Below are 55,421 nucleotides of genomic sequence, written 5' to 3' on the forward strand. Positions count from 1 at the left end.
AGCCGGTCGTTGAGGCGAAGCCGGTCGTTGAGGCGAAGCCGGTGGCTGAGGCGAAGCCGGTCGTTGAGGCGAAGCCGGTCGTTGAGGCGAAGCCGGTGGCTGAGGCGAAGCCGGTCGTTGAGGCGAAGCCGGTGGCTGAGGCCAAGCCGGTCGTTGAGGCCAAGCCGGTGGCTGAGGCCAAGCCGATCGCTGACGGCAAGCCGGTGTTCGACGCTGAGCCGGTCGCTGTCTCTGTCCCCGTGGCCGACCTCAAGGCCGCCTCCTCGACTCCCGCAGCCTCCGTGTCCGGTTCGGACACGGCGTCGGTCGCGCCCGCGATCGGGCAGATGCCGAAGGGCTACGACGTCGTCGTGGTCGGGCTGTCCGATGCGGCGCAGCGGGATGAGCGCAACACCACGCTTCCGCCGACGGCCAAGCCGGAGGCGCCCGCAGCTCCCGCCGAGAAGACCGCACCGCCGAAGTCTTCGCTGGCTGCCAAGACGCCGCGCAACGCACTGTTCGGCGGCCCGCCGGCAAATGCGTGGGCGGCAACCGGCCTGACCCGCGCAGACTCGGGCCGCGTCGGCGCGGGCAGTACCAAGCCGACCGCCCCAGCGTCTGCAGCCTCCGCGCCCGCTGCCGCTGCACAGCCCGGTGCGACGAAGTCAGCCGCTGCGCAAGATGCCGCTGTTTCGCAGGCTGCCGCGTCGAAGCCGGCCGCTGCGCAAGCTGCCGCCGTTCCGCAGTCTTCCGCGCCGAAGCCGGCTGTCCCGGCGCCCGCCGCTATGCCGAAACCGGCCGTCTCGGCGCCCGCCGCTATGCCGAAACCGGCCGTCTCGGCGCCCGCCGCGGCGCCGGAGCCGGCCGCTGCGCGGCCTGCCGCCCCGACCGTCTCGGCGAAGGGTCCGCTGCCGGCAGGGGAGTCCACTGCGACCCCGGGGTTTGCGTCGAGCGCCCCTGCGCCTTCCGGCGTTGGGCCGGCCCCGGTCGCCACCGACGCCGGCCCGATCAAGGGCTCTGCCAGTCCTGCCTCGCCGATGCCTTCGGTGGCACCCGCCGCGTCGGCTGCCCCGGGAACAGCGGACGCCGGCTCCGCACCGACTCCGGCTCGACCGGTTCCCCCGGCTCCCGTGCCGCCGACCAGCCCCACGGCGCCGGCTCCCTCGCGGCCGTCCGTTCCTGGACCGTCGCGGCCCGCTGAGCCGGCACGCGAGCCGGTGCCGGCCGGGTCCACCAAGGTCGAAGCGGCCGGCGCCGCCGCGCCCTCGATCCAGCGTCCTCCGGCGACACCTTCGGCAGAGCGTCCTGCGGTGCCGACGGCGCAGCGTCCTGCTGCGACCCCGGCGGAGCGCCCTCCGGCGGCATCGACGGCCCAGCGTCCGGCCGGAGCCGCTCCGCAGAAGAAGGCCGAGGCGTCGGTGGCTGAGGCGCAGGCACGTGTGGTCGGCCCGTCCAAGACCGAAGCGCTCGAGCCGTCCAAGAGTGACTCGGCCGAGGCGTCCAAGCCGCAGGCCCGCATCGCCGGTCAGCGCACCGAGGCCAAGCCCGACAGCACGAAGACCTCGCAAGCGAAGCCGGCCGAGCCGCAGCCGGCCCCGGAGGCCAAGAGCGCCGAGCGGCCGAAGAAGGGCCTCCTCGGCAGCTACAAGGACGAGGTGGCGGAGCTGCTGGGCGGCGCCAAGGCCCGCCGTAAGCGGAACGTGACGGCGTCCGGTCTGCCGGCTCCGGATCCGGACAGCCAGGAACCTCCCATCAAGCTGACCCGGCCCCCGCGCCGGGGGCGCACGCAAGGCAAGGACTGAGACGAAGGAGCCCCGGGCGATTGCCCGGGGCTCCTTCACGTGACCGAAAGGGCCCTCCGCGCTGCCGACGCGGAGGGCCCTTTACCGGGGGAAACGGAGTAACCGAAGGGGGGCTTCGTCCGTTAAGCACAGTTTAGCCCCTCCACGGCCGAACTGGGTAGTCCTGGGGCCAATACGGACAATCTCGGGTGAACCTGCCCTTCTGCGTGCGTTAGCTCTCGAACAGGTGGGTACGGCAGGACGTCCCCGCGCGTCACCCCTGCGGGCGCGTAGGCTGATCTCGTGGCGGATCTTCTGGTGTGGATCGACTGTGAGATGACCGGCCTCGACCTGGGCAAGGACGCTCTGATCGAGGTGGCGGCCCTCGTCACCGATCCCGATCTCAACGTTCTCGGCGAAGGCGTCGACCTCGTCATCCACGCCGACGACGCAGCGCTGGACGGGATGCCTGAGATCGTGCGGGAGATGCACGCCAAATCGGGCCTCACCGAGGAGGTACGCCGGTCCACCGTCACGATGGCGGAGGCCGAGGAGGCCGTCCTCGCGTACGTGAAGCAGTTCGTCCCGAACCCGCGCACCGCCCCGCTCTGCGGTAACTCGATCGCGACCGACCGCGGCTTCCTGGCCCGCGACATGCCGGCGCTCGACGACTTCCTGCACTACCGCATGATCGACGTCTCCTCGATCAAGGAGCTGGCCCGCCGCTGGTACCCGCGGGTGTACTTCGGGCAGCCGCAGAAGGGGCTCGCGCACCGGGCTCTCGCCGACATCCGCGAGAGCATCCGCGAGCTCGAGTACTACCGCCGCACGATCTTCGTGCCGCTGCCCGGGCCGGACGTCGAGCAGGCCCGCGCCATCGCCGCCGAGCTGTAGCCGATGCCCGGCCGCGCCGCCGCGCCGGGTGGGTAACCCGGTCGACGGTGGGGTGGGGGTTGCCGCTATGCTTGTCCGGCGCACGCTGCGGAGAAGGATGCCGCCGCGGTGGCATGGTGGTCGTAGCTCAGCTGGTAGAGCACCGGGTTGTGGTCCCGGGGGTCGCGGGTTCGAGTCCCGTCGATCACCCCAAGAAAGTCCAGGTCGAAGCGCCTGACTGCGGAAGCGGTCAGGCGCTTCGCCGTTCAGCCGCCGATTCCGGGAGCCGATAGGGAGCGGCGGCCTTCATCGGTTGGAGCCGGATGCGGGACGCCGAAGCCTGCCGCAGCAGGCCGGCCCGCAAGGTCATGGGTGCGGGCCGAGGTCGGCGAAGTCCTCGGCCAATCCCAGGGTGTCGGGGTGGTCCTCGCCGAGGACCCGTCGGCTGCGGATGAGGGTGTCCTCGGCCAGGGCGCGGGCCTCTTCGTACTGGCCGAGGGCATGCAGGCTGAAGGCAAGGTTGCCGGCCGATCTCAAGGTGTCGGGGTGGTCGTGGCCGAGGACCCGGCGGGCGCGGGCGAGGGTGTCCTCGTCCAGGGTGCGCGCCTCTTCGTACTGGCCGAGGGCGCGCAGATTGACCGCGAGGTTGCTGGCGGAGGCCAGGGTGTCGGGGTGGTCGTCGCCCAGCATGTGACGCCGGCGGGCGAGGGTGTCCTCGTCCAGGGCCCGGGCCTGGTCGTGGAGGCCGAGAGCGCCCAGGTTGACGGCCAGGTTGCTCGCCGACTTCAGGGTGTCGGGATCGTCGTCGCCCAGCGCCCGGCGGCTGCGGATGAGCGTGTCCTCGTCCAGAGCGCGGGCCTCCTCGTACTGGTCGAGGGCGCGCAGGTCGACGGCGAGGTTGCTGGCGGAGGCCAGGGTGTCGGGGTGGTCGTCGCCGAGGACCCGGCGGCTGCGGGCCAGGGTCTCCTCGTCCAGCGCGCGGGACTCCTGGTGGTGGCCGAGGCCGCGGTGGGCGCTGGCCAGTTGGCTGGCGGCCCACATCACATGGTTGTCGTCCGGGCCGAAGACGGTGTGCCAGTGGTCGCGCCAGGCCTGGGCCAGCGGAAGGGCGGTGCGGTACTCGCCACGCATGAGGAGGTACCACAGGGCGTTGCACGCGGTGGTGCGTAGCTGTTCCCCCGCGGTGGCGGGGCCCACGGCGAGCAGGTGAGGGAGGAGCGCGGCCCAGGCGGGCCAGCTGTTCGGGTCGGTCCCGTCGTCGGCGGGCTCGGCGGCGGCCAGCACCTGCTCGGCGCACCGCCGGTCGTCCAGCCGCTGGTCGGGGCTGCGTTGGTCGCGCAGTACCGCCTGGGTGAGCCGGTGCAGCTGCATGCTCTCACCGCCGACGCGGGCGAGACCCAACTCGGCCAGCCGGCCCAGGATGCGTCGCCACGCCAGCACGCTGGTGACGACCTGACCCAGCGGCGCCGGCAGCACTCCGGGCGGGGCGGCCCGCCACCAGACCAGGGGAATCGGCTCCGGGGCCAGCTGCGCACACAGGTACGCCAGCTGTACGGCGGCCTCGTCCAGGAGGGCCAGCCGGTCCAACGACATGGTCAGTGCGGCGGCCAACGGCGCCGGATACCCGACCGGCTTCCCCTCGTGCAACAGCCCCGCGGCATGGTGGTGGAGTTCGTCGAGGTACTCGGTGACGGTCATGCCCGTGGTTGCCATCAACCCGGCTGCTTGCGCCAGCGCCAGGGGTAGGTCGGCGACCGCCTCGGCGACCCGGTCGGCCTCGCCCTCGCCAAGGGCCGGCTGGTGTGCCCGCAGCAGCGCCACCGATTCGGTGCGATCGAAGATGTCCACCTCGACCGGCGCGGCCACCTCCGCGAATTCCGCACTGCGCGAGGTCACCATCACGTGCCCGCCGGTCGCCAGCCACGGACGGACGGCGGCTCCACCGGGGGCATTGTCGAAGATCAGCAGCCACCGCGGCGTACGCCGCAGCCGCTCGCAGACCGCTTCAGGGGTGGCGGCGGAACGGTCCATCCATCCCGCGCGCACCCCGAGCTCGGACAGTTGCTCGGCGATCAACTCCTCCCGCTCGGCGTCCACCCACCACACCAGCTGGTAGTCGCCGGCGAACAGGTGGGCGTACTCGATGGCCAGAGAGGTCTTGCCGACCCCGCCCATGCCGTGCAGGGCCTGCACCAGCACTCGCCGGCCGTCGTGCAACCGCTGCCGCAACGTCGCCAGCAGCGCCTGCCGGCCGGTGAACGCCGCATTGCGCCCCGGTACGTTCCACACCCGCGGCGTCTGTCCCGGTAGCCGCGGACCGGGATCGGTGACACCGGTGACGTCATTGGGAAACGGTGGGGCGGTGCCCGGACGTCGTGGCCCGCCCACCGCTGCCAGCAGTTCCTGACGGGCGCGCTCCTCGGGCAGGCCGAACAGGTCCCGCCACGCCAGCGGGACCAGCAGCGGCGGCGGCTGCACTTCGGTCACCCGTACGGGCACCAGCCGCCGTCGGCCGTCGGCGTGGGGAGACACCGCCATGATCGCGGTCCACTCATCGGCGGTGAACCTGTCCCGAGCGAAGTACGCCGGCGAGTACAGGGCCAGCAGCCGATCGGCGCGGGTCAGTGCGTCGTTCATCCGCACCACGACGTTGTCCCCGGCCGCCCAGTCCCACACGTCCAGCTCGACTTCGTAACCCGCTTTGATCAGCTGCCACGCCGCCCACTCGGCCCACGGACGGTCCGGCCCGGCGTAGCTGATGAACAGATCGGGCCGGCCCCGATCATCTGTGGCATCCACCAGCACAGCGTCCTCCCGGACAGCCGGTCACGCGATGGTCGCTCAATGTCAAAAAGTTGTCATCCGCGTGGTCAGCGGCTGGTCAGGCTCCGGCCAGGGTTCGACAGCGTGGTGGTCCGGGCCGGCCGGTGGCGGGCCGTACGGGAGCCGGGTCGCGGCTCGGCGATGGTCGCGCCGGTGGGACGGTGGTGTCGCAGGCGGATGATCGCGTCCACCCCGGTGCCCGGGGCCTGTCCGAGGCTGATCTGCCCGCCGCCCGCCCGGACCAGGCGGTCGACGATGGCCAGTCCGAGGCCGGAGCCGTCGTCGGCGGACCCGGGGGCGCGCCAGAACCGGTCGAAGGCGCGGCGCCGGTCAGCCGGGCTCATGCCGGGACCCTGATCGATGATGTGGATGGTGACGCCGCCGCTGCCGTCGAGGTGCCGGGCGATGGTCAGGGTGCTGCCGGGCGGGGAGACCCGCAGGGCGTTCGCGAGTAGGTTGTCCAGCACCTGTTCCAGCGCGCCGGGAATCGCCTGCACCTGACCGACGGGTGTCCCGCGTACGTCGATGGTGACGTGCTGTTCCGCGGCGAAGGGCGCCCAGCTGGCGGCGCGGTCGTCGATGACGGCGTCGGCGTCGACCGGTACGGGCTGGGTCGCATCGTTGTCCAGGCGCGCGAGGGCGAGCAGCCCCTGAACCATGCGCGCGAGCCGGTCGGTCTCGGCGACGGCTTCGGCGAGGCTGTCGTGGGCGCCGGGATCGAGGTCGGGTTCGAGGTTCTCCAGGCGCAGCCGTAGCGCGGTCAGCGGCGTCTTGAGCTGGTGGGAGGCGTCGGCGGCGAAGCTGCGCTGGGCGGCGATGAGCTGCTGCAGCCGCTCGGCGGTGGTCGTGAAGGTGGCGGCCAGCCGGCGCAGCTCCGGCGGGCCCTGGTCGAGCGCGGGCGGGTTGGTCAGCGTGCCGCCGGCGAGGCGGGCGGTTGCCCGTTCCAGTTCCCGTACGGGACGGGTCATCCACCGGGCCAGCGCCGCACCGACCGCTGCCGCGACGGCCAGTACGGCCAGGCCCGCGCCGGCGAGTACGAGCCACATCCGGAGGGTCTGCGTGCCGACGCTCGAGGCGGGGTACGTCAGTTGCAGGGCGCCGCGGATGGTCTCGCCGGAGCTGGCGGGCACGGTGACCGACAGCCATGCACCGTCGGCGCTGTACCCGGAGCGGCGCTGGTTGCGTAGCGCGGCGGCGATGTCGGCGCTGCCGCCCGGCTGAGGGGCCAGGGTGCTGGCGACCAGCTCGCCGTCCGCGTCGACGACGACCGCATGACCGCCGGTCTCGCGATGGTAGCCGGCCAGCAACGGGCCGACGGCCGTACTGTCGCGTTCTTCGATGGCCTCTTCCGAGCGTTCGGCCAGCACGACGGCGTCGCGTTCCATGGCCGCGAGGAACCGGTCGGTGGCGCCGCGGGAGTAGACCAGCCCGAGCGGGATCTCCAGGGCCAGCAGGACCAGGAGTACGAGCGAGACGTAGCTGGCCAGCAGGCGCCGGGTCACACCTCCGCTCCGGGTGAGCCGTACATCAGCCGGAATCCGACCCGGCGGATGGTCTCGATGACGGCGGGGTCGCCGAGCTTGCGCCGCACCGCGGCGACGTGCACGTCCAGCGTCTTGGTGGGGCCGAAGTAGTGCGGCTCCCAGACCTGGTCGAGGATCTGCTGGCGGGAGTACACCGCGCCCGGGTCCTCGGCGAGCAGCGCCAGCAGGTCGAACTCCTTCGGTGACAGCGACACCGCCCGGCCGTGCAGCCGCACCTGACGGGTACGCCGATCCACCGTCAACGCCCCGAGCTGCTGAACCGCCCCCGTCACCGGCGCGGTGGCCTGCACGGGCTCGGCGTACGCCCGGCGCAGCACGGCACGGATGCGGGCGACCAGCTCCCGCAGGCTGAACGGCTTGGCCAGGTAGTCGTCGGCGCCCAGTTCCAGGCCGACGACCCGGTCCGACTCGCCCGCGCGGGCGGTCAGCATGATCACGGGTACGGGGCCGGCCCCGCGCAGCTCGCGGCACACGTCGATGCCGTCCATGTCCGGCAGGCCGAGGTCGAGCAGCACCAGGTCGGCGGGTGCCGCCGCGAGCGCGCCGGCGCCCGTGCCGACGCGCTCGACCGCGAAGCCGTACCGGCCCAGGCCCTCGGTGAGCGGGCCGGCGATGCGGTTGTCGTCCTCCACCAGCAGCACCCGCGTGGGTGTGTTCAGCATCGTCGCGCTCATCTCATCGTCTTCGGGCACGGTCCGGAGGTGGTACGGGCGCGGCCACGGATCGGATCAGCTCAGTCGCCGTCCTCCGTACCGTCTTCCTTCTTGGTCTTCACGACGGTGAAGTCCTTGTCGAGGTAGACCTCGATCTCGCCGCCGGCGTCCTGCTCGATCTCCACCGCGTAGAGGCCGGGGTTCTCCACGTCGTGCTCGCTCTTCTTCACCGTGCCCGGGAACTTGGCCAGCGCGGCCTTCTCCGCCTTCTCCTTGGTCTCGCCGGTGAGCGGCTCCTCCTTGTCGTCGGCCTCCTCGGACGGCTGCCCGCTGGTCTGGGCCGGGGCGTCGGCGGCCTGCTGCTGGTTGCCGGCGGGCTGGGTGGCCGGGGCCGCGGGGTCGCTGGAGCAGGCGGACAGGCCGCCCAGCAGGAGCAGGCCGGCGGGGATGATGAGCTTGAGCTTCACGAGGGGACTCCTTGGTAGCGGACAGGTCCGGCGAACACCCGAAACGCTATTTCGACGCCTGCCAAGGCACGGCCAGCCCACGGTTAGGAAGCGGTCAAGTTTCCTCCAAGAAGCCGGACCGCGGCGGGGCGCAAAGAGAAGCGCCGTTGCGAATTCCACGGGGGAAGAACTCGCAACGGCGTCAGCAACGACAATAATCGATGGAGTGTCAATCGTCCATATCGGCGTTCGACATTGCCTCAACAGTCATCGGAATCCGGCGCGGCCGGCCCGATCACCTCACCTCCCGCAGGCCCGGCGCGGGGGCCTCCGATGGCACTACGGTGGCCCCATGAGCAGTGACGACACCCCGTGGGAACCGCCCCTGGCCGGCACCGAGACGGAGCACCTCGTGGGCGCGCTCGACCGGTTGCGGACCACCTTCCGCTGGAAGGCCGACGGCCTCGACGCGGCCGGCCTCAGCACTCGCGTCGGCGCCTCGTCCCTGACGCTGGGTGGTCTGCTCAAACACCTGGCGCTCGTGGAGGAGTACACCTTCACCGTCAAGCTCCGCGGTGAAGCGCCCGGCGCACCGTGGGATCCGGCAGCCTGGGACGACGACCCCGACTGGGAGTTCACCTCCGCCGCCGGGAACGCCCCCGACGAGCTGTACGACCTCTGGGACGACGCAGTGGAACGCTCCCGTACGCGGCTCGCGGCAGTCCTGGCGGCGGGCGGGCTCGACCAGGCCGTACACGTGTCCGGGTCCGACGGCCGCCACGCCAGCCTGCGCCGCCTGATCTGTGACCTCATCGAGGAGTACGGGCGCCACACCGGCCAGGCGGATCTGCTGCGCGAGGCGGCGGACGGGCTCGTCGGCGAGGACCCACCGGCAGGCTGGCGCCCACGAGTCGGCCGTATGCCGTGGGCGTCGTCCTGACCCCGGCTTGTCACCGATCCGCTCTCCTGGCAAGCTGACGAACCGGAGCAGCGTTCCGCCGAGGGGAGCAGGGAGATGGCCGGCACGAAGCGAGCCGACGCCCGGCGCAACGAGGCGGCGCTGCTGGACGCGGCCGCCGAGGCGTTCGTCGCCTCCGGTGTGGACGTGCCCGTCCGTGACATCGCCGCCAGGGCCGGCGTCGGCGTCGGCACGATCTACCGCCACTTCCCGACGCGCGCCGACCTGATCGTTGCGGTCTACCGGCACCAGGTCGAGGCCTGTGCCGAGGCGGGCCCGGCGCTGCTGACCGCCGGTGGCAGCCCGCACGCCGCCCTGGCCCGCTGGATCGATCTGTTCGTCGACTTCCTCGTCACCAAGCACGGTCTCGCCGAGGCGCTGCAGTCCGACGATGCCCCCTTCAAGACCCTGCACGCCTACTTCCTGGACCGGCTCGTCCCTGTCTGCGCCGAGCTGCTCGATGCGGCCGTCTCGGCGGGGGAGATCCGGCCGGGCATGGACGCGTACCAACTGCTGCGCGGCGTCGGCAACCTCTGTATCGGCGCGGAGAACAACCCCCGATACGACGCCCGGCGCCTGGTGGACCTCCTCGTCGCCGGTCTGCGGGTCGGCTAGAGGGCGTACGCCGACCGGAACACCCGGTCGGGGTCGACCACCGCGCGAATCCGGCGCAGCCGGTCGAGGTGGGGGCCGTGATACCTGGGCAGCAGCGCCGCGCCCGGTTCCAGGTAGTTGACGTAACGGCCGGCGGACCACGGAGCCACTGCGCGGTGGCCGTCGTCGATCCATGCGTACGCGTCACGTACCGTCGCGGCATCGCCCGCACTCGGCTTGACCAGCCACTGAAGCATCGTGTGCGCGCCTCGCCAGGGAAACGCGGTGGCACCGACCGGCACCCGCGCGACCGCCCCGGTCATCCGCTTGAACTTGGCCACCCCGGGCCGGCGAGCCCGGGCCCGGCGGTCCACGGCGGCCAGCAGCGCGGCGATCGCGGAGGCGGGCAGGGCCTGCCGGAACACGTCGCTGCCCACCAGCTCGGTCGACCGATCCCCGCAGTCGCCGGACTCGTCGCAACCGGCCCGGTCGTGCACCACGTCCAGGTGGGCGCGGCGATCCACGGCGCAGGACGCGGGCTCCCTGCGGATCGCCCGGACGATCGCGGCAACCTCGCCGTCGGCGTCGTCGTCCAGGACGAAACCCGAGATGCGAACGGTACGGCGGCCACGCCCGTCCGCGGCGAACTGGCACGCCGACCACGTCTGATCCGGCGCGGTGGCCAGGCGCGCCTGCCACCCGGCGGCGACCGCCGCGGCATCTCGCCACGGGTACGTCAGCACGAACGAGCCGACGGTGCTCACGGGGTGGGTACGCATCCGCCACCGGGTCACCACCCCGAACTGCCCGCCGCCACCGCCGCGCAACGCCCAGAACAGCGCCGGTTCGCGAGTCGCGTCCACGGTGCGGTGCCGGCCGTCCGCGGTGACCACGTCGGCCGAGAGCACGGTGTCGCACGTCAGCCCGTACGCGGAAGCTCCCATGCCGATGCCGCCGCCGAGCGTGATCCCGCCGATCCCGACAGTGCCGCACGACCCGGCCGGGACGGAGACGCGATGGGCGCCGAGGGCGTCGTAGACGTCGATGAGCCGGGCGCCGCCGCCGATCGCGGCGGTCCGGCCGGCGGCGTCATAGGCGACGGCCGACATCCGGCGCAGGTCGAGCACCAGGCTGGTGCCGCTGGTGGAGGCGCCGACGTACGAATGTCCGCCGCCGCGCGCCACGACCGGCACGCCGAACCGGCGAGCGAACGCCAGCACCTCGACGACGTCGGCCGGACCGGTGCACCGGGCGATCGCCGGGGGCCGGACGCCGTCGAAGCGGGGGTCGAAGAGGCGCCGGGCGGGGTCGTAGCCCGCGCTGCCGGGACGTTCCAGAGAGCCGTCGAGGCCGGCCGCCAGCGCCTGCCAGTCCTGAGTGGTCGGACCGTGCCCGGTCCTGGTGGTCGCGGCGACGAGGGGAAGCCCGGCGGCACCGAACAGGACACGACGCGAGATCCGCATGCCGCAATCCTCGCATAATGGACATCAGGTCCGGAGCAGGTGGGCGGTCAGCTCCGTACGGTTGGTCAGCCCGAGCTTGGCCAGGATGTGGCGCAGATGGCTCTCCACCGTACGTTCGCTGAGCACGAGCCGCTCAGCGATCTGCCGATTGGACAGGGCCTGCGCGACCAGCGCGGCGACCTCGCGTTCCCGGCTCGTGAGCGGATCCGCCGTTGCCGCGCTCGCCGCGGCGCCGGGCATGTCCAGACGGCGGGCGTCGCGCGCGGCCTGCGCCGCCGGCGACCCGTCCCCGGTGAGCGCCGCGAGCGAGAGGCGGGTGTGTACGAGCCACGGCCCGGCATCCAGCCTGGTGTTGAGCTCGACGGCCGCGGTGAGCAGCGTCGCCGCCTGGTCCGCGCGACCGAGCAGCGCGGCAAGGCGCCCGGCCTGTCGCGCCGGGGCGCCCCCGCAGAAGGTGTCCGCGTTGCCGGGCAGCCCGCCGGAGCGACGCCACGGGAGCCAGTGCGGCAGCGCCCACCCGGCAGCCTCGGTGTCCTCGAGGGCGAGGGCGAGTTCGGTGAGGTGCTGGAGCAAGCCCAGCCGGCGGATCCCGGTCGGCAGGTTCCGCAGCAGGTGCCGCTGCCGCTCGTAAAGGAACCGCGCGCCGGGCCGGTCGCCGGCCACGAGGCGATGCATGGCCGCGACCGCGTCGGTCAGCGGAAGCCGGGGAGCCTCCTCGAGTCGTTGCTCCCAGCCGGGCCGCAGGTCGCCCGGGTCGCCCCGGACCAGACCGACGAGGGCGGCGAAGATGTCGGTGACGGTCGCGGCGAGGCGGTCGCCGGTACGCTCGGCCGCCCGGTGCGCCTCGGCGGAGGCGGTCCGGGCCCGATCCCAGCGCCCGGCCAGGGCGTGCCGCGCCGCGGCCGTACGCAGGGCGTACCAGTCGGCGGCAGGAATTCCCGACGCGCTCGCCAGCTCCCGCAACCGTGCGATCCCGTTGTCCACACCGCGCAGGTCCACGAGCTGATACAGGGCGTCCACACGCCACAGCTCGCCCCGCACCGCGGACATGAGCTGTCCCGTACGCATCCCGTTGCCGGCGGCGATCTCGGCGAGCCGCAGCCGCTCGCCGGGGTCGTCCAGGACCCACATCCGCGCCCGGATGGCGTCGGTCAGCGTGTCGGGATCGCCGTCCGCCTCCGCGACACGCAACGCCTCGACACTTTCCGTCGCCTCGAGCCGGTCCGCGTCGGCGTGCAGCGCGGCGCGCCGGGCCAGGAGCCGGGGCCGGAATTCCGACGGGCCCACCGCGAGGGCGCGATCGCACAACACGGCGGCCCGCATCGCGACGTCCTCGTCCCCGGCACCGCGGACCACGAGGGCGGCAAGGGCGAGCAGGTCGGCGCGATCCAGGTCGGTGGCCAGCTCCGCGGCGGCCAGGCAATGTTCCGAAGCGCGCCGCGGCCGGCCCGCGGCGAACTCCACGCCGGCGAGCTCGATGAGTACGGCACATCGCTCGGCCGGAGCCTGCTCCAGCCGCCACAGTGCGCGCTCGAACAACCGCCCGGCTTCCGCGTGGTCCCGCTCGGCCACCGCCTGCCGGGCAGCGGCCAGCACCATGGGCACGCCGACGTCGGCGTCCAGCGGCAGCAGTCGCACCTGGTGCGAGTTCCGGGACCGGACGACCTCGTCGACGGCACGCGCGAAGGCTGCGGGATGACGCAAACCGCTTTGACGGTACGTGACGACGAGCAGCAACCGCCCGTCCGCTGCCTCGCGCGCGACGTGCCCCAGCAGCGCCAGCGATTCCTCGTCGGCGTGGTGCAGATCCTCGATCACGGCCACCCGGTGACCGGGCCCGGCGGTCAGCAGGAGGTCCGTCACCTCCGCCCGCCACGTCACACCCGACCCGCCGACGGCCGGCAGCCCCAGCCGGGTCAGCAGCCGCGTCCACGGCCAGGCGGGCGGAGGGTCGTCATCCGGCAGGCAGTGCACCCAGATCAGGTCGTCGGCGTCGCAGAACGCCTCCCGTACCAGCGACGATTTGCCGACGCCGGCCGCCCCGGCGACGAGCACGACGCCGGGACCGGCAGCTCGAAGCGCGGCCAGCTCCGCCGAGCGTCCGACAAACACGCCTTGCAGTCTGCCAAATGCGTACTCGAATCAGTGCTGGCGCGCATGCGGCACCGGCGGCGCCCGGCCGATGCTCATACCCATGGAACTGCACGAGTACGTCCGCCTCGACGGTGTGGGACTGGCCGAACTGATCCGCACGCGCCAGGTGACCCCGCCCGAGGTGGAATCGGTGGCGCGTGAGGCTCTCAAAATCGCCGACGAACGGCTCAACGGCCTCACCCGCCCATCGTTCCCGAACGCGCTGGACGCCGCCGGCGACGGCCCGTTCGCCGGCGTGCCCTTCCTGCTCAAGGACGTGCCCATCGCGGCGGGCGTACCTTTCACACTGGGCAGCCGCGCGATACCCGACATCGCCGCCGCGCACGACACCGAGCTGATGACCCGTTTCCGCCGGGCCGGCCTGGTCGCGCTGGGCATCACCACGATGTGCGAGCTCGGCCTGAGTTTCGCCACCGAATCGGCCAGGTACGGCCCCACCCGCAACCCGTACGACCCGGCCCGCGGGGTGGGCGGCTCGAGCGGCGGCGCGGCCGCCCTCGTCGCGGCGGGTGCCGTCCCGCTGGCCCACGCCAACGACGGCGCGGGCTCGATCCGCGTACCGGCGTCGTGCTGCGGACTGGTCGGCCTCAAACCCGGTCGCGGCCGGATCCCGTGCGGGCCGGACACCGGAGAAGCAGCCTTCGGCCTGCTGTACGAGTTCGCGGTCACCCGCTCGGTCCGCGACGCGGCACACCTGCTCGACGCCGTCCACGGCCCGGCCGCCGGCGACAAATACCTGGTGGCGCCGCCGCTGCGTCCGTACGCCGAGGAACTCGACGCCCCGCACCCGCGCCTGCGGATCGCCCTGACCACCGACGCCTGGTCCGGCGTGCCGGTCGACCCGGAGGTGGCGGCCGCCACGGCACGCACAGGCCGGCTGCTGGAACGGCTGGGCCACACGGTGGAGGTCGCCACCCCGGCGCTGGACTGGGAAGACGTCCTGGCCGGCATCCGAGGTGAGGTCGTGGCCGGCGTCGCACCCCTGCTCTCCGCGCCCCGCCAGCCGCCGCCCGAGGCGCTGGAAGCGGTATCCCGCGCGGCGATGTCGGAAGTACGGGCGTTCACCGCGCTCGACCTGCTCCGAACGTTCGACGCGCACAACCGGGTGAGCCGCGCCGTCGGAACCTTCTTCGCGGACTACGACCTGCTGGTCACCCCGACCCTCGGCCAGCTTCCCGCGCCGCACGGCACCCTCGACTACGACAACCCGCGGTACAGCGTCGACTCGTGGCTGCGCCGGCTCTTCGCGTACGGGCCGTTCACCGCCGTTTTCAACATCTCGGGGCAGCCGGCCGTCAGCCTTCCGCTCGGCCGCAGTGCATCAGGCCTGCCCATCGGCGTCCAGGTGGTCGCCGGCTCCGGCCGCGAGGACCAGCTGATCCGCATCGCCGCGGCGCTGGAGCCCGACTTCGCCACCGCAGCCGACCGCCAGGGGACCCTCGATCAGTGACAACACCTGCGCATGCCGTCAGCCCCTCGATGTCGATCATCGCCTGTCATGCCGTTGACGGACCGTCCACCTTTCGGCTTCTGCCAGGCATGGATCACGCAGTTGGGGAAGCAGATCAGCGTCGCTGTGCTCACCGCCTGACGCCTTGCGTACCGGCGTCGGAACAGCACGACGGCCCTCCACCAGGAGGGCCGCTGTGTGCTCAGCCGGGCCAGGGGATCTCAGCCACACCGACCCGGACGGCTACTGAAACCAGACTCACAGCCTTACCTCAACGCCAGCGCAAGGCCACCTCACGTTTCCGCTTTTCCTGCTCGCCCTGCCGGTTCAGGTCTGCTGGGAGAGTGCCTCGCGGTGGGTGACATGTCGGCCGATTCACCGGTCAGCGGCGGACCCGCGGGTGAGCGCCTTCGGTCCCTGGCCTCTACTGCTGGCTGATCAGGTCGGCGGTGGTGAACGGCTCCCGACGGGCGCGCAAGTCGGCGTAGGTAGCCACGATCAGCGGAGTGAGCACGACCCCGCAGATCAGTGACGCCACCGTGCTCAGGACCGTTCCCGTTACCGAACTGACCACCATGGCGCCGGTATCGGCGACGGCGAACGGGTCCGAAAAGGACGCTCCCCCCACGAGAAGCGTGACAGCGGCGCTCACCGCGGCGAAGGCCAGCGAGATGGCGATACTGACGCCGGCGATGGTGGCTATCCGCGCGACGGCGGCACCGATGTCGGTGTGGAACAGGTTGAAGCAGCGGCCGATGGCGCCGCCGCGTTCGAACAACACCACCGGGGTCAGCACGACGAACACCGCGCCGACGTAGAACACCGGTAGTACGCAGGCGAACAGTGCTGCCGTCAGAATCAGGGCGGCTACCAGTGACCAGCCGATCAGCGCCGGGATCCGGGGCAGCACGCCGCGCACCGCCGTGCCGATCCGCGCCTGTGCACCGGTGGCGATGGCGACGACCAGGGTCATCGTGACGAGGCTCCCGATCGCGAAGACCAGGGTGGCCACCAACGTCGCGAGCAGCGACATGCCGCTGGCGGCCAGGAAGTGACCGAAGTCGACCGCCCCGCCTCCGGCGGCGTCGGTGGTCAGGTCCCGGTTGGCGAAGTCGACGAACAGCTGAGCCGGAATCATCAAGGCCAGCGTCGGTACGGCCGTGCACAGCTGCACCAAGGCCAGCGGTCGCCATCCCCGGCGGACCACGGCGAAGCCCCGCCGCCACCAACCGGAGAAATCCGGGCTGACCAGCGGGTCTCCCGGGAGGAACCGCGGGTCACCGGCCGGCATCGTGGCCCAGTAGTACGGCGGCACACCCGGCCCGGACCAGGACGGCGCCGGCTGCGGAGAGTCGTCGTCGGGAAAGTCAGGCGGAGGCTGCGACACCGGGGGTCACTCCCAAGCTATACGGACTGTGAGCCCGTAATGTAACGCTGGGTAACTGGAGGACGGTATGTCCGGACAGCTAATTCGGCCTGCCCATTTGCTGGTTCGAAGGGACTGACCAGCGAGCCCGCCATCAGGTCTCCTGGACGCACAGGCCCTTCGGCCCGCCGTGAAGCGTGAGGACGTGTGGTGACGCCGACCAGGCGGTTCCCCGGTTCATCGCCGCCGCGGCCCAGCGGCACGCGAGGGGCAGTCCCTCTCCGAGAAGCTGGCCCATCTCCCTGCGCTGCATGGACGGCACCGCCCAGAGTCGCATGAACAGGTAGCTTGCCCTGGTCCGATACGGATTGGTCAGGTAGCCACTCCGGGCGTCGCCGAACCAGTAGAGATCGATCAAGAGGCGTCTCTCGGGCACCTGCCGCGGATCTGCCGTCCCGCCGACGAAGCTCAACGACCCGATCACTGCGCCCGCATCCCGTAAGCAGCGTTCGACGAAGTCACGGCCGACCGGGTACGCCATACCTGCGCGCAGCCGATCCCGCGAGTACCCCTCCCAAGGCGGGTCGTCGCACATGTGACCAGGCTAGAGGGAACATCGCCAGGATCTCGTTGCGTTCCAGGCGCCTGACATCGTTCGTCCCGTGGTGGAAAGCGCTGAATTCACGCCGCTCGAGGGCCGCCGATCCGAGGCGGTTCGCCGGGCGGTGATTCAGCGCGGGCTCACTACCTCCGGCCGCCCCCCCGCGGAGCTGCCTTGGTGGTCGGACTTTCAACCCCTGGTCGCGCATCGTTTCTTTGGACGATCTCCTGCCCCCTATCGAAGCCTGGCGAAGTGCCGTCCCAAGCGGCTGACCAGGTCGCAGCGAACGCACGGATCTGCCGCAGTCCCGGGCGTACTCGAACTGGTTCGGGTTCAGCTGCCACTCACGCAAATGGGTCCGCGAGGCGGAATCATGCCGACTTGATCAAACCTCGCTGTCCGGAGCCGTTGCCCTACCATTCGTCACCGACCACGAATCTGCCGCAGATGATGCGCGCCACTACCTTGTTCGACGGCGCACCCCCCCCGAAGGCCTCCATAGCGGGCTGTCAGCTGGTTCGGATGCCGGCAAGGGTGGTGGCTAGGAGTTGCTGCAGCTCGGTGAGGCGCACCAGTCGGGCGACCGCACCGTATACGGCGGTGCCTACGACGGCTGCCGTGGTGAGCGTGATGAGTGCCGCGCTGAAGCCGGAGCCGATCAGGGGCGTGAGGGCGGACCCGGTGACGGCGCCGCAGCTGCCGGCGATCCCGGCGGCGACCGCTACCCGTGCGTGGGTGCGCAGCAGCCTGTGGCCGTCGATGCGGCCCAGCCGTCGGCGCAGGATGACGGCGGCGGCTACGAGGCCCGCGGTATAGGCGGCCGCGTAGGCCAGGGGAATCGCGACGACGATGTCAGCGCGAGGCAGCAGCCAGGTCGCGGCGAGGCAGCCGGCCACACCGACGACGCTCACCCCGGTGGTAATCAGCGCGGGGGTCTTGGTGTCCTGCAGGGCGTAAAAGCCGCGTTGCAAGATCATGTAGCCGGTGAACGGCACCAGGGCCACCCCGAAGGCCGCCACCACCGCGCCCAGCAGGGCGATCGCCGGCGGCGAGCTGCCACCGTAGGCGAACAACAGAGTGGCGATCTGCGGGCCGAGCACCAGCATGGCTGCCGCGATCGGGGCCAGAGCCACGACGGCCAGCCGGACGGCTCGGGACAGGTCTTCAGTGATCTGGGCGTGGTCGAGGCGGGCGGCGTGGCGGCTGAGCCGGGGCAGCATGGCGGTCATCACCGACAAGGCGATCACCGCGAACGGCATCTGGAACACAGCGAACGCGTTCTGGTACGCGCTGATCCCACCGGGTCCGCTGATCGACGCGGCCCGCGTGGCGGCCGCCAGCAGCACCTGCGCGGCGACGACCGACACCACTACCCAGCCGCCGAGTCGGCTCAGACGGCGAATGCCGATGCCCCGCGGGTCGAGCCGGGGCCGCAACGCGAAACCGCTACGCGCCAGCGCCCACACCACCATGCCCATCTGGGCGAACACGCCCGCGGTGGTGCCGACCGCCAGCAGCAGCAGGTGAGTGGGCGTCAGCGACGCGATGCTGGTGGCGCCGCCGATCACCAGGTAGACCAGGCCGACGGCGATCACGATCAGGCTGTTCACCAGCGGCGCCCACATCGGGGCGGCGAACCGGCCCCGGATGTTGAGCACGGCGCCGGCGGTGGCGCTGACGCCGTAGAACAGGATCTGCGGCAGGAAGAACCGGCTGAACACGACCGCCAGCTCCCGCTGCTCCCCGGTGAAGCCGGGCGCGCAAGCCGTGACCAGCCATGGCGCCGAGACCATCGCCACCACCGTGACGGCGCCGAGGCCGTAGACCATCAATGACAGCAGCCGCTGGCCGTAGACCACCCCGTCGTCGGGTTCGCTGAGCGCGGCGCGGGCCAGCAGCGGCACCACCACGCTGGCCATCGCGCCCCCGACGACGAGTTCGTAGACGGCGTTGGGCAGCGTGTTCGCCACGTTGTAGCTGTCCAGCAACCGGCCGCCCAGGCCCAGGGCAGAGGCCAACACCACCAGCCGCACGAACCCGGCGGCACGCGACGCCAACGTCGCTACCGCCATACCGCGGCCCGCACGCCCGACCGAAGATCCTTCTGCCATGTCGACCTTCACAGCGCATCAGCGCCCGCGGCCCCAGAAAGCCTGCGGCGCATTGGACCGGCAGGGCCAGTGCGGACCTCGCCAATGCCCTGACGTGATCCCATCGGCTCGGCTGGCCAGGGGATGTCACTGATGGTTGTGTTGGCCGCTCATCCGTTGAGCTGCTCGTCGAGTCGAATCCGCACGGGTACCGCTGTGTCGTTGAGCCGGCTTCGCAACATGTCCGCGCACTGGCGTCCGACGACTGCGATGTTGGCGAACAGGAGGTCCTGCCTGCGGCTCCAGCGCGTGAGGCCCCACGTCCGGTCGCACGCCAAGGAGGAGCCTCAGCATCCGAGCGGGTCGCTCGGTCCCGGAATCCACGCGCTGACGTCGTAGACATTGCCGTAGGCGCCGTGCTCCGAGGAATCCGGAAAGCCGACCTGGGCGAACGCTATGTGTCCGTCGATCTGTTTCGTGAAGCACGGGGGGTCTTCGAGGGCCGAGGGGTTGCCCGTACCCAGGTCGGAGTGGGGATCCCGGCCGGTGTTGGTCTGGGCTTGGCTGTCGGTGCGTTGCGGTGTCACTGCCCAGCCGTCTTTCATCGCGATCGCTCGATGGAAGGCGACCACCCCGCGCTGGTCCAAGTCTTCCCGGTAATACTCTCGTCCGGCGCTGATCTCACCACTATCCGTGTCGCACCCGCCGCCCTGCTCGACCACCTCCGCCGGGTCCTCGTGAGCTGTGATGAATGGCAACGCCAGCAGAGATTCGACTCGATGCCGGTCGCCGTCATTGGTGCAGCCGTCCTTGGTGGGCCGGGTGTCCGAACAACCGGCCAGAGCCACCGCAGCCATCACGGCAGCGAGCCCCGCGACCCGCAACCGATACTCGTTGGTCACCCATCCTGGCATGCCATTCACCGTAGGCAAGATCGGGTCATCCCGGGCCGGTCGATAGGGATGCCGAGCGGACTCGAACGGCCATGGACGGTCGCCGCTCCATGCCGTTGGCCTGGCCTTTCGGACAGAACCACATGGCGGACCATCCGGCCCGCCTGCACGCGCTGACCGGCCACAAGCGGTCACAGGCGGTGATCGCTGCTTTGGCACCGGCATCTCCCTTGCCGGAGGGCACTGCGTCTCGAGGGGGAATTCGCCATGAGGAACGGCCCGCCTTATAGGCGCGCCACGAATTCGTCCATTACCACGGTTGCGTTCCGGAGGATGTCTGCCGAGTTCACTGGGTCGTCGTCGGTCTCCATGCCGTGATCGGCGCCCTCGGCCTCGTAGAGCGGCTGGCCAAGACCTCGCGCCAGGTCGGTGTCCCACGACGGGTCGGCCGTGGCGCCCACGAGCAGGAACGGCGCCGTGCTGCGACGCAGATCGTCAGGCAGCGATGAATCGCGTAGCACCGGGGTCAACCAGATGCCGGGGAGGTTGCGGTCGGCGGCCAGCCCGGCCGCGAACGCGCCCATCGATTTGCCGACCAGGGTGATCTTCGGTGCGGCTTCGGCATCGAGGATCTGGCTCACTTGTTTGTGCACGAAGGAGCGCAGCTGGCCAAACCAAGAGCCCAGGTCCTGGCCGTCGCGCTGCGGCGGCCGCTCGGGCCACCAGATCGCTTGCGTAGTCCAGCCGTGCCTCATGAGCACCGCACGCGCGAAATGCAGCAGGGGTCGTTCCGCGGAGTACTCACCGCCGGGAATCAGGAAAGCCACCCGCTCCGGGTCGCGCTCCACACGGTCCCGATGGGAGGGACGCGGCCAGTGCAGGTCGGTCATCCGGCGATGATAGGCCGCCGTCGAAGATGTGGGGCACCACCACCGAACAGGTCCTCGACCGCCTGCTCACCCTCGCTTCCCCCACCGGCTGCGGCTACGAAGCGGACTCTGACACTTGACGCAGCCAACGCCCGTCAGGCAATGCCGGCATCGCCCCAGCTAGACGCACGCTGATGCCGAGTTCAGTGCACCGGTCCGCACCCGGATTCGAATGGTCACTGGCCCACCGTTGCCAGCCTTCGCCAATCACTCGAACTCGATCGGATTAGTCCTTGCCGCTCGGGAAGTAGGCTGAATGGCACCTAGTCGCGCCGTCCTGTTGGCGGCTCGTTAATGATCGGAAATAGTCTCGGCCATTCAGCGGAAGACTGCGGGACCGAACAAATGCGAAGGTACCTAACACAGGGCACGCAACGGGAAGCCGAAGAGGTGACCATCTATGTCGCGAGCGATCAGAAACTCACTTGCTGCATCGGCGGCAATGGCGGCGGCCGCGGCCGCGATGTGCGTAGCCACGGCAGCGCCGGCGGTCGCAGCGGGTTCAACTTACAACTACATCGTTATGCCGACATGGCGGGGGAACTGTCCGAGCGGTGGAAGCGTGACCTGGGTTGGAGCATCCAGCTTCTCAGCGAGCACCTCGGCCACGGCCGCTGATGGAGGCGACGACATCGTCTACCTCCGCGTCGGCTCAAACGAGAACGTCAATATTGTGGGCAACGTACGCTGCACTACCTGGTGGGGCACTTACAACGGTCCGGCGGTCAGCGTCTCGATCTATCCGACGCGTTACCAACAGTCCTGGTACATCGGCCCAAACGGTGTGAGCCACAACTGACGGCCTGATGAAACGGATCCGGTATCGGGCTGCACCGGGCCGCTATCGGATCCACATCGGGGCGAAGCGGTGACATACTCGAGCCGCATTGTGGATCGAGCTGCCACGGGGCCTCGACGGATCGCAATCTCCTGTTCGCCGCCGCGCCGCCCAAATGGCGGCTAAAGACATTAGCTTCGGCGCGTTCAACCGCCACCTGATGCACTCATTTGCCGCCGACCGTGCGCGCTGGCGAGCCCTGCGGCGCCGCGCCCGGTGGTCGGCGTCCGAAGCGGCTGGCAATCCTGAACTTGCCGAGTTGAGTGTTGGAGGCGAGAGCGGGACGCCTCAACTTGTTTCAGTCGGCGGTCCGCAGGCCTCGGGGCAAGGCGATGCCCACGTAGGCTCGGGTCGTGGCTGACTCGACACCGCCAGCGCGACGCACCTTCGGTAACCGGTTCACAGCCGACGCTGCCGGCCGAAGCCAACGCACTGCCGAGGTGTGCTTCCGGCAGCCGAACGCGCGGGTGCGATTCCATGGAGAGCGCCAGGATACTTCTTCGCCTGGTTGGCGCCGACTGCTGCGATTGATCGACGAGGCAGCGGCAGACGGCCGAGAGGTGTTTCGGCCGCTCGTGGGCCTCAACCCGGCCGAGAGGACCGACCTCGTCACGTTGCCCTCGAGCATCGCGAAGCTCACGGAAGTCCGCCATCTCGTGCTCTACGGCAGTCCACTCGTTCGTATCCCTCCGGAGGTCGGAGCAATGGCGAGCCTGGAGGTGTTCGAGCCGTACACGTCGTACGGACTGCACTGGTTCCCCTTCGAGCTGACCAAGTGTACGAATCTGCGTGGCAGTACCGTCAGCACACGAGCCCTCTACGGAAACTACAAGTACAGACACGAGTTTCCGCAGCTTCAACCAGTGGGCTCACTAGCCACTGTCCCCGATAGCAATGACCTGGATCCGCAGGTCTGGGGTACCGAGAAGATTCGTAGTTGCAGCGTCTGCGACGGGCCGATCGAACCAGCACGGTTTCAGCAGGTGTGGATTTCCCTCCGGGTGGCGACCGACGTGTTGCCGCTGCTGGTCAACGCCTGTTCCGAAGACTGCGTTCGAGCGCTTCCCGCCCCGCCGGAGGGATACGTGCCGATGGCGCATCAGGGCGGCCGCAACGTCCGCCAACCTAGGCCCTCTCGGAGGTGAGGCTTCGCGGCGTACAGCAGCATGCTGCGGAGCGCCCGCCACCCAATGCGACAACGCCGCTGGGCGACCGCGAGTCTCCTTATACGTGCGTTGATCTGCCGCCGCCCGTGCGCGTCCCTCCAAGGCCTGTCTGTGCTGGCTGGAGGCCGTTAGGCTGCACATATGGTCCGGGATGAGCTGTTGCGGCTGCGAGCGAGGGCGGAGGCTGAGGCGGCGTCGCTGGCCCAGGATCTGGAGGCGCTGTTCCTGGCATCGCGGGATTCGAATGCCGACGACGAGCACGACCCGGAGGGCGCCACCATCGGCTTCGAACGCGCCCAGCTGACCGCGCTGCTGGCCGGGGCGCGGGAGCGGATCGCCGACGTTGACGACGCGCTGCGTCGGGTTGACGCGGCGACCTACGGCGTCTGCGAAAGATGCGGGCAGCCCATCGGCGATGAACGGCTCGCCGCGCGGCCGTTCGCCCGCTTCTGCATGGCATGCGCGTAGGGCATCGAGGAGATTGAGCACTCGGGGCGCTTACTAATTCCAGCGAAGTGTTTACGCGGGCAAGACCAGATGCGCTCAACTACCGCCGTCCGTACGCCTCAGCCGCAGGCAGCAGAGCACCCGCTTCATTGAGATTCCACGTCCCGGCATCCCTAGTTACTGCTGACGATTTGCTGGTGCTCAGCTCTCGGATGCCGGAGTGCGAGCGTGGCGTGGAGCTGGCCCATCCTGACGGTGGTGTCCAAGAACCCCCAGATCGTCTGGTCGACATTCCCACCGGCTTCGACGTCAAGGCGGAGATCGCTGTACAGCTGTTCGGCCTCGGCGACAAGTTCCTCTGCGCGTGCGGCGTGCTGCTCTGGGGTCATGCCGCCATGTTTCCATCTCGGCGCGAGCGGTGCTGTCTGCCTATTTTGCCGGTGGGTGCCGTCCGGCGACTGGACCAGGTGGCAGAGCACTCATATGGCGCTGATCGCGCACTACCGCCGTTGTCGTGCAAGCTCGAGCCACGGCAGTCGTCACGGTCGGCTAGCATCTCGGCGGCTCGACCGTAGAAGGCGGGGGGTTTGATGGGTGCGAAGACGGCGTTGCTGGCGTTCGTCGACGGGGATCTGCCGGCGGCGCTGAGGGAGGCCAGTCGAGCGCATGCGGCCGAGAGAGGGCTGCTGGCCGACGGTTCCGCCACAGCCGAAGGCCTCTAGCGCGGTCAGCCGACGCACCGGTTCGAGCGAAGTCGTGCGCCGCATCCGCCTCGGCTTCAGCGCCACCAGGCTGTCCGCGACCGCGGCTAAGCCCTGCAGATCGCGGACGTCCGGCCAGCCGATGTCGAGTGTGCGCAGGCCGGGCAGGTGTCAGCGGCGGGATTTTCCGGGGATCGCTGAGAGCACGACAGCGTAGGACATTGCCGAGGGGTGTTCCTGTCACCGAGCGCGGACCCTGCGTGGGGTCAGCACGCCAGGGTCGCGTTTTCCTGTTCGTCTGTCCTAGCCTGGCTTCTCGTCGTGCACCGGACGAGTGAACCGGACCAAAGGCCAAGTGCGTTGACTCTGTGTACGGGAGCTGATGCGCCTGACAGGAGAGCTATTCGTGGCACAGGACAGCTGGCAGCCGGACGCGGACGTACAGTCGCCGGACCGGTCGGTGCGCCTGCGCGTCGACCAGGCTGGTCAGGTGCAGGTCGACTTGCGGGATCTGCACCGGCACACCGACGAGTCTCTTGCCGGGCAGGTGCGTGCCGCCGCCCGGGTGGCGTTGGCGACGCTGCAGGCCGAAGTGGATGTTGCTGAGCAGTCGGACCGCGCCGACGAACGTCCCGGAACAACGTGGTGAGCTGGTCCAGCCGCCGGCTGATGGCCGTGCTGGCCGCGGTCACGCTCGTGGTCGCCGGTGCTTTGGTGTGGTGGTTCGGTCCCTTGCATGACCGGCCGTGGGTGCCGACCTGTACCGATCTGGCCCCGAGCCTGCAGACCGAGCTGGGTGGCGCCTGGACGGTGACCGACCCCGACGAAGGGCGGGAAAACGGTAAGCACCAGTCCTCCTCAACGTGCGAAATTTCGTTCGTCACCGCTGAGCAGAAGCACACGGGCACCCTCTACCTATTCACCGTCGCCGCGGACAACCCCGACACCGCCCGCAAGGACGTCGACAGCTTCCCGTGCGTGGGGACTGCCGGGCAGGTGGACGTGCCGCAGGGCTACCACGCTTTCCGGATGTGCTCACTGACCACCAGCTCTCAGACCCTCGTCTCCGTCTGGGCGGCTAAGAACGACCGGCAGGTCACGGCGCGCGTCGCCATCAACATCCGCGACGACGCGCAAGCTGCGACGGCGTACGCCCAACAGCTGAGCCGTCTGGCCGCCGACAAGGCGCTGACCGTGCCCGAGCCGGAGTAGGAAATCTGATGGCGAATCTGACCCACTACTACGAAGACGTCGAAAACATTCGGGCCACCGGCCGATCTCCTGTTGAGAACGTCGTTGTCACCCGCGAACCGAACGGCGAGATCGACGTGTGGATCCGCCCCGGCACGTTGCGGCGGCTGAGCGACGGCGAGGTCGCCGCCGAGATCCGTGCGGCGCTACTGGCGGCGGTGGCCGACCATCGGCGCCAGTTCGTCGAGGTACGCGTCAGGCACTTCGGTTCGCCGTTGTTCGCTACTGAATTCACTCCGCCTGAGCCGGTGCCCACACGATCGGGGGAGTGGTCATGACCCAACCGGCAACGTTGCGTGTCGAGACCCGGGCGCTGGTCGCGTACGGCACCAAACGGTACGAGGACGCCGTCACCTGCGGCGCCGTCCGCCGCTTCCTCGACCACGTCGGCGCCGTACCCGCCGGCGCCTGGGGCACCCTGCCCGACGGTGACGGCGCCTCGATCATCCCGGGCGGTAAGACGATCGCCGAGGGCGCGAAGCGGCTCTTCTCGTCCCCGCCGGTCGCTGACGGGCGTCAGGACGAGCTCACCCGCCGGGTGCAGCAGGAGATGACGTCGCTGGCGGGGGCCGCGCAGGACGGCGCCACCCGGATCCAGCCGCCGCCGCCGTACGAACCGCCGACCGTGAACGCCAACAGGGAAGACCTGCATGAAATTGGCGCCGCAGGCGGCGGCAAATCATCATCGGGTGGGGCTGTCCGGCCGCCGCGCATCGACCCACCGGCGCACACCCGCACCTCTTCCGAGGGTGGCGCACCCGGCGATTCGCCCGTACCCGGCGGTCATCCGGGCGGTGGTGCCGGGTTGTCATCGGTCTCCGGCGCGCAGCCGAGCCCGTCCGGTGGGTCTGGCAGCGGCCCGAGCCTGTCGGGTATCGGTGCCCCGCCGGTGCTGCCCACGCCGGTCCAGCCACTGCCGGTCACAGGGGCCGGACCTGTGCCCGTGCCGCCCGCGGGTCCAGGGAACCCTGTGCCGGGGCTGCTACCCGGTATGCTGCCCGGCGCTGGTGGTGGACTGCCGGCAGGAGGTCTTGGCCCGGTCGGGGCCTACAACCGGATTTCCAGTGCTGTCCCTGCTGGGCGGCCCGCAGCGCTGCGGGGCCCGGGTGGCGCGATCGGTGGCCTGCGCAACGGTGTCATCGGCGGCGTCCCTGGCGCAGGGGGTTCCCCGGGCGCAGGCGGCCTACCCGGCGGGGGCGGCATGCAGCTGCGTGCCGGGGCCCAGTCGAGGATCAACCCGGTGGGCGGCGTCATCGGCCAGCAGCACGGGCCCGCGGCCGGGGGGCCCGGCGGTGGTTCGGGCCGCGGCAACTCCGCCAATGCGGGGATGGCCGCGGCTCCCGGCGGTCGCCGTCGGCCCGGCGGCAGTCCCGATGGCGGTCAGCGCTGGGACCCCGACAATCCGTGGGAAACCGCGGAGGGCGTCGATCCGGTGATCGTCCCCGATCACTCGGGCGACCGCATCGATCCCGGACCTGGCATCATCGGACTGCACCGGTGAGCTCACCGCCACGGCGCCGTACCCGCTTCACCCGTCTGGCCGCTGCGGCGGCCAGCGGCATGCTGCTGGTGCTCGTGGAGGCACCGCCCGCGCTGGCGGACTCGATTCGCGAGCGCCAGTGGCACCTGGACGCGTTGCACGTCACCGCGGCCCACAAAATCAGCCAGGGCGACGGCGTCACCGTCGCCGTCATCGACACCGGCGTCCGCGCCGATCATCGCGACCTTGCCGGCAACGTCCTGCCCGGCGTCGACTACCGCGCCGCGGGAACCAAGGGATGGGTGGACACCGTCGGCCACGGCACCGCCATGGCCGGCTTGATCGCCGGGCACGGCCACGGCCCGGGTCACGCGGACGGCGTACTGGGTATCGCGCCGAAAGCCAAGATCCTGCCACTGCGGACCATCGACAACCCCAAGCAGTCCAGCGGCGAGAAAGTCCCCGACGCCATCACCGAAGCCGTCCGCCGGCATGTCGACGTCATCTCCATGTCCATCGCCGCGACCGGCAATGACCGCTTGGAAAGCGCCATCCGACAGGCCATCGACGCCGACATCGTGCTCGTCGCCAGCACAGGTAATCGACCGGAAGACGTTTTCCTGCAGTACCCGGCCAAATACCCCGGCGTCGTCGCGGTCGGCGCGACCGGACGTGACGGCAAGGTAGCCCCGATCACGGTCACCGGCCCGGAAATGGCCCTCGTGGCGCCCGGCGTCGACGTGGTATCCGCCAGCCAGACCGGCGGATACAACGAAGGCACTGGGACAAGCGGCGCCACCGCAATCGTCGCCGGCGCCGCCGCACTGATCCGGGCCGAATACCCGGACCTGTCGGCCGCCGAGGTCGTGCACCGGCTCACCGCCACCGCCACCGACAAGGGCGCCCCCGGCCGCGACAACGACTACGGCTACGGCGCGCTCAACCTCACCGCCTCTCTCGCCGCCGACGTGCCTGCCACCACCGGGCAGCCTTCCACGGCCGCGAGTAGCCCCGCAGCCGCCGTTGGGAAACCACCATCGGAGGCTGACGGCCAAGCAGCCCGGTCCACACCGACGACCGCCCCGACAAACTGGGTAGCCGTCAGCACAGTCATCGCCATCCTCCTCGTTCTGCTCCTTCTGGTCGTCGGCGTGCCCACCTGGCTGATCATCCGCAGCCGCCGAAGCCGCAAGAGCTGACATCAAACTGCCGCAGCGCGACGAAACGTACAGCCGGCCAGCCCTGACCAGCTCTGCAAGCGCGTATCGCCCGGTACATGTTCAAAGGCCGGGCCGCCCATCACGCGACGTCATGGAACGGGCGGTGACGGTGCGCAGAACGCGCCGACGCTCGCATAGCGGCGGATGTGCGCACCTGTCCCGTCTCCCACCACGCGCATTGTCGCTGGCAGACTTCGGGCGGTGAGTTGGTCTCTGTTCGTGATGCCCGTGCACCAGGCCGCCCACGATGGCGTACTGGAATGGGTGGGTGCGGCGAGCCACTCGCGTGGAGTCCCCGATACGGTACCGGCGGCAGTTCCGCTACCGACCGTTGCAGAGGTTCTGGCAGCTTTCCGCAACGCGGGCTGCCATGGCGAGGCTTGGTTCCAGGTCAGGGATGCCGGGGTTTCTCCTCCGTTGACGCGATGCCCTGACCCTGCGTCGTGCGGGCGCGAGGGTGGTTTGGATATCGGCGAGGTGACGTTGCGCGGCGCTGAACGGGCCGATGGCCGCGTTCCGCTCACTTCCGCGACCAGAGTGGTGAGCATGTCGTTCCGTAAGCCGAGTCGCGCCGGTGTGCTTGCCGCGGTCTGCGCATTGGCGTCGGTGTCGGGACCGCAACTCGTCTTCGACGACTCCGCCGACGAGGTATTCGTCGCCTGGCCGAATGAGCTTGAAGCGGATCTGGCCCGGGAGTGGCCGTGGTAGTCATCCGTGACAGCAGACCTGGCGACTCGCGCCGGTAGGCCCGAGGCAACAGAGCGTGGGCTGCCTGGCGAGCGGGAATACACGGACAGCGGCCTGACAGGGCACCTGATGTGCCGGCGTCGGTCCACGCCGGGGCCGGGGGAGTATCGTGCGCGGGCGTCGCGACTCGGCCAAGCCCAGCCGTACCCCTTGCCACCGTCACGGCATAGCGCCAAGCGGAGACACTCGCGAAAAGTCGATGTGAGTCTCAATGCAACATGCGTTCACCAGGGTCAGGGCGTTTGTATAGGGTGCAGAATACGGAATAGCGTCTGTGGCCGCGCAGGGCCGGCTCTGGTGGATGCGGTCCTATGGACGTCTATCTGCCGCTCGGCGACGATCCTCAATCGTCATTAGGGAGACACCATGGCAAGGCAGATCATCCAGAAGCTTATTGACGACTTGGACGGCGGCGAAGCCAGCGAAACGATCTCGTTCGCCGTCGACGGCTGGAACTACACCATCGACCTGTCCGAGAAGAACGCCAGTGCGCTACGGGGGGCTCTCGCTCCCTTCGTGGACGCCGGCACCAGCGTCGGCAGGGGCTCCGGTACGTGGCGCCCCGGCCTCGGAGCAGGCGCCCAGCGGGCGAGCAGGGCCGACAACCAGGCGATCCGTGCTTGGGCGGCCGAGAACGGGTACGAGCTGTCCGCCCGGGGTCGAATCCCCACCAGCGTGGTCGACGCGTTCGAGGCGGCCAAGAAGGCCCCGGCCGCCACGCCGGAGAAGCGCGCTCGCAGCTCCCAGGCGACAAAGACGAGCGCGCCCACCAAAGCCACCAAGCGCACTACGAGGAAGAAGGCCGCTGCCGCAGTATGACGCCCTCCCGGTGCGGCCGGCGTTGTCCCGTTTGCGGGCTATCCCAGATCCGGTTGACGGCGTGACGAAAACCCGCGCCGTCGACCGGGCGCCGATCGAGCGGCTACTGACGCGCGGCGTGCGCCTTCGACGGTTTCGTGGGCAGAGGGCGTTCGGCGTCAGGTGATACGCCGCGGCCACCCGTTGCATGGCTGGTGCCGTGGTCAAGAACGATGCGTGGTCAGCGCAGTAGATCGCCGGGACGACGAGCAGATCACCGGCTGACCGCCTGGTCCAGGGCGGAACGGATGGATTGCACCAAGGCGAGCGCCTGCGGGTACGCCTCCTCTGCCTCTTCCCACAACTGTCGCCACTCCGAGTCGTCCCCGACGATCCGGTCCAGGGCTCGAATCGCGATCGCGGGAACGTCGTCGGCTGCCTCGACAGTGCCGCCCTCCAGCAGGAAATCAGGCGCGTAAACGGTGCCAATCGCCGTCCCGTCCGGCAGCTGGGAGGCGACGATCGCCGCGGCCGCGATGGCCTCCACCGCATCGCTGCTGTCGAGGTACTCGGCGCCGTGCTCCGCGCTACGCCCTCAAGTCGGCAGCACGATGCCGAGACGCCGGGCAAGCTCGCGATGAGCCGAGACGATGGCGTCGATGGACCGTGCCAGCACGGTCTCGGGTGTCTCAGGCCGGGCTAGCCGGAGCCAGTAGATCTCTGTATCGAGGTGCGCCGTGGAGACGACGCCGGACTGTCCGGCGAGCGCGAGCTCGAAGAGGTCCTCGGTCACCGCAGTCATTCTCCGATTGTCGACGACCGAGCTGACCCCGTCGTCGAGGAAGAGCTCCCAGGCGCGGCCATCGACCGTCGACAGACCGAGGCACCTGGGTAGATCGTCGCGATCGACGGCCAGCTCGGCGCGGGCCGGATCGACCGTGATGCCGAGCAAGGTCGTCGGGGCGCGGGCGATCGCCGCGACGACCGCCGGAGCATCAGCCAGCTTTGTTGCGTCGTATTCGACGACATCGTCCTCTTCGTCCGGCCCGAAGCCCGGCCTGAGCGGCTCCGTCCAACGCTTCAACCATGTCCACACAGACCCATCCTCACGGTGAAGCCAACCTGCAGTGACCGGATCCACCGAACCTCACGCGACCGGGAGCTGTTCCTCGATGGGCAACGGCGTGTTTCCGTCTTCGTCGACGACGCCCGAAAATACAGACTCCTCGCGAGCTTCAGTCCGGCAACTCGATACCGAGACGTCGGCCAAGTTCGCGATGGGCCTGGACAACGGCATGGACGAACCGAGCCAACACGCGCTCCGGCGACTCCGGGCCGGTTAGGTGCAGCCAGTACACCTCTCGATCGAGGTGGGCGGTGGAAATCACGCCGGGCTGCTGGGCGAGGGCTCCTTCAAGAAGGTCGTCAATGACGTCGGTGGAGCCGCCAGTGTCGATGATGCTTTTGACCTCTTCGGCGAGAATCAGCTCCCACTCACGCCCGTCGGCCGTCATCACGCCGAGGTGACCGGGCAGGTCATTGCGGTCGACGGCCCGCTCGAGGTCGGCGGGTTCGTCCGCGATGGCCAAGAAGGTGCTTGGAGCCCCGGCGAGCGCCGCCAGCACGGCCGGGGCGCCGGCCAGTTCCCCGCCGTCATAATCGACGGCTTCATCGTCGCTCCCGAACCCGGTCCTGGCCGGCGCCATCCAGCGCCGTAGCCACCTCCACACACATCCCATCCTCGCGGAGGATGCCGTGCGCCGGTCGCATACGTGGAAACCACAGGCGGCTGGCGGCACACCGCACACCTCACACCGCACCCTGCGCGACGGCTCACCCTTCGTCGGTGCCGACAGCGTCCGGATACTCAAGTTGATCTCGCTGACGACGTGCCGCCCGGCGTTGATGGCTCTGGGCGGCACGCATTTCCGCTGAAACCACAGGTTGCAACCGGCCCGAGCGATATGTGGTGAGTGATGGTTTCACCTGAAAGCCCGCCCAAGAGCTCCGGCCGATTCCAGCGATCGACCTGGTGGTGGTGGGTGCTGATCCCCACCACCGCGCTCAACGGCTTCGTCGTCGGCTACTTCCCGATGTGGCTGTCCATGGGAGCCGCCTACAACCGCGGCGACTACTCGGTGGCCGCCGGCGGATACGGCACCGGAGCCGTCGTCCTGCTCATAGCCATCGCCGGAATCCGCGGGTTCCACGGACCACGCCACCCCGCCACGCGGACCGCCGCCGCCCTCGCGTTCGTCCTAGGCCTGTTCGCCGCCGTCTTCGCATTGAAGGCCGTCCGGGAACCGGCGGACGGCGGGCAGATCCTCCAGGTCCAGGAAGGAATCTTTCCTGTGCTGTTCACGCCCTGGACCTTGGCGCTGCTGATCGCGAGTCTCATAGGCACCTACAAGCTGTGTACCAGCAGACGGCACAGCGGCAGTGCCTCCTCCACCCGCTGAGAAGACCGCCGCCCTGATCTGCCTGGCCCGACGCCGCTGCGACGTCCTGTTCGCCATGCTGCGCGACAAGACGCGCTACCAGCCACGATTAGCTCTCGCCTTAACACCACCCGCATGATGGAGCTGGACCTCGACGACTTCGCTGCCGCGGTGGCTGCTAGAGCCCCAGCCTTCCCAGAGGCGGCCGTTCAATGGCAGCTCCATCACGGTCCCACCTCGCAGCAAGTCTTCTGCCTGGGTCGACTGCACTACCACGCACTACTGGCCCAGTTGGTCGTCTGGACCAGCGGCGAAGCCGAGCTGAGCGTCGGCGACATCTCCACCGGAGCCATTTCCATCACCAACTACCAGATGAGCAACATCGCTGAGCTCACTGCATGCCTCGACGACCTCACCAGCCGCCTGATGCCACCAAGCACCGAGGCTTGATGAACCCCATAGGGACACCCCCCACGTCGAACTTCTCGACTGAGCGGCGGTCCGGATCACGTTCAGGTACGTGTCGAGCGACGGAGCGGTGGTGGGCTCTGCGAGGGAGGCGCACCGCGGTCCTCGTGGCCGCTGTGTTGGTTGCCGTACTCGTCGGCGCGGTGACTGGTCCGCGGGGCACGGCGGCCGACGGCGACATCGAGGGAGTTGCGCCGGTTAGCCGGCCGCTTCTCGGCACTCGACGGTGTCGTCGCCAGGGCGTTCGCGCCTGCGACTACTCCTTCATCCCGACGGAGAAGCCGGGTTCTCCGTCGGTGATCCGCAGTGCGCCGGACGCTGGGAGGGTCAGGAACCCGCAGCCCTGAACCACCTCGCCGCCCCCGATATCGGCCGATTCGAGATGGCAGATGAGGTGTGGGCCTGGCTTGGCGGGTAGGACGAACTCGCCGTCATCGTCGAGGGCGGCGACCACGCCGCCGGCCTGGGTCACCTGGTCACGACTGACTCGCGCAGATACGCCCTGCAGGTTCTGCCTGTCGATGGGCTTGTTGCCGGTGGTGCTCCAGAGGCCGTCGACGGCCGCGGCCGGCACGGCGATGATCCAGCCCTCGTCGATCGGCCTTTCTCCCCGCCCGGTGTCGTCCAGGAAGGCGGCTGTGCCGGTCAGGCCGTCGTGGTGTGACGGGCCGGTGCACGCGGCCACCAGGGGTGCGAGCAGCAGGAGTCCAACTGCTCGCACCACCAGGGATGCGCGGAACTGAGGCCGGCTCATTTCAGGGTGACCTCCGTCTCGTAGGTGGACCCGTCGACCAGCGTGATCCGGAAGACCTGGGTGGATGCTGCCCATGTCTAGGGAGCTTGCACGTTGAGGTGCCAGGACGGGCCGAACTTGACTATCTTGTAGCTCGCGCCGCCGCTGAGGAACCTGGCCGAGGTGACGGTGCTCGACGCTTCTGCAATCGTCGGTTCGTCCGGCGCAGGCGGGTCGACGAGGTCGCCGTTCGGGGTCTTCGCGCTGCCGGACCGTTCCCGCAGGTCAGCGCAATGAGCATTCCTACTTGGGTACGCCACTGCCAACCGGCCTTTCGTAGCTTTCGACGTTCCTGCCGGTGCTGATTTCGGTGAGATTCAGCAGGTGCTCGCGGACGGCGAGACGCACGGCTGGTGGCACTTCGAGGTGGGTTGCGGAACTGACCGGTGGTGGAGGTCAGCGGGGTCCTGAAGGACGCTTCGAGCCTTGCCCGGTGCCCCGCCCGGACATGCCGAGTTGAGTGCCCCGGCGCGATTCCCTAGTCCATGTGTCGCAAACGCTGGCGCTACCCAAGTTTTCGAGCCACTTCGTGATGAGTAACCGTGGTCTCACGGTCGATCAAATACTCGTCATCCTCCGGATAGAACACGGCTCGGTCGACATCATCACCAGCGAACCCCCGAATGTGCTCGAGCGATGCCCACCAGCTCAGCGTCGTCACCTCGGATCGGCCGTCACCCATGTCCCTGGTCCACATCTCGACGCCGAGATTTCCCGGCGTCTGTCGGTATTCCGCCAAGCCCGTGCGGGCTACATAGTCGAGATAATCGCTGGCCCGGGCGGTCTCAACCCAACCGCGCCATACCCGTGCTATCACGCGGCGAGTCTACGAGACGTCCACGATGCTGAGCTTGAACGCACTCTTCCGCCGCGGAGCGGGCGCGCCGGACTACCGGACTCGAACCGGCTCATACCTTGCGATCGTCAGCACGATGTGCTGGTAACGGGCTTTCCCATCCGCCTTTGCCCGGCGCGCCCGGCGAGCCTACTTAAGGTTCCAGCGAGCTGCCCGCGGGTTTGGCCGCACTCACATGCCGCCGTCCGTGCGCCGGCCTGGTCGAGGCGGCCCGCGACGGTGACCGTTGCGCCACGCCGCTCAGCATCCTGAGGAAGTAGCCGAGTTGAGGGCGTTCGGGGCGGCCCGCCCGCGTGAGTGACCTAACGGCGATCATGGTTTGTATGACGACCGACGGTGACCAACGCCCACCCGCTGCACCATCGAGTGGCCTGCTCATCGTCATATGCGGGCTGCCGGGAAGCGGGAAGACCACCAAGGCCAAGGAAGTGGTTGCCCAACGGCGCGGCCTGCGGCTAGGGCCCGATGAGTGGATGACAGCACTCGGCGTCAGCCTGTGGGACGCCGCCATGCGAGAACGCGTAGAGGTACTCCAATGGTCGCTGGCCAAGGAGCTCCTACTCCTCGGCAACACCGTGATAGTCGAGTGGGGAACTTGGGCCCGTTCTGAGCGCGACGCCCTCAGGCTCCGGGCGCGCGAGCTCGGAGCTGCGGTGCACCTGATCTACCTGGACGCCCCGGATGAGGAACTTTGGCGCCGAATCCACGAGCGCGCTATGGAGGACCCTCCTATTCAGCGCTTGGACATCGACAGATGGCGGCGTCACTTCGAAGCGCCCGACGAGCAAGAAATCGGCCTGTACGACGCCTTGCCGCCAAGCCTGTAACGCGTGCTCATGCCGCCGTCCGTGCGCGGGCTGGTCGAGGGCGGTGGCCGTCGCTCCACGCCGACCAGCATCCTGAACTGCCGAGAAGAGTGCACGTGCCTCCCTGCCTGAAGTGGTGTCCGCAGGGAAGATGACCGTGTGAGATATCCCGAGCTGTTTTCCGTGGGAAGCGCCGCCTTTAGATGTGGGCCGGTGGCGGTAATGGCAACTGCAGTGCAGTGCCTGGAGGGGCTCGAGTCCGAAATATGGGATAGTTCCGATGCTCAACAGCAAGGGCAAGGAGTTCATCCCGGACTTGGTCGCGTACAACCCGACCACCAAGGAGTGGGTGCCTTCGATTCGAAGGTCGGCAGGGGCTGACTTCACGCCGAACCAGCAGGTCGGCTACCCCGAGCTGGAAGGTACGGTCGGTGCGGTCCTCAACACCGACAAGCTTGAGAAATACGGCCTGTACAGGGGGAATCGGGTGTACATAAAAGTGGTCTTCGACGCCTGGGAGTGCCCATCGTGCGCGCCATAGACCTGACCGAGCGGCGCCTCATCGAAAGCATGGAAGCGGACGGCTGGGAACATGTAGCCAGGGCCGACGGCGACGTTGTGTCCTTCGTCCGGCCCGCCTCTCCGGAAATCCTCCATAGCGTGAGCGTCGACCTGACCGAGGACGATTACAGCATCCAGGCCAACCCGGCCCTCGGTGCGGTACATCCGGAAACGAGCCGGCTCAACGCCCGGTTCCTCGGGCGCAGTGACCGGCCAGGCGCGGCGACCGCGATGGTGGGCGCCGCGCTGCAAGATCTCATGCCGGCAGGCAGCAGCCCACTACTCCCCATCACCCGATGGGGAGTGGTGTCCGCGGACGACATCGACGGCGCGGTCAACGCTCTGCAAGCCGACGTCGCCGACTACGGGCAGCCCTTCCTCCGTCCGTTGCAAACTCTCGACGATTGCATCGGCCACCTGCAGCGGACGGATCGGTACTACGCCCAGGACCAGCACCTGGCCACAGCGCTGGCCCTGCAAGACCGCGTTCCCGAAGCACTGCAAGTGCTCGAGCAATTCGCAGCGCAGGCGGCTGACCACCCGCCCTTCTTCATCCAGCGGGGTCGGCTCTTCGTCCGGTCGTTTCTGGAGCACTTCGGAATCGATCCGACCGCAGTCCGGTTCGCGCTCGGATCCTGATCAGCCCCGCATCCTGACGACGCTATGCATGTCAGGACGCGGTGCGGCATCGAACGCCCCACGGATTGTGATCACGAAAGCCCTTCCAGCTGTCGGCGCTAGTTCGAGGACTGGCTCGGCGCGGCCGGTGCCGGGGCTGGCAGCGGGTGGGGCCCGATAGAAGCGCAGGATCTGAGTAACTTCTTCGACTACGTAGTCGAGGTCATCCCATGCATCGGTGTCGTCCGCGGCATGGCGTACACGACTGACGGAGTCCGCGAGCTGTCGCTGCAGCTCCGCGAAAGTGTCGCCCTGGATATGGATTCCCGGAAAGGCTCGGCCATCTAGGTGGGTTACTGCGGCGTTCCCGCCCGGGGCCAGGACTCGCGCCTGATCAAGATTCACCCGCCGATGATCGCATCACGCCGCCGGCCTCTCTCGTCGTCCGACGTCCTCAACTGCCGCGGAGCGGGCGCGCCGGACTACCGGACTCGAACCGGCTCATACCTTGCGATCGTCAGCACGATGTGCTGGTAACGGGCTTTCCCATCCGCCTTTGCCCGGCGCGCCCGGCGAGCCTACTTAAGGTTCCAGCGAGCTGCCCGCGGGTTTGGCCGCACTCACATGCCGCCGTGAGCGCGCTGGCCGCAACCCCATGACAGCCGGTGATCGAGGGGCGGTGCGTCCAGCGTCCTCAACTGCCGAGAGTGGGCATCAGCTGATGGCGAGCAGCACCGCCTGGCCGTTGGCCGAGGCGCGACCGTAGAACGACCGAAGCTGCGCGAAGTAGGGCGCAAGGTAGCTGTCGAAGTCGGCGTCGGTCTGCGCCCAGATCGCAGGATAGATGTCGGCAGCCGCAAGAGCCTCCGGAACGAACCGGTTGCGCAGAGTGTCAACGTCCATCGCGTCGAGGGCTGCGGCCACGGCTTGCACTTTGTCCGAGGTGAGCAGCCTAGCTGGTCCGTACCCGTTGTCCTCACCGACTTCGTCGCCGCCGAGAATGGCCGCGCCAGCGCCTTCGCTCACGTCCCACGCGGTCCCTGTGAGGAGGTAGTGAATGGCGTGCCACGACTTGTCCAGATCCAGCTCCGGGTCGGGCATCTCGTCTTCGTCATCATCGGGATCGCCGTACAGCAGCGTTTCCACCGTCGCCGGATCGTCGAGCACCTGGCGCTCGTCGGCGGTCGACAGGCGACGCCCGATCAGGACCATTCCCACGAGCGGTTCTCCTTCTTCGTCATGATGTGGCGAGGCCCGTTCGGGCTATCTACGTGCTGGCTGGCACAGCATAGGAGCCGACTGCCTTGTGACGTGTGACAAGCACTAACGCATCCGCTCATGCCGCGGAGCGCGCGCCGGACTACCGGACTCGAACCGGCTCATACCTCGCGGTCGTCAGCACGATGTGCTGGTAACGGGCTTTCCCATCCGCCTTTGCCCGGCGCGCCCGACGAGCCTACTCAAGGATCCGGCGAGCTGCCCGGGGGTTCGGCCGCACTCATATGTCGCTGAGTTCGCGCGACAACCCTGCTGCTCGGCATGACTGATGGCGGGCAAACTGCATCTGGACCGGTGGCAGAGCCGGTTCATTGCAGCGCCGAGAGTCGAAGGCCGGGCACGCGCGGACGACTCGAAGGCGCGTGGGGCCAACGGCGTCCCGCGCCCCACCAGGGGTTCAAATCCCCTCCGGTCCGCTGCTTCCTCTTCTGCCGCGAACCGCTGGCTGTGGGAAGACTGCGCTGGGATTTGATCTTGGCGCAGGGTCCCGCGATTTACCGACTCCCGCACCCAACCCGTGACGCGGAGTGCGCCGGCCCCCCGGTGCTGTTCGCTACGGATAGAGACCTGTGTCAGGCCGTCGTTCTGGATGGGAGTTCACCGAAGCGGACGGGCAGCCTCCTGCGAAGCACTCCTCGTCGGGGTCGACAGGATCATGTTCGAACTCGTAGTGGAAGCATACGTAGTGCATCTGTTCGAAAACCTCGTACTGGTCACGGGAGGTGACAACGGGTCTATTGCATCGCCGACAGCTCAGCACCGGTGAGTGCTCGTCCATCGCTCGATCTTCTCAAGGCGATGCCTTCGTTGGAATCGGATCCTCTTCTGCCGCCGTCCGCGCACGCCAGCCCCTCATGCCGCGACGGCGACTGCCGAACATTCGATCATGCCGACGAGAGCGCAACCGATCATGCCGATGTAACGGATGCCGCAACCTTGTCGTCAGTCGTCGGAGCTTCCACGAGCTCGGTACCACGGTGCGTTCAGCTGGCCGGTGATCCAGGACCGTAGATAGTCGGCCTGACCGCGGGTCTCGCGGTAGCCGATAAGAGTGCTCGCCAGACTAGTGAGCACCCCGAACAGACCGAAGCCGGCCAGAGCCAGACCTAGCCCAACCGCGTGCCATCCCCTGTATGCCGCCGAAGCGGCCGCGACCGTCGCGCCCACGAGGAAGACTCCGGCGAACGCCCCGAACAGGCAGCAAGTCAGCACCTTCAGGGCAGGGTCCCAGCCCAAGACTCCGACGAACGTGGAACCGGAATCGGACGGGAGGAGCTGACCTCTCAGCACCGGCCGCCATGTGCTTCTGGTATTCAGCTTCGCGGCTGATCGTCGGATGACGTCCCCTGCTTCGGAAGCCGAATCGCCGGACAGCCAGCGACGGGCCACCTCCACAGGCATCGGGGAGGACAAAGCGATGTGTTCGCCACGCCACGCAGCGAGCAGGTCCGTCACCCAGCTACGCATGCCGACAGTGTGCAATGCGGCGTCGACATCTCGAAGGCGTTGACTGATGTCCACCTGGTCGGGTCTTCCCTCGTGTAGGAGAGGCGCACTCTCATGCCGCTGAATGCGGATCTGACGGCCTGCCGGCGCACGAGTCGAAGCAGCTGGGATCTCAGCCGCCGTGACCTTTGCGGTCCAGGGGTGAATCTCATGCCGGCCTGGCCGTCTGGTGTTAGCGTCCGGTCGTGGCTGTCGTGGATCGTGTCCGACACGAGGAGTACTGGCCGGAGTTCGGCACAGTGGTCGTCCGTGATGGCGTGATGCCCGGTGAGGCGTATGAGTACGTTCCTTCGGCGAAAGCTCTGGAAGAGGGCGGTTTTCGGGTCGGTTTCGGGACCGTTGGCCGCGCCGGAGCCGGCTGGTTGCAGCTGAGGTGCGGCTCCGGGCCGCAGCAGGTGACTCTCGAAGTCCACGATGAGCAGCCTCCGCAAGTGGGCGAAGGTTGGGCTGAGGTCTTCGAGACCCCTTACCGGTCGGGGTCGGGGTCGATGGGTTTGACGGATATGACTGACGGTCCAGCATGGCGGGCGACGCCTTTACCGGGTGCAGGTAGCTACCGGGTTCAGGTGAGTCACCGCTGGAGGGAAGATGCAGTAGGCGAGTGGCGGTTGAGCGCCTGGCCGCAGCACCCTGAACAGCCACCACGCTGGCTGCGGCGGCCAGGCGTCGCTGAGCGCGGCGTCGACCCCACGAGCCTCGCGGCCGACGTCTTCGCCGTCGCGGCCTGGTGCCCAGGGCACGAGCTCGTCTGCACGATGGAGGATCTGGCTCAGCGACTGCTGGTCACGCTCGCCCAAGCTCAAGATGCGGTCGCCCACGCCGGCAATTGCGGCTGGTTGACGTACGACGGCGTGATCAAGGGGGACGGACACATCACACTGCGCATTCCCGGCGGCGCGGAGGTCGTTGACCCTGACGCTCCCTTACGTCGCGGATCAGCCCGGGAGGCGCCCGACCCAGACTCGTCGCCTACCTCCCACACACAGGCCCCTCACCGCATAGCTATCGGCCGCCTAAGTCATCTCATGGTGGCCCAGTATCCGCAGAACCAGACCGATCCCGGGCCACCGAACACCGATTGACCCGGACACTGCAATGCATGCTGAAGCCCGACCACCAGCAGGTACCGGCGCACTGATCTAGCCGCAACGCGTGAAGGCTCGGGCCCACCTAGTTCGAGGGGGAGATGGGCATCGCTGTGCAAGGATCCGCGGCATGACGTCATCGAGGGTGGGCAAGGGTGACCGGCTCCGTCGTGCAGCCAAGTCTCAAGCTCTCGTGCGCATCAAACGGTCTCCGCGCAACGCCGACCGAGTCCACGGCATCGTCGTCGCTGTGGGCTTGAAGTGGGCATTGATCGCGCACACCGGTGATGGAGGCTTCTTCGAGGGCTTGATCGCCATCCGCGTCAAGGATGTGGTGAAGGTCAAGAAGGACTCCTCGTTCGAGGAGCGCTTTGCCCAGACTCAGCCCGAGTGGCCGCCCACAGCCCCAGCGGATCTCGACCTGGACACGACCGCGGGTCTGCTCAGGGGGATGAGCGCGATCTCGCCACTGCTCGCAATCGAGCAGGAAAGACGATTCCACTCACAGATGTTGTGGATAGGTGTCGTCGCCGAGGTCACCAAACGGTGGCTGTGGCTACACGAAGTTCGTCCGAACGCCACCTGGCGCAAGCGGCCGCGCGGCTACGAGCTTCGCCGAATCACGAAGGTCTTCATTTCAGATCGTTACCTCACCGCCCTCGCGGCCATGGCGGGGACTGGACCCACACACTGACACTGGAGGCGTCCGCATCTGCCGCGCCAAGGGCTGTGGCGTATCGGCGGACGGTGACGCACCGTGAGCTAATGTCTGCTTTTCCTGCTCACCAGCAAACCAATGACGCTTTCGACGACCGTGTTTTGCGTGCGGCGATTGCCGCCTACCTGGGCCGCTACCGTGGCCAGTCCCGGCTTCACACAGGCTCCGACCTGCGCATCTACCTGAGCTGGTGCACCAGCCAGCACTTGAATCCACTCAGCGCGGGCCGGGCGGACATCGAACGGTACGTGCGCTGGTTGCAGGAGACCCGGTGCTACCAGCCGTCGACGGTCTCACGCCGGCTGTCGGTGGTGATCGGCTTCTACCGGACATGCGTCATCGATCAGATCCTGCCGTACTCGCCAGCCGACTACGTCCGCCGACCACCGGTACCAGCCGAGTCGCCCACACTCGGGCTCGGGCACCTGCAGTTCGAGGCCCTCATCACGGCCGCCCGGCTGTCGGGGAACATGAACGATTTCGCCCTGGTCGCGATGCTGGGACTTCTCGGCCTGCGGATCTTCGAAGCCTGCGGCGCCAACATCGACAACCTGGGCGAGGAACACGGTCATCGCGTGCTGAAGATCCGCGGTAAGGGCGACAAGCCCGTTCTGATCCCGCTACCACCGGCGGTCGCCCGCGCGATCGACCGAGCCGTCGACGGCCGTACCCACGGGCCGATCCTGCTCAACCACTACGGCGCCCGGATGGACCGGCACGCCGCGACCCGCCGCCTGAAGGCCCTGACCGACGGGGCGGGGATCCGGATCGCGAGGATGCACCCGCACATGCTCAGGCACACGTTCGTGACGACCATGCTCGACGCCGGCGTCAGCCTCCGCGACGTGCAGATCGCGGCCCGACACGCCGACCCGCGGACGACCATGCGCTACGACCGAGCCCGCAAGAACCTCGACCGACACCCCAACTACATCCTCGCCGCCTACATGGCCTCCGGCACCTGACCACGCAGCACGCGGAACTGCCGATGACAGCGTGTCGAAGTCGCCGAGTGGCGAAGCCGGATGAAATGGTCAGGGCACTAATCGATCGCACCACTTCAGGCCGTTAGGCGTTCATGAACGATATCGAGTCACGCCTGGTAAAGCCGTTCTATCTGGACATGATGGGACTCAATGCGCTTCGCTTGACGCACGAGCTGCCGGCGAGGCTGACGACCGCTGGTCACGGGATCACACCGAGCGACGTCAGTTGGATGCTCAGGACGGGCCCATGGCGACCAGTTGTCATGGGAGCTTGGTTCAGCTTGGCCCTTCCGACTGAGTCGGTCCAGGGTGATTTGCTCGAGGCGATGGCGCAATCACGGGGTTCACTGACGGCTCCGCCTTTGGCCGCCGCGGCGGCGGTCGTCATCGGTCCGGCTGCAGTGCCTTCGATGCTCAACTATCTCGATTACATCATGGCGCCAGCCCTGCGTGACGGGTCGGAGGATGTCGTGGCGGTCGCCGTGAAGCAGTTGGGCGGGGAACCCCCTCTCATTCCCACCGACGAAGGGCGCCGAGCGTTTCAGGGCCTCCACGCCTTTGCTATGCGCTTGCACGAAGCGTGGCGGGTGCACTGATCTGCCGCCGAGCACGCGCGGCGGCCGGGAGCGAGCCGGCACGCAGCGAGACGCACGTCGGGGTCGGCCCGAGGCACGCTCGTGCCGAGATGAGTGCGTGGAGTCCTCCAGCACTCTCACCCAGGAGCGTGTACGCGCGACGGCTCTCCTAACCGCGGCGTCCTCTTCTTTGACGACTCCACGAGATCCTGCCTCCAACGCTCACAAGTCGGAGCGGCTGGCTGGCGCCTTGCGCCGAATCGACAACACCACTCTTTCACGCCACCGATACTCAAGTCGTGCCGAACTCACCCAGGCCGGAACGTCGCCCCAAGGCGAGGCGATGACATTGGACAACGAACTGCTGACACGCGCGATCGTCATATGGACAGGACGGGGACGTAATCCCTGGCCCGAGCGCGATGACGAGGCTGTGGTCACCACCTTCGGCGATGATCTTGGCCTGGACCTGTTGGCGCGAGTTCGCACCCTCGCAGATGACTTCTACAGCTCGAAAGCCAACGTCGAGGCTCCCGACATCTCTGCGATGGGGAAACAGGCGGCAGCCGAGTTCCACGCGAGGCATCCTGATATCGGAGAGGAGGCCGTCCGAGCCCTCGCCTGGTGCTACACATATGACTTCAAGTGACATCCGTGGCGGTGTCGCTCGCCTCGTCGGCCTCTTGACGAGTCTGTGCGAGCGGCATCCGCGCTGTCAGCCCAGCAGGCTCAAGGCACGTCTAGCCAAGCCGCGGACGCGATCCCAGTCCTCGTGAGCGAGCCCATCGACATGCCACAGTTCCGCATTGTGTTCGCCGCTCATCGCCTCGAGCCGGACGCCCAGCTGCTCCAGTGCTGGCAGTGCAGCGGCGTTCAACCAGCCCAGCTCGATGAAGGCCGGCGCGAGCTGGAAGCCATCGTCGAATTCGAGAGCCAATTCGTCGACAGGGCGGCCGGTGCCGGTGAATAGCTCGTGCAGCCAGGCCACCTGCGCGTCGGGCGGCAAGGCGAGGACGGCGACGCTTCGCACGAAGGCGACAACCTGCGCAGGACTCATCTCGGCCACCTGGCCAGCCTATGGCTGCGCCCAGCGCCGCGATGTCTTGATCGAGTGCACTGTTCTGCCGCCGACAAAGCGCGGTCAGACGATGCGCCGGGCATCCAGCAGGGGGCCCGGGAGTCGATCAGCCGGAGTGCGATTCAACATCAGACTGCACGCCCCTCGACACCGTCGGCAGCGTTTACCCTGCTCAACGCCCTCATTCGCCGGAGCGATGGATATCAGGGTCGAGGGTTTCCAAACATCGGCCCAGCTCGCCGGAACCGCGACGAAAGCTCGCCACCATGACGCATTGTCATGCCGATGCGCGTATGCCGGCCTGGACGCGGCGCTGGCCGTTGCTCGCGATTCTCCGCATCCACCCACGCGACCAGGTCCTAGCCCAGGGGGCGGTCGGAGAAGGGGACGAGCGGTTCGGCGGTGGGTCGTCTCAGCGGGCGGAGGGGGTGCTGTCGGTGTGCCGTTTGCCGGTGCAGAGTTCGTAGGTGCCGATAAGGCCTGCGATCAGGAGCGCCATGGTCCAGGGCATGAACAGCACGGGAAAGATTCCGTCATCGACCTGCAGGATCTGCCCGCTCGATGCCGGTTCGCGGGCGACCTTCACCGCGAAGACGGCAGCGAACAGGCCCAGGACGAACGCGAGTGCGGCGGCGGTCCGCGCGGCGGGGTGGCGTGGTCCGTGGAATCCGCGGATACCGGCGGCGGCGACGAGCAGGACGAGGGCTGCGGTGCCATATCCACCGGCGGCCCACTGGTAGTCGCCGCGGTCATAGTTGCCTGCCATGCCCGCGGTTAGCCACATGGGGAAATAGCCGACGATCAGGCCGTTGAGCGCGGTGGTGAAGATCAGCCCCCACCACCACACCGATCGCTGGAATCGGCCGGGTCTCTTGGGCGGGCTCTCAGGTGGGAGCATCACGGACCACATTTCGTTCGGGCCGGTAGTGACCTATGGGTTTCGGCGGAGAAAATGCGGTGCCGCCCGGGTCCTATGCAGAGCTCCCCATGGGCGGCTCCCGTCTCCGCGGGGCTCACCGAGTCGAAGCCGAAGCACCTGAGTGGCGAGCTTATTCAGGTGGGCCGCACAGTGGCCGGCGGCCAGGTGGGATCTCCCCAGGGCACGATGAAGTAGGTCCACGAGGCCCTGATCTCGAGGATGTACCGGTACCTGCGGGAAGCGGCGGGCCACCACGAGGCTATATCCGCCTTCTCGACCTGGAAGAACGGCGCTGGCGGATCTTTCGGCGCGGTGTCGCTGAAGTCCGGAGGCTGAACCATCCGGTCGGTCGCGCCCCAGCCGGCCTCCAGCCGTACCGGCGAAGAAGTGTCCACGGTGACGTACCCCAGCCATCCGGGGATATCTTCGAAGCGGAACGCAGGGGGCGGACCGGATGGATCGATGTTCTCGGGGTGAGAGATACGCCTGAGACCGACCGATGCGGCAACCTCGTCCATGGCGGTCATCGACGCCGCAGCGTTACGGTCGGTCCCGAAGTAGTAGACCTCCGCTCGGCCGCAGGACAGTCGATCCGACGGCCCTTCGAGGAACAGCAATGGGCTGTGCCCAGTTGCGCATCCGTCGGACCACCCATTCCCGAGAGGGACCGCGTCGATGGCGCCACCAAGGAGAGAAACACGGTGCGGCATGACTCTCGCGGCTTCCTCGCGGGTAGCCTGCGCTGCTGGACTGTTGGCCGCCTCTGTCGCTTCCTCCGGGCTCGGCGCGCACCCCGCCAGCGCGACTGCGGCGACAAGCACCGACAAGGCCCGCATTGTCGCGGACCGCTCAGCTCGCCGGAACGCCGACAGGCCCTTTGGCCCGCCTGAGATCAAGGACACGGTCGAATATCGGCAAGTCCAAGGTGTAGCTGAGCATTCACCCAGGACGACGCTGTGGTCCGTTGGCGGTCATGATCACCGCGTTGTCTGGCCGCTGTGACTCTGCATGGGAGTGCGTCATACTGCTGCGGCGGTCTTCTTTCTCGCAGTGCGCTTGGCGGCCTTGGCGGGCTCGCCGGTCTTCGCCTGCCGGCCGCGAGCGCGCTTGTCGGGCGTAGCGGTCGGGGCCTTCTTGGCCGCCTCATACGCGTCGACCACGCTGGTGGGGATTCGGCCGCGGGCGGACAGCTCGTACCCGTTCTCCGCGGCCCACGCGCGGATCGCCTGGTTATCGGCCCTACTAGTCCGTTGAGGGCTTGGGGTGAGGCCGGGGCGCCACGTACCGGCGCCCCGGCCGACGCGGGTGCCCGCGTCCATGTAGGGAGCGAGAACTCCACGTAGCGCATTGGCGTTCTTCTCGGACAGATCGATGGTGTAGTTCCGACCGTCGACGGCGAACGAGACCGTCTCGCTGGCCTCGCCGCCGTCGAGGTCGTCGATAAGTTTCTGGATGATCTGTCTTGCCATGGTGTCTCCCCTGATGAGGATTTGTGGGCCATCGCCGAGCGAGCAGATTGACGCGTAGAGCACCGCCCCGCCGGAGAGAGCCATGCGCGGTCGCCGACGCTATTCCGTATTCTGCACTCTATACAACCGCCCGCGCATCGGGAACGCACATTGCGCTGGGTCTCACATCGGACCTTTCCTGAGTGTCTTCGCTCCGGCGCTATGCCGTGACGGTCGCAAAGGCATGGCCGGGCCGCAGAGCTGCCCTTCGACAAATGCCCCCGCACGATACTTTTCTCAGTCCCAGGCTCGGCCAGACGCGCGAGACCGAAGTCATTCGCAACAGCCCCCCGTGGCGTAAGAGCCCCACATCATAGGTGAGCCCCACCGGCCTGAACGCCCCGTCACCGACGGCGGAGTACCGCACACACCGCGTTGCCTGCTTCGAACTCGACGGTATTCACCAGCTCGAAGCCTGCCGGGGTGAGCATCTCCGTCGCCGCAAGCACTCGAGCCAGACGCTCGAACCAGAAGCCCCGGGTCGCGGCAACCACTAGATGCCCGTGTGGGTAGGCGCCGAGGTCGAACCGGCCGGACACGACAGCTTCCGCGCTGACCTGGAAGGTCTGCGCGATACGTTCAGGAGTCTCGGCGGGCATGACGCCACCCTAGTCAAGGCCTCCACAGTAGGACGCAGCCCGATGGCCATGACCGCCGCAGCGAGTTGTCCGTGTGACGCCGATACGAACACTTGGGTCAGACGTGGCGCCCAGGATCTCCAGCATCGTCCGGACAGCTCCGAACTCGCAGCGATCGCCGAGCTCCAGAGGTGCACTGCGGACCGCAGCCGGGGCTGTGCCGGCGAGTTGCTCCAACAGTTGTTCCACCCCCGGGGCGTTGCCGACTGCCATCTTCGTCGCCGGCCCTTCGATGGCAGCTGCAGCAGCGGACTCACCTCGTAAGCCTGATAGATCCTCGCTACCACCGCACTGTTCTGGCTGCGGTCGTACTGCCAGTCAACAAGTAGCCGCAGATCGGGCGTCACCGCCGCGAGCTCCGCTGCCTGTCGGACACGGGCCGGCTGTGGCAGCCTGATCGTGTGGATCAATCAGCATGGCCGGAGGTGTCTGCGGCCGTCGCCGCCGCGCCCTACCCGGTGCAGGTCCTGCCGGCCGATACGGAAAGGGCCACCGCCAGTTCGGAGGCACTGGGCATCAGCACACGATCGTGGCTCGGCGTCGTGGTGGCAAATACCGGGGGCCCGCTGGTGGACCACGGATGGGTTCGCGTACTTGGCTGCGGACATGACCGCCTACCGGACATCGTGACCCAGGTAGATAACGAGGCCGGCGTCCTCACCGTCGGCTATGACGTCATGGGCGGCCAGTTCGTCTGGATCCAGGCCGAACCAGGAGCGAAGCCGACCGTGCACTACTTCGGTCCTGATGATCTGGGTTGGCGGGACTTGGAACAGGGGTACGCCGAGTGGCTGAACGCAATACTGCGCGGTTCGCTCAACCGGTTTTACGAAACCCTGCGATGGCCGGGCTGGCAAGCCGACGTTGAAGCCCTCGGCCTCGACCAGGGTTTCAGCGTGTGGCCACCGCCGTTCACCAAGGAGGGCAGCGACCTGTCCGCCGTCTCCCGTAAAGCCATCCCCATGGCTCAGCTGGTCTCGTTCTACCACGATGCCGCACGACAACTCGGCGGACCATCCCAGTAGGCGACAAACCGCAGGGCAGATTCTGAAGCACTCGGCCAGGCCGGTCGCTGCTACCTAGATCGGATGCACTCATTTGCCGCAATTCGGGCAGTGAACTGCGGCGTCGTCACCCTCCGCCCGCGCCCCACACGCGATCGAACTCGGCTTCCGTGATCTCGAAGTCGCTCCACTCATCGCCAGAGTCGTAGACGCTCGCTTCGCCCAGACCGCCGTAGCGGTCCTCTTTGTGACTGCGGTCGTAGCGCAGAATGCGGCCAGCGTCGTACACCTCGACCTGGCGAACGGGCCAGCCGTCATCACCGACCTCGAAGTACCAGACTGAATGGCCCCAGCCGTCGAATTCATCGCCTCGGGTCTCGTCCCAGCGACGGCGATAGAAGCGATTCGGCACAGCCGAAGGGTACCGTCGTGTGACGCCCTCATCTGCGGCCGTCCGTGCGCGTGGAGCAAGTCGGGGTCGGCTGCTGGGGCGCTGGGGAGTCATGCCCGGGTATCTCGTTTGCCCGATGCGCCTTTAGTGGCACGCATTTTGGCATATCGGCTGACCTAACCGCCTTATGCTCCGCTGGTGCTTGAGCATCCCGCCCCACCTCGTTCGTACGCCATGCGGATCCTCCTCGCCGTACTCACCGATGTCGTCGCTATCGCTGGCTACCCCCTGATTGCAGAAGCCATCACTGTCCTCACCCGAAGTGACCTCGCGGGCGGCGTGACATCGACGCTGCTGCTGATGTTGGTGACGGCATGGTTGGCACCCAAAGTCTCCTACCGCCGTCGAGATGCGCTGTGGTGGATCACCGGGATCGGTGGACTCTGGCTTTGCCTGATCCTCGCCTGGCGTCTGGCATACCTGCCGCACAAGGACTGGCCACCGCGTGACGACGAACTCCCTCACGCCGTCTATCTTCGAGAGCCTTCGTACGCCGGCGTTTGGCGAGACGGCCGCACGACAACGGGGTCCTGAAGGCCCCGCGGCTGTCAGTACAGGCGGAAGCCGCGCTCATTTGCCGCTGAGTTCGCGCGACCCACCCTGCTGCTCGGCATGGCTGAGGGCGGGCATACTGCATCTGGACCGGTGGCAGAGCCGGGTTATTGCAGCGCCGACAGTCGTAGGCCGGGTACGCACGGACGACTCGAAGGCGCGTGGGGCCAACGGCGTGCCGCGCCCCACCAGGGGTTCAAATCCCCTCCGGTCCGCGCTTCCTCTTCTGCTGCCGAGCGTGCGCGCCGCCCACAGAGAGCAGGCACGCGGTGTAACGCCGACGCGGGCCGCACACTGCGGGCGCTCGTGCCGAGAAGGGCCGTTTCGTCAGAAGCCCCGAAAGACCCCGTCCGTCCCGGCACCTTCAGCGAACTCGTAGAAATCCATGTTGGCGAGGGAAGGGTTCGCCTCGAGGGAGGCGATCTCGCGTGGCACCGACCGAAAGGGCCTGGAGTCGTCTCGCTTGTTCAAGTTGACGACCAGGATGGGGTAGTCGGGCGGAGACATTGCCGCCGCGTCGGCCACGAACACGACAGGATGTCCGTAGTCCTCGGGATACAGCCTCGGGAATCTCTTCGCCAGCGCGGCTTCGTCCAAGCCGGCTAGCGTGCGGTCCTCCACGTACTCGACATTTGCCTCGTAACCTTCCGCGTTGGGGCGGTCGACGGTCTTCTTTATCTCTTCCCAGGTGTCGTCGTCCGCGAAATCAGCACGAATGAAAGGCACGCCAGCCGTGGGTGGAAGACTTTCCATAGCGGGACTCCTCGATCTTTTTGCCGGGCCGGATGCAACCGGCGTGGAGGCAGTGCCCGACGCTTGATCCGGGCGGCCCCGCCTGGCGCATCCGACAACACTGAACGTCAGGGAGACTACCGGCGCCCTGAGAATCACTCGACGATCCACGGTCGCATTAGATCAGGTTGATCCGCCCTGTCTAGCCTGGTCGGCAATGAGTGGCATTACCGCATTCGGTGCCGAGAGGCCGTTGCACTCTTCTGCCGCAGGTATCGCGCGTTAGTCGACAGGGGTTCGCTCATACCAATGAGCGGAGACGCTACTTACATCACGATGGCCTCTTCCGCTACGGCTGGAAGGCGATGATCAGGGCTGTGAGGAACGTACCGAAGCAGAGGAGGTATCCGAGGCTGATTCCCAGCGCTCGATATGGCGGACGCAACGTCAACGAGCCGGCGGCGATGACCGAGCCCAGCATCGCCGCCACCGCAGGACCGCCGACGACGAATTGCTGACCCGTGGCTGTGCAAAGTGCGTACCGGTCCGAATCTCCGCACTTGTCGCTGGCGTACGGGAGGATGAGCACGCTGAACAGCGCGGCGGCGCCGCCCGTGAGCGCGAGGGATCACGACTGCCGCGACCGCCCCGCCAAACCCACCGGTCTGTCTGTCGCGTGGGTTTCCACCCGCGAAGAGACGTGGCCGGGGCTCGTACACCATCCGCACATTCCTATCCGGATGATCCGCCATAGTTGGGTTTACGGGACATCGCCGGTGTACTCGGCGGGCCGCTGTCCGCGCGCGGCCTCGGCGAGGTGGGTGGGAACGTCTGAAGAACTGACGAACTCGCCGGCGGGGACGCATTCTTCTGGCGCCGTGAGCGCGCTGGCCGCAACCCCATGACAGACGGGTGATCGAGGGGCGGTGCGTCCAGCGTCCTCAACTGCCGAGAGTGCGACCGCCCCTAAGACCACGCACGTCACGCGGCGTCCTCGTCCGGGACGGTCCTTCCCGTCAGTGATCGCCGACGCGGGAGCGGCAGTGGACTAAACTGCCGCGTCTTCGCCAAGCTTTCGATGATTCTTCCCCGCTCAGTGGGCTTGGTGCCGCGAAGCGCGAGGAGCGCGATGACGATGACTTGAAGGGTCCGAAGCGCGACTGCGGCAGCAGAGCCAACGACGAGCCAGAGGCCGGGATCTTCAAGGCCCACGACATCCGCCCTCTCGGTCGGCTCATCCCAATGCACCCCGCGCGCCGCTCGCTTGAGCGACGCCGCCGCTGTCCACATCCACCCTGGCGGAGGCAGTGATCCAACACAATGGATGCAAGCAGATGTCGGGTATCCGACAGAAGATTGGCACTTTCTTTGACGCCCGGTTGCCGCCAGGTGCCCGTTAGTGATTCCGACGTAGTTTCGAAGGAGGCTGGATCAGCCTCACGCCTCCAGGGTCACAGACAAAGTCACTGAACACAGTGAGTGAATGGGAAATGTGACCGCGGTCTGCAGCGGACGCGGTCGGCCAGGCAGGTCGCTCGGCGTGTTTCCGGTTCCCTCGACGACGCCAAAGATCCTGCCTCCGCCGGCCATGAGGCGGCGTTCCCGTCTACCGTCTGGGTAGATCCGGTGCCTTGCGGGGCCTGAACCAGGTAACGGCGAGGAGGGCCAGCAGGCCTGATGTCTGAAGGACCCAGAAGCTGGCATCGGACCCCATCCAGCCGGCGGCATGCCCGATCCAGACAAAGGGGGTCACCAAGCAAGCCAGCCCCAGTAGGAACCAAAACGCGGCAGCCGCGAACACGCTGTGCCAGACCCGTCCGGTGGACTTGATCGTGGGTGCATCGCCACGTACGAGGACGCGGGCACCCCAGCCGACGAAGGCCAGCCCGACCAACCCCCCAATCAATGCCTGCACACCCATGACCCGAGCCTATGAGCCCTCGGACGAGGCGCCTCGTTGTCCCCATCGAAGGCGGATGAACCCCGAAAGTCCGAGGAGCGTCAGGCCGAAAATGAGCGCCGCGAGTGCGCCAGCATCTCCAAGACGATAGGCAGCCCCGGTCATCATCGAGATGATCATCCACCCGAAAGCGCCGCTCAGGATCCGGGCCGCACCGTCCGCCAGGAGGACGCCCGACTGACCGCGACGCTGCGCGCGGCGTCCGCGGGCCATCTGCCAAAGCCCGTAGACGATCACGGAGGTAGAGAGGACCGCGAGGGCCAGCAGCATGAGCTGGTAAACAGCCATGAGCCCTCCTCGCAACCCGCTCGTCGTTCGCAAAGCGCCGACGATAAACGGATGACCAGCGCTTTTGCATCCGTCGACCCAGCCGACCAGTCCCCCCGAACGGGGGAACCCGTCCAGAGGGCCGCCGCCCAGATCGGTGTGTTTCTGTCTCTCTCGACGACGCCTGAGATACCCGCTCCAGGACGTATCGGCGGGAGGACGGAACGGCCCTTCCTGGCCAGCGACGTCCGTGTGCCGGTGGAACCCGCGCCGATCAATCTCACGCCAGCGAGGCACGCATGGTCAGGGTTGGCCCTCGTCCGGGACAGACCTCGCCGTTCGGGATCCGGATCAGCGGGGCTAAGGCCCGGTGACGTCCAGGTCGACGAGGAAGCCACGGGCCTGCCACTGCTCTGCCGGCAGCCGGTCCCGGGCCAACTGGAAGTACTCCTCGGGGCTCATGAACTGCATGGTGCCGGGCTCGGGTTCCCAGTCGTACGGCACCGGTTCGCCGTCGAATGACGGTTCGTCGCGCAGGCGTGTGGGGCAGGCATCAGGAACGTCGGTCAAGCGCACCGCTCCGGGCCGTCGGATCCACTCGCTGGTGCCGCGATCGTGTAGATCATGCACGACCCGAACCCGCCGGACGACGCCTACCGTGACGGGTAAGTCACCGAGGACCCCCAGGGAGGCGTCAAAGCCCAGACATCCGTCGAGCGTGACGTCACCGGCCCGATGATCGCCGCCCCGGATCGCGCGCAGATCCCCGGCCTCGACAAGTTGCGCCCAGGGGTGCCCGTCGAAATCGAGCAACGTGCTGGCCCGCACAACGACCCGGTGCAGCACCAGATCGTCGGGGAGATCGGGGTCGTCGAGCCATCTGAGGCGGGTCGAGACCCGTTCACTCAGTGCCCACAGGGTTTCGCGAGGAGCGGTGTCGAGGAGGACGGGCCAAAGCATCGCTCCATCGTTTCACCCGCCTTGATCGTCATGGCGGCGACATCGCTACTCTGCGCGCAAGGTCAACTCAATCGCGCGGCCATGATGCACGTGGCCACCTGCAGATCATGAGTGGATCTCTGCGAGATCTTCCGTACCTATTTCTGCAATACAGCAAGTACCCCGACAGGTAGTTGTTCGCGGTGGCCGTCAACGCCTCACCGACCTGGCCGAGGTAGCGCTCGAATTTGCTGAACTCGTCGACCCGCGACGCCCGGACTCGCTCCAGCGACGCACGCAGCAAGATTCCGCTGCGTCATAGGCCTCAGCCTGGCGAACGGGCCAGCGGGCACCGTACGAGGTACCGGGACGAAACTGCGGTTCGAACACATCGATACTGGCCAAGATGGCGAGGTCAACAACGGCAACCGGATTCTCGTGCCCGATCCGGCGCAGCAGCATGACAAAGCCGGAGCCGTCACCATCGGGAAAGCAGCCAGCACCAAACCCACCGGCGAAAGCGCCGTGGACCTCACTCCGACGGTCGACGTCACACGGCTGCAGGAGGTCTCCATCATGACTCCCTTCACCGGCGATCACCGATAAACGACTCGTGCGTGGGAGGCAACCACGCCTCCCACGCACCTCGCCGCGCCATAGTGTGGAGATCGTGACAGGCTACGGTGCATCAACGGTGGGCGGCCGAGATCCGATTGCCATGTTTGGGCACGTTGAGGAGCGAGACGGTGTGGTGGTCCAGTTCATGCTCGGCGGCGAGGACGCGCTCGACACGGTGGACAACGTCGACGCGCACATCTACTTGCCTGATGGCACCCACCGGTACGCGACCTTCTTCACTACCGAGGCGATCAACTCGCTTCTGCGTAAAGACGCCCGGACTGGGGAGACGGGCGGTGGCCGGTACTTTTGGTGCTCGGATCAGGTCATCGTCCCCCGGCCCGGCGTGCCGGCGATGATGGAGGCGGTTACGGAAATGATCCGGTCCGGCGACATCGCCTTCATATGTGGTCTGGTGGACGATGGCTCGGAGGAGCAGGGCCCCGCCTGACGTAGTACGGAACCCGGTCGGCGTCGTCCGGCCGCCGAGGACCTGATCCGGACTCGGCGCGCTCAGGCACAGACCATCATGTGCGACACATCAACTCCCGGTACGCGATCACCGTGGGCGTGTCCGCCGTGTCGGTTCGGGCGCGTAAACCCCTACGGGCGTCATAAGGCTGTTCCCGCGACGAATCTCCGAATGATGCGGCGTTTCGAAATTGCTCCGGACGTCGCATTCTTGTCTGGTTTCGTTGATGTCGCGCTACGTATGCGCGGGTCGGGTGCGGGCACAGGTGCTTCAAGGATGACGTCATCCCCCGCCCACGCGGATGCTCAGGTGGTGGGCGCGGAGGTACTCGGCGATCTCGACGGGCTGCCAGAAGGTTTGGGCGTGGCCGGTGTGCCGGGCGAGTTGCGCGGCCACTGACCGCAGTAGGCGGTATTCGCGGAGATACAACAGCTGCGAGCTGTCCGCGGGACGTGCGCTGCGCAGGCCGTGCCGGCACCGATAGCGGGGTGGCCGTGAGCCCATTGCGATTCGGTCCGGCGGCCGCAGAGCTCGCAGAGGACCAGCCCGCCAACAGGCCCGGGACGCCAGCCAGCTTGCGAGGCGGCCGAGCAGGACGCCCGTACCAGCCGCGAGACTGCGGACGGGCTGCGCGCGGAACTCGCCGGCGTCCGGCAGGAGCTGGCCGACGCCGGCACCCGGGCGCAGGCCGCCGAACACGAGGCCGCCGACCGCCAGCGCGCCCTGGGCGAGCTGACCGCCCGGGCCGAGCGGGCCGCGGCCGAGGCCGCCGAGCAGCTCACCGCGGTAAGGGAGGAGCGCGACCGGGCGATCGAGGCGATCACCGCGCTCGGCCGGCGGGCAGCGCCAGGCCGAGCAGGACGCGGCCGACGCCGAAGACCGCGCCGCCGCTTTGCATCGCCAGCTCGACGACGCGCGCGCCCGCTCTCGGGCGGGAACGTGACCGTACGGCCACGGCCGAGGCCTCCTGACCGCGTTCACCGCCGCGCTGGCCGCGGGCGGGTTCACCCGCGACCAGCCGGGCGACGGCCGCTGACGGCGCCGGGTCGTACCGGGGCCCCACCTGTTCAAGTCCGGTCTGACGCTGCGGCCGGCCCCGTCGTTGCCGTCGTGGTGGTAATTGGGCAGCATGATTTCATGGGTGTCAATGACGGGGGCAGTCGTTCTCGCGGCAGGCGTGGTGGAGTCGGTGGTTCGGGCATTGCCCGCCTCTTCGCAGCCGGGTGGGGTGAGCGACCGGTGTGCGGTCGTCGGCTCCTGGCCGTTCTTCTATCCGTCGGAGCGGTGTTGAGCGTGTCCGCATGTTGGGGGGCTGCCTCGCCGGAGAGCCTTGCCGGACCGCCGTACTTGGTTCACGACGCTCGGCACCTCGAGAAGTACCTGATGCTCCGGCCGAGCGGCGCCGAGCAACCGCAAGAGGGGCCATCCGACTTCGTGGTCTCGGTCGGTGACGCGACGGCGATGTTCGCCGAGTCAGAGGTGGGTGAGAAAGTCACGCAGGAGTTCTACGAGGGAAAGGGGCGGGCGTTCACCGATCAGCGCGGCGGCAGGGTGGTTGTCGCGGTGCTCATGTTCCGGTCGGACACCGCGGCGCAGGCGTTCATGGCCCAGTACGCCGCGGAGAACGACGCGCGTGAGGTGCCAGCGTCGGACATGAACGGGATTACGGGCATTCGGGACGTGGTCCGCACCGACGCCAAGAAAGGTGAGCCTGTCTTCACGGCCGGCATGTTGACCGTGGGTGACGTGGTCTCCATCGTCATCGACCGTCAGCCCAAGCCCGTCGACGCGGGCGTACTCCGCGGCTACCTCAGCAAGCAGCACGAATTGGTGTCGAGCATCTGATCATGGAGGACTCCGTCGGGCCGGTTCGCGGCTGATGCCGTGCAGCGAACGCCACCGGCATGGCAGCTGGACGCGAAACAAGCGCTTCATTGATGACGCGCTTGCGCGCGGAGGGACCGTCCGCCTCGTCACTAGCCCCGACATGCCACTTTACGAACAAGGAAACGGCTTCCAACGAGAACTGAAATACCTTCAAGATAAGGGTTATAGTTGGATAAGGAACGGAAATTCCTGGCTTGTGACACCCGGACGAAATCCCTAGGGTCAACCGGGCAGGCTCGCAACTTCACCACATCGATATTCAACTGGAGTCATTTTGGGCAAGAAGGGTTTCTCCGCGGTCGTGGATGCGTTCTGGGACGAAGCTTCCGACGCGTTCGCCTTCCTTGCTAGCGAATTCGGGTTGAATGGCCCGGAACGATCCAACCTGGTAATATCAGCGATCACCTTCACCGGCCGAGGTAATCGTTACGAGATCATGCTGGATACCCGCGAGAAGGTCGTC

58 protein-coding genes, 3 tRNA genes and 6 pseudogenes (1 of these 67 cut by a window edge) are annotated in these 55,421 nt (G+C 68.1%); 34 read left to right on the forward strand and 33 right to left on the reverse strand.

The annotated features are described in order from the left end of the window. From ACIBO8_RS13225 to ACIBO8_RS13235, 3 genes and pseudogenes are all read left to right on the forward strand, one after another. Window positions 1–1,781: pseudogene (locus ACIBO8_RS13225) on the forward strand (hypothetical protein); the annotation flags it as partial. A gap of 282 nt (window positions 1,782–2,063) precedes the next feature. Then, entirely contained in the window at window positions 2,064–2,654 is a 591-nt protein-coding gene (gene orn, locus ACIBO8_RS13230; protein WP_396115384.1) for an oligoribonuclease, read from the forward strand. 116 nt (window positions 2,655–2,770) lie between these two features. Beyond that, window positions 2,771–2,846 (forward strand) — tRNA-His (locus ACIBO8_RS13235). 153 nt (window positions 2,847–2,999) lie between these two features. Here ACIBO8_RS13235 and fxsT read toward each other — a convergent pair. The 4 genes from fxsT to ACIBO8_RS13255 all read right to left on the reverse strand — a co-directional run bounded on the left by fxsT (window position 3,000) and on the right by ACIBO8_RS13255 (window position 8,120). Next, a complete protein-coding gene (fxsT, locus tag ACIBO8_RS13240; protein ID WP_396115385.1) occupies window positions 3,000–5,432 on the reverse strand; it encodes an FxSxx-COOH system tetratricopeptide repeat protein in 2,433 nt (810 codons plus the stop codon). Window positions 5,433–5,503: 71 nt separating this feature from the next. Next, complete coding sequence (locus ACIBO8_RS13245; protein WP_396115386.1) at window positions 5,504–6,958, reverse strand: sensor histidine kinase; 1,455 nt, start codon at window positions 6,956–6,958, stop codon at window positions 5,504–5,506. Beyond that, the gene (locus ACIBO8_RS13250) at window positions 6,955–7,662 is read right to left on the reverse strand and encodes a response regulator transcription factor (protein ID WP_396115637.1); all 708 of its coding nucleotides are present in this window, start codon (window positions 7,660–7,662) and stop codon (window positions 6,955–6,957) included. Before ACIBO8_RS13250 ends, ACIBO8_RS13245 begins: the two co-directional genes overlap by 4 nt. Before the next feature lie 71 nt (window positions 7,663–7,733). Beyond that, a complete protein-coding gene (locus ACIBO8_RS13255; protein ID WP_396115387.1) occupies window positions 7,734–8,120 on the reverse strand; it encodes a PepSY domain-containing protein in 387 nt (128 codons plus the stop codon). 331 nt (window positions 8,121–8,451) lie between these two features. Between ACIBO8_RS13255 and ACIBO8_RS13260 the strand changes: the two genes are divergently transcribed. Beyond that, complete coding sequence (locus ACIBO8_RS13260; RefSeq protein ID WP_396115388.1) at window positions 8,452–9,039, forward strand: DUF664 domain-containing protein; 588 nt, start codon at window positions 8,452–8,454, stop codon at window positions 9,037–9,039. 75 nt (window positions 9,040–9,114) lie between these two features. Then, complete coding sequence (locus tag ACIBO8_RS13265) at window positions 9,115–9,672, forward strand: TetR/AcrR family transcriptional regulator (protein ID WP_396115389.1); 558 nt, start codon at window positions 9,115–9,117, stop codon at window positions 9,670–9,672. Here the strand turns inward: ACIBO8_RS13265 and ACIBO8_RS13270 are convergent. Then, the gene (locus ACIBO8_RS13270) at window positions 9,669–11,114 is read right to left on the reverse strand and encodes an FAD-binding oxidoreductase (protein WP_396115390.1); all 1,446 of its coding nucleotides are present in this window, start codon (window positions 11,112–11,114) and stop codon (window positions 9,669–9,671) included. The genes ACIBO8_RS13265 and ACIBO8_RS13270 overlap by 4 nt on opposite strands. Window positions 11,115–11,138: 24 nt before the next feature. After that, entirely contained in the window at window positions 11,139–13,226 is a 2,088-nt protein-coding gene (locus ACIBO8_RS13275) for a LuxR C-terminal-related transcriptional regulator (protein WP_396115391.1), read from the reverse strand. A gap of 82 nt (window positions 13,227–13,308) precedes the next feature. Between ACIBO8_RS13275 and ACIBO8_RS13280 the strand changes: the two genes are divergently transcribed. Beyond that, complete coding sequence (locus ACIBO8_RS13280; protein WP_396115392.1) at window positions 13,309–14,718, forward strand: amidase; 1,410 nt, start codon at window positions 13,309–13,311, stop codon at window positions 14,716–14,718. Between the two features lie 424 nt (window positions 14,719–15,142). Here the strand turns inward: ACIBO8_RS13280 and ACIBO8_RS13285 are convergent, their stop codons facing one another. The 5 genes from ACIBO8_RS13285 to ACIBO8_RS13305 form a co-directional block, all read right to left on the reverse strand. Next, on the reverse strand, window positions 15,143–16,105 hold the full coding sequence (locus tag ACIBO8_RS13285) for a hypothetical protein (protein WP_396115393.1): 963 nt from the start codon (window positions 16,103–16,105) through the stop codon (window positions 15,143–15,145). A gap of 133 nt (window positions 16,106–16,238) precedes the next feature. Then, window positions 16,239–16,679, reverse strand: coding sequence for a hypothetical protein (locus ACIBO8_RS13290; RefSeq protein WP_396115394.1), 441 nt, complete (start codon window positions 16,677–16,679; stop codon window positions 16,239–16,241). A 515-nt stretch (window positions 16,680–17,194) separates the two neighbouring features. Beyond that, on the reverse strand, window positions 17,195–18,757 hold the full coding sequence (gene murJ / locus ACIBO8_RS13295; protein ID WP_396115638.1) for a murein biosynthesis integral membrane protein MurJ: 1,563 nt from the start codon (window positions 18,755–18,757) through the stop codon (window positions 17,195–17,197). A 365-nt stretch (window positions 18,758–19,122) separates the two neighbouring features. After that, entirely contained in the window at window positions 19,123–19,689 is a 567-nt protein-coding gene (locus ACIBO8_RS13300) for a hypothetical protein (RefSeq protein WP_396115395.1), read from the reverse strand. A gap of 263 nt (window positions 19,690–19,952) precedes the next feature. Continuing rightward, entirely contained in the window at window positions 19,953–20,558 is a 606-nt protein-coding gene (locus tag ACIBO8_RS13305; RefSeq protein WP_396115396.1) for an alpha/beta hydrolase, read from the reverse strand. Window positions 20,559–20,987: 429 nt separating this feature from the next. On the opposite strand from ACIBO8_RS13305, the gene ACIBO8_RS13310 reads away from it, so the two are divergent. From ACIBO8_RS13310 to ACIBO8_RS13320, 3 genes are all read left to right on the forward strand, one after another. Continuing rightward, window positions 20,988–21,215, forward strand: coding sequence for a hypothetical protein (locus ACIBO8_RS13310; protein ID WP_396115397.1), 228 nt, complete (start codon window positions 20,988–20,990; stop codon window positions 21,213–21,215). Window positions 21,216–21,788: 573 nt separating this feature from the next. Next, window positions 21,789–22,580 (forward strand): leucine-rich repeat domain-containing protein, encoded by a 792-nt coding sequence (locus tag ACIBO8_RS13315; RefSeq protein ID WP_396115398.1) that lies wholly within the window; start codon window positions 21,789–21,791, stop codon window positions 22,578–22,580. A 162-nt stretch (window positions 22,581–22,742) separates the two neighbouring features. Next, window positions 22,743–23,069: a TraR/DksA family transcriptional regulator gene (locus tag ACIBO8_RS13320; RefSeq protein WP_396115399.1), complete on the forward strand. Its 327-nt coding sequence runs from the start codon at window positions 22,743–22,745 to the stop codon at window positions 23,067–23,069. 152 nt (window positions 23,070–23,221) lie between these two features. Here ACIBO8_RS13320 and ACIBO8_RS13325 read toward each other — a convergent pair whose 3' ends face one another. Next, window positions 23,222–23,437 (reverse strand): hypothetical protein, encoded by a 216-nt coding sequence (locus tag ACIBO8_RS13325; protein WP_396115400.1) that lies wholly within the window; start codon window positions 23,435–23,437, stop codon window positions 23,222–23,224. 718 nt (window positions 23,438–24,155) lie between these two features. Between ACIBO8_RS13325 and ACIBO8_RS13330 the strand changes: the two genes are divergently transcribed. The 7 genes from ACIBO8_RS13330 to ACIBO8_RS13360 all read left to right on the forward strand — a co-directional run bounded on the left by ACIBO8_RS13330 (window position 24,156) and on the right by ACIBO8_RS13360 (window position 29,266). Next, on the forward strand, window positions 24,156–24,398 hold the full coding sequence (locus ACIBO8_RS13330) for a hypothetical protein (RefSeq protein WP_396115401.1): 243 nt from the start codon (window positions 24,156–24,158) through the stop codon (window positions 24,396–24,398). A gap of 20 nt (window positions 24,399–24,418) precedes the next feature. Next, window positions 24,419–24,961, forward strand: coding sequence for a hypothetical protein (locus ACIBO8_RS13335; RefSeq protein ID WP_396115402.1), 543 nt, complete (start codon window positions 24,419–24,421; stop codon window positions 24,959–24,961). A gap of 8 nt (window positions 24,962–24,969) precedes the next feature. Continuing rightward, window positions 24,970–25,278 (forward strand): hypothetical protein, encoded by a 309-nt coding sequence (locus ACIBO8_RS13340; protein WP_396115403.1) that lies wholly within the window; start codon window positions 24,970–24,972, stop codon window positions 25,276–25,278. Next, complete coding sequence (locus ACIBO8_RS13345) at window positions 25,275–26,501, forward strand: hypothetical protein (RefSeq protein WP_396115404.1); 1,227 nt, start codon at window positions 25,275–25,277, stop codon at window positions 26,499–26,501. Before ACIBO8_RS13340 ends, ACIBO8_RS13345 begins: the two co-directional genes overlap by 4 nt. 59 nt (window positions 26,502–26,560) lie before the next feature. After that, window positions 26,561–27,679 (forward strand): S8 family serine peptidase, encoded by a 1,119-nt coding sequence (locus tag ACIBO8_RS13350; RefSeq protein ID WP_396115405.1) that lies wholly within the window; start codon window positions 26,561–26,563, stop codon window positions 27,677–27,679. 222 nt (window positions 27,680–27,901) lie between these two features. After that, window positions 27,902–28,408, forward strand: coding sequence for a hypothetical protein (locus ACIBO8_RS13355; RefSeq protein ID WP_396115406.1), 507 nt, complete (start codon window positions 27,902–27,904; stop codon window positions 28,406–28,408). Between the two features lie 405 nt (window positions 28,409–28,813). Continuing rightward, a complete protein-coding gene (locus ACIBO8_RS13360) occupies window positions 28,814–29,266 on the forward strand; it encodes an Lsr2 family protein (RefSeq protein ID WP_396115407.1) in 453 nt (150 codons plus the stop codon). Between the two features lie 253 nt (window positions 29,267–29,519). On the opposite strand, the pseudogene ACIBO8_RS13365 reads toward ACIBO8_RS13360, so the two are convergent. The 3 genes and pseudogenes from ACIBO8_RS13365 to ACIBO8_RS13375 all read right to left on the reverse strand — a co-directional run. Continuing rightward, window positions 29,520–29,813 (reverse strand): annotated as a pseudogene (locus ACIBO8_RS13365) (DUF4259 domain-containing protein); the annotation flags it as partial. A gap of 27 nt (window positions 29,814–29,840) precedes the next feature. Then, the gene (locus ACIBO8_RS13370) at window positions 29,841–30,341 is read right to left on the reverse strand and encodes a hypothetical protein (RefSeq protein ID WP_396115408.1); all 501 of its coding nucleotides are present in this window, start codon (window positions 30,339–30,341) and stop codon (window positions 29,841–29,843) included. Window positions 30,342–30,480: 139 nt separating this feature from the next. Continuing rightward, window positions 30,481–30,951, reverse strand: a complete 471-nt coding sequence (locus tag ACIBO8_RS13375) for a hypothetical protein (RefSeq protein ID WP_396115409.1) — start codon at window positions 30,949–30,951, stop codon at window positions 30,481–30,483. Between the two features lie 336 nt (window positions 30,952–31,287). Here ACIBO8_RS13375 and ACIBO8_RS13380 point away from each other — a divergent pair, with 336 nt between their 5' ends. Further along, window positions 31,288–31,704: a hypothetical protein gene (locus tag ACIBO8_RS13380; protein WP_396115410.1), complete on the forward strand. Its 417-nt coding sequence runs from the start codon at window positions 31,288–31,290 to the stop codon at window positions 31,702–31,704. 117 nt (window positions 31,705–31,821) lie between these two features. Further along, window positions 31,822–32,133, forward strand: a pseudogene (locus ACIBO8_RS13385) (hypothetical protein). 18 nt (window positions 32,134–32,151) lie between these two features. Here ACIBO8_RS13385 and ACIBO8_RS13390 read toward each other — a convergent pair. Continuing rightward, window positions 32,152–32,244 (reverse strand): annotated as a pseudogene (locus tag ACIBO8_RS13390) (30S ribosomal protein S6); the annotation flags it as partial. Window positions 32,245–32,407: 163 nt separating this feature from the next. Then, window positions 32,408–32,905, reverse strand: a complete 498-nt coding sequence (locus ACIBO8_RS13395) for a hypothetical protein (RefSeq protein ID WP_396115411.1) — start codon at window positions 32,903–32,905, stop codon at window positions 32,408–32,410. Window positions 32,906–33,208: 303 nt separating this feature from the next. Between ACIBO8_RS13395 and ACIBO8_RS13400 the strand changes: the two are divergent. Next, window positions 33,209–33,355: pseudogene (locus tag ACIBO8_RS13400) on the forward strand (hypothetical protein); the annotation flags it as partial. A gap of 94 nt (window positions 33,356–33,449) precedes the next feature. Here ACIBO8_RS13400 and ACIBO8_RS13405 read toward each other — a convergent pair. After that, window positions 33,450–33,761 (reverse strand): antibiotic biosynthesis monooxygenase family protein, encoded by a 312-nt coding sequence (locus ACIBO8_RS13405; RefSeq protein ID WP_396115412.1) that lies wholly within the window; start codon window positions 33,759–33,761, stop codon window positions 33,450–33,452. Between the two features lie 362 nt (window positions 33,762–34,123). Between ACIBO8_RS13405 and ACIBO8_RS13410 the strand changes: the two genes are divergently transcribed. From ACIBO8_RS13410 to ACIBO8_RS13420, 3 genes are all read left to right on the forward strand, one after another. Continuing rightward, complete coding sequence (locus ACIBO8_RS13410) at window positions 34,124–34,627, forward strand: AAA family ATPase (protein WP_396115413.1); 504 nt, start codon at window positions 34,124–34,126, stop codon at window positions 34,625–34,627. A gap of 259 nt (window positions 34,628–34,886) precedes the next feature. Next, window positions 34,887–35,147 carry a hypothetical protein gene (locus tag ACIBO8_RS13415; RefSeq protein WP_396115414.1) on the forward strand — a complete coding sequence of 87 codons (261 nt, stop codon included), beginning with the start codon at window positions 34,887–34,889 and terminating at the stop codon, window positions 35,145–35,147. Then, entirely contained in the window at window positions 35,135–35,806 is a 672-nt protein-coding gene (locus ACIBO8_RS13420; RefSeq protein WP_396115415.1) for a hypothetical protein, read from the forward strand. Before ACIBO8_RS13415 ends, ACIBO8_RS13420 begins: the two co-directional genes overlap by 13 nt. Here ACIBO8_RS13420 and ACIBO8_RS13425 read toward each other — a convergent pair whose 3' ends face one another. Both ACIBO8_RS13425 and ACIBO8_RS13430 read right to left on the reverse strand, forming a co-directional pair. After that, window positions 35,807–36,190, reverse strand: coding sequence for a DUF6959 family protein (locus ACIBO8_RS13425; RefSeq protein WP_396115416.1), 384 nt, complete (start codon window positions 36,188–36,190; stop codon window positions 35,807–35,809). A 309-nt stretch (window positions 36,191–36,499) separates the two neighbouring features. Then, window positions 36,500–36,997 carry a YfbM family protein gene (locus ACIBO8_RS13430; RefSeq protein WP_396115639.1) on the reverse strand — a complete coding sequence of 166 codons (498 nt, stop codon included), beginning with the start codon at window positions 36,995–36,997 and terminating at the stop codon, window positions 36,500–36,502. Between the two features lie 354 nt (window positions 36,998–37,351). On the opposite strand from ACIBO8_RS13430, the gene ACIBO8_RS13435 reads away from it, so the two are divergent. After that, window positions 37,352–37,479: transfer RNA gene (locus tag ACIBO8_RS13435), tRNA-OTHER, on the forward strand. Window positions 37,480–38,005: 526 nt separating this feature from the next. Here ACIBO8_RS13435 and ACIBO8_RS13440 read toward each other — a convergent pair. Next, window positions 38,006–38,530: a hypothetical protein gene (locus ACIBO8_RS13440; RefSeq protein ID WP_396115417.1), complete on the reverse strand. Its 525-nt coding sequence runs from the start codon at window positions 38,528–38,530 to the stop codon at window positions 38,006–38,008. Between the two features lie 224 nt (window positions 38,531–38,754). Between ACIBO8_RS13440 and ACIBO8_RS13445 the strand changes: the two genes are divergently transcribed. The 5 genes from ACIBO8_RS13445 (at window position 38,755) to ACIBO8_RS13465 (ending at window position 42,582) form a co-directional block, all read left to right on the forward strand. Beyond that, window positions 38,755–39,651, forward strand: coding sequence for a hypothetical protein (locus tag ACIBO8_RS13445; RefSeq protein WP_396115418.1), 897 nt, complete (start codon window positions 38,755–38,757; stop codon window positions 39,649–39,651). A 133-nt stretch (window positions 39,652–39,784) separates the two neighbouring features. Then, the gene (locus tag ACIBO8_RS13450) at window positions 39,785–40,348 is read left to right on the forward strand and encodes a hypothetical protein (protein ID WP_396115419.1); all 564 of its coding nucleotides are present in this window, start codon (window positions 39,785–39,787) and stop codon (window positions 40,346–40,348) included. A gap of 53 nt (window positions 40,349–40,401) precedes the next feature. Further along, complete coding sequence (locus tag ACIBO8_RS13455; protein WP_396115420.1) at window positions 40,402–41,337, forward strand: tyrosine-type recombinase/integrase; 936 nt, start codon at window positions 40,402–40,404, stop codon at window positions 41,335–41,337. Window positions 41,338–41,450: 113 nt separating this feature from the next. Then, a complete protein-coding gene (locus ACIBO8_RS13460; RefSeq protein ID WP_396115421.1) occupies window positions 41,451–41,954 on the forward strand; it encodes a hypothetical protein in 504 nt (167 codons plus the stop codon). Between the two features lie 322 nt (window positions 41,955–42,276). Beyond that, window positions 42,277–42,582 carry a hypothetical protein gene (locus tag ACIBO8_RS13465; protein ID WP_396115422.1) on the forward strand — a complete coding sequence of 102 codons (306 nt, stop codon included), beginning with the start codon at window positions 42,277–42,279 and terminating at the stop codon, window positions 42,580–42,582. A gap of 66 nt (window positions 42,583–42,648) precedes the next feature. Here the strand turns inward: ACIBO8_RS13465 and ACIBO8_RS13470 are convergent, their stop codons facing one another. The 5 genes and pseudogenes from ACIBO8_RS13470 to ACIBO8_RS13490 all read right to left on the reverse strand — a co-directional run bounded on the left by ACIBO8_RS13470 (window position 42,649) and on the right by ACIBO8_RS13490 (window position 46,037). Further along, window positions 42,649–42,999, reverse strand: coding sequence for a hypothetical protein (locus tag ACIBO8_RS13470; protein ID WP_396115423.1), 351 nt, complete (start codon window positions 42,997–42,999; stop codon window positions 42,649–42,651). Between the two features lie 424 nt (window positions 43,000–43,423). Continuing rightward, a complete protein-coding gene (locus ACIBO8_RS13475) occupies window positions 43,424–43,858 on the reverse strand; it encodes a hypothetical protein (protein ID WP_396115424.1) in 435 nt (144 codons plus the stop codon). 206 nt (window positions 43,859–44,064) lie between these two features. Continuing rightward, on the reverse strand, window positions 44,065–44,457 hold the full coding sequence (locus ACIBO8_RS13480) for a hypothetical protein (RefSeq protein WP_396115425.1): 393 nt from the start codon (window positions 44,455–44,457) through the stop codon (window positions 44,065–44,067). Between the two features lie 615 nt (window positions 44,458–45,072). Next, a pseudogene (locus ACIBO8_RS13485) lies at window positions 45,073–45,399 on the reverse strand (Lsr2 family protein); the annotation flags it as partial. Window positions 45,400–45,782: 383 nt separating this feature from the next. After that, the gene (locus tag ACIBO8_RS13490; protein WP_396115426.1) at window positions 45,783–46,037 is read right to left on the reverse strand and encodes a hypothetical protein; all 255 of its coding nucleotides are present in this window, start codon (window positions 46,035–46,037) and stop codon (window positions 45,783–45,785) included. Window positions 46,038–46,477: 440 nt separating this feature from the next. Between ACIBO8_RS13490 and ACIBO8_RS13495 the strand changes: the two genes are divergently transcribed. Beyond that, entirely contained in the window at window positions 46,478–47,101 is a 624-nt protein-coding gene (locus ACIBO8_RS13495) for a DUF2625 family protein (protein WP_396115428.1), read from the forward strand. 106 nt (window positions 47,102–47,207) lie between these two features. Here ACIBO8_RS13495 and ACIBO8_RS13500 read toward each other — a convergent pair whose 3' ends face one another. Then, on the reverse strand, window positions 47,208–47,492 hold the full coding sequence (locus tag ACIBO8_RS13500; RefSeq protein WP_396115429.1) for a hypothetical protein: 285 nt from the start codon (window positions 47,490–47,492) through the stop codon (window positions 47,208–47,210). 177 nt (window positions 47,493–47,669) lie between these two features. Here ACIBO8_RS13500 and ACIBO8_RS13505 point away from each other — a divergent pair, with 177 nt between their 5' ends. Both ACIBO8_RS13505 and ACIBO8_RS13510 read left to right on the forward strand, forming a co-directional pair. Further along, on the forward strand, window positions 47,670–48,065 hold the full coding sequence (locus ACIBO8_RS13505) for a hypothetical protein (protein WP_396115430.1): 396 nt from the start codon (window positions 47,670–47,672) through the stop codon (window positions 48,063–48,065). A gap of 105 nt (window positions 48,066–48,170) precedes the next feature. Then, window positions 48,171–48,298 (forward strand) — tRNA-OTHER (locus ACIBO8_RS13510). A 112-nt stretch (window positions 48,299–48,410) separates the two neighbouring features. Here the strand turns inward: ACIBO8_RS13510 and ACIBO8_RS13515 are convergent. The 5 genes from ACIBO8_RS13515 to ACIBO8_RS13535 form a co-directional block, all read right to left on the reverse strand. Continuing rightward, window positions 48,411–48,836 (reverse strand): DUF6924 domain-containing protein, encoded by a 426-nt coding sequence (locus ACIBO8_RS13515; protein ID WP_396115431.1) that lies wholly within the window; start codon window positions 48,834–48,836, stop codon window positions 48,411–48,413. Between the two features lie 328 nt (window positions 48,837–49,164). Continuing rightward, window positions 49,165–49,404 (reverse strand): hypothetical protein, encoded by a 240-nt coding sequence (locus ACIBO8_RS13520; RefSeq protein ID WP_396115432.1) that lies wholly within the window; start codon window positions 49,402–49,404, stop codon window positions 49,165–49,167. A gap of 1,017 nt (window positions 49,405–50,421) precedes the next feature. After that, on the reverse strand, window positions 50,422–50,736 hold the full coding sequence (locus ACIBO8_RS13525) for a hypothetical protein (RefSeq protein WP_396115433.1): 315 nt from the start codon (window positions 50,734–50,736) through the stop codon (window positions 50,422–50,424). A 9-nt stretch (window positions 50,737–50,745) separates the two neighbouring features. Beyond that, window positions 50,746–51,063 carry a hypothetical protein gene (locus ACIBO8_RS13530; protein ID WP_396115434.1) on the reverse strand — a complete coding sequence of 106 codons (318 nt, stop codon included), beginning with the start codon at window positions 51,061–51,063 and terminating at the stop codon, window positions 50,746–50,748. Between the two features lie 339 nt (window positions 51,064–51,402). Then, the gene (locus ACIBO8_RS13535) at window positions 51,403–52,002 is read right to left on the reverse strand and encodes a hypothetical protein (protein ID WP_396115435.1); all 600 of its coding nucleotides are present in this window, start codon (window positions 52,000–52,002) and stop codon (window positions 51,403–51,405) included. Between the two features lie 649 nt (window positions 52,003–52,651). Here ACIBO8_RS13535 and ACIBO8_RS13540 point away from each other — a divergent pair. Next, window positions 52,652–53,050: a hypothetical protein gene (locus ACIBO8_RS13540; RefSeq protein ID WP_396115436.1), complete on the forward strand. Its 399-nt coding sequence runs from the start codon at window positions 52,652–52,654 to the stop codon at window positions 53,048–53,050. An 841-nt stretch (window positions 53,051–53,891) separates the two neighbouring features. Here ACIBO8_RS13540 and ACIBO8_RS13545 read toward each other — a convergent pair. After that, window positions 53,892–54,134 (reverse strand): hypothetical protein, encoded by a 243-nt coding sequence (locus ACIBO8_RS13545; protein ID WP_396115437.1) that lies wholly within the window; start codon window positions 54,132–54,134, stop codon window positions 53,892–53,894. Between the two features lie 320 nt (window positions 54,135–54,454). Here ACIBO8_RS13545 and ACIBO8_RS13550 point away from each other — a divergent pair, with 320 nt between their 5' ends. Further along, window positions 54,455–54,916, forward strand: a complete 462-nt coding sequence (locus tag ACIBO8_RS13550) for a hypothetical protein (RefSeq protein ID WP_396115438.1) — start codon at window positions 54,455–54,457, stop codon at window positions 54,914–54,916. A gap of 316 nt (window positions 54,917–55,232) precedes the next feature. Then, window positions 55,233–55,421, forward strand: partial view of a hypothetical protein gene (locus ACIBO8_RS13555; protein ID WP_396115439.1) — the start only. The gene runs 243 nt beyond the window's last position; only the first 189 of its 432 coding nucleotides appear in the window; the start codon lies at window positions 55,233–55,235; its stop codon lies beyond the right edge, outside the window.

Source organism: Actinoplanes sp. NPDC049681 (assembly GCF_044465265.1).
In the GTDB taxonomy this organism is placed as follows: Bacteria; Actinomycetota; Actinomycetes; order Mycobacteriales; family Micromonosporaceae; genus Actinoplanes.

Coding starts and splice junctions, on each gene's coding strand:
- ACIBO8_RS13350 (WP_396115405.1), top strand. CDS start 26,561: ATGCTGCTGGTGCTCGTGGAGGCACCGCCCGCGCTGGCGGACTCGATT.
- ACIBO8_RS13250 (WP_396115637.1), bottom strand. CDS start 7,662: ATGCTGAACACACCCACGCGGGTGCTGCTGGTGGAGGACGACAACCGC.
- ACIBO8_RS13375 (WP_396115409.1), bottom strand. CDS start 30,951: ATGGCGCCGGCCAGGACCGGGTTCGGGAGCGACGATGAAGCCGTCGAT.
- ACIBO8_RS13335 (WP_396115402.1), top strand. CDS start 24,419: ATGGCCGTGCTGGCCGCGGTCACGCTCGTGGTCGCCGGTGCTTTGGTG.
- ACIBO8_RS13290 (WP_396115394.1), bottom strand. CDS start 16,679: ATGTGCGACGACCCGCCTTGGGAGGGGTACTCGCGGGATCGGCTGCGC.
- ACIBO8_RS13550 (WP_396115438.1), top strand. CDS start 54,455: ATGCTCCGGCCGAGCGGCGCCGAGCAACCGCAAGAGGGGCCATCCGAC.
- ACIBO8_RS13340 (WP_396115403.1), top strand. CDS start 24,970: ATGGCGAATCTGACCCACTACTACGAAGACGTCGAAAACATTCGGGCC.
- ACIBO8_RS13265 (WP_396115389.1), top strand. CDS start 9,115: ATGGCCGGCACGAAGCGAGCCGACGCCCGGCGCAACGAGGCGGCGCTG.
- ACIBO8_RS13460 (WP_396115421.1), top strand. CDS start 41,451: ATGAACGATATCGAGTCACGCCTGGTAAAGCCGTTCTATCTGGACATG.
- murJ (WP_396115638.1), bottom strand. CDS start 18,757: ATGGCGGTAGCGACGTTGGCGTCGCGTGCCGCCGGGTTCGTGCGGCTG.
- ACIBO8_RS13280 (WP_396115392.1), top strand. CDS start 13,309: ATGGAACTGCACGAGTACGTCCGCCTCGACGGTGTGGGACTGGCCGAA.
- ACIBO8_RS13450 (WP_396115419.1), top strand. CDS start 39,785: ATGACGTCATCGAGGGTGGGCAAGGGTGACCGGCTCCGTCGTGCAGCC.
- ACIBO8_RS13480 (WP_396115425.1), bottom strand. CDS start 44,457: ATGACCGCCATGGACGAGGTTGCCGCATCGGTCGGTCTCAGGCGTATC.
- ACIBO8_RS13535 (WP_396115435.1), bottom strand. CDS start 52,002: ATGCTTTGGCCCGTCCTCCTCGACACCGCTCCTCGCGAAACCCTGTGG.
- ACIBO8_RS13260 (WP_396115388.1), top strand. CDS start 8,452: ATGAGCAGTGACGACACCCCGTGGGAACCGCCCCTGGCCGGCACCGAG.
- ACIBO8_RS13490 (WP_396115426.1), bottom strand. CDS start 46,037: ATGCCCGCCGAGACTCCTGAACGTATCGCGCAGACCTTCCAGGTCAGC.
- ACIBO8_RS13305 (WP_396115396.1), bottom strand. CDS start 20,558: ATGACCGACCTGCACTGGCCGCGTCCCTCCCATCGGGACCGTGTGGAG.
- ACIBO8_RS13440 (WP_396115417.1), bottom strand. CDS start 38,530: ATGCGTAGCTGGGTGACGGACCTGCTCGCTGCGTGGCGTGGCGAACAC.
- ACIBO8_RS13530 (WP_396115434.1), bottom strand. CDS start 51,063: ATGGCTGTTTACCAGCTCATGCTGCTGGCCCTCGCGGTCCTCTCTACC.
- ACIBO8_RS13515 (WP_396115431.1), bottom strand. CDS start 48,836: ATGGAAAGTCTTCCACCCACGGCTGGCGTGCCTTTCATTCGTGCTGAT.
- ACIBO8_RS13415 (WP_396115414.1), top strand. CDS start 34,887: ATGCTCAACAGCAAGGGCAAGGAGTTCATCCCGGACTTGGTCGCGTAC.
- ACIBO8_RS13345 (WP_396115404.1), top strand. CDS start 25,275: ATGACCCAACCGGCAACGTTGCGTGTCGAGACCCGGGCGCTGGTCGCG.
- ACIBO8_RS13360 (WP_396115407.1), top strand. CDS start 28,814: ATGGCAAGGCAGATCATCCAGAAGCTTATTGACGACTTGGACGGCGGC.
- ACIBO8_RS13525 (WP_396115433.1), bottom strand. CDS start 50,736: ATGGGTGTGCAGGCATTGATTGGGGGGTTGGTCGGGCTGGCCTTCGTC.
- ACIBO8_RS13395 (WP_396115411.1), bottom strand. CDS start 32,905: ATGAGCCGGCCTCAGTTCCGCGCATCCCTGGTGGTGCGAGCAGTTGGA.
- ACIBO8_RS13320 (WP_396115399.1), top strand. CDS start 22,743: ATGGTCCGGGATGAGCTGTTGCGGCTGCGAGCGAGGGCGGAGGCTGAG.
- ACIBO8_RS13410 (WP_396115413.1), top strand. CDS start 34,124: ATGACGACCGACGGTGACCAACGCCCACCCGCTGCACCATCGAGTGGC.
- ACIBO8_RS13300 (WP_396115395.1), bottom strand. CDS start 19,689: ATGCCAGGATGGGTGACCAACGAGTATCGGTTGCGGGTCGCGGGGCTC.
- ACIBO8_RS13325 (WP_396115400.1), bottom strand. CDS start 23,437: ATGACCCCAGAGCAGCACGCCGCACGCGCAGAGGAACTTGTCGCCGAG.
- ACIBO8_RS13465 (WP_396115422.1), top strand. CDS start 42,277: ATGACATTGGACAACGAACTGCTGACACGCGCGATCGTCATATGGACA.
- ACIBO8_RS13270 (WP_396115390.1), bottom strand. CDS start 11,114: ATGCGGATCTCGCGTCGTGTCCTGTTCGGTGCCGCCGGGCTTCCCCTC.
- ACIBO8_RS13430 (WP_396115639.1), bottom strand. CDS start 36,997: ATGGTCCTGATCGGGCGTCGCCTGTCGACCGCCGACGAGCGCCAGGTG.